Raw genomic sequence first — 57,671 nt, 5'->3', positions numbered from 1 at the left:
ATTACAGCTAAGCGATAACCTTGGCTTTTAAGATAAATTAAGGTATCAATAGTTTCTGCATAAGGTCTTAAAAGTGCTATTTTTACATTGTGGTAGGTAATCATTCCAAGAGCAACAAGCATAGGGTCTTCATGGCCTAATACGACTTGAGTCAATACATTAAAGTGTTTGCCGTAATTAGATCCTTTTTCACGTATGATTGTTTTTAATACGCCATATGCTTCATCCTTATCTAAAGGTAAACCATTATCTACCATTAATCCAATAGCTGCTTTTCTTGCAGTTTCAGCAAAAGCTGTTGTGTCAAGTAGTGTGCCGTCTATATCGAAAAAAACAACACGGTCATCATTATTCATCATATAATTCTAATTATGGTTATAATACATTATAAATTTTTTTAGAAAAATGCATCTAAACTTTGTTGGACTTCACCACGGGCAAGGTCCTGTAAGTCTTTTTTTGAATATCCGAAAGAATACATTATTCTTTCAATTGCAGGAATCATCTGATTGTTGATGTAGTAATCTTTGTCATATGCATATCCTTCACTATATTCATAAGGTACGGCACGTTGACTGATGGATCCTTTTCCTTTAACGATTATATACTGCACGATGGTCCCTCGTGTAACTTTAATGCCATGTTCTTCAATTTTTTTTGCAGCAATAACATGTGGTCCGATTTGTTTGTATTGGTCAAGAGGCTTTGTAATTTGTGTGTGGATAATTAGCTCTTTATTATCAACATCTCCATTTTTAATTCGTTTAAATACTTTTTTTACTTCTTTAATAGCTTTATCTGAATCTCCTTCTTTTAAAATGGCCATCAAAACGGATTCCTGAGTTTTTTTAACAATTGGCGCCCAATCTCTTCTAACCAATTCCAACCCTTTGGCTATAATTTCTCCATCTTCAATTACAGCATATCTTTTCTTACTTACAAAAAATCCCCTTCTGTAAAATCCCTCATATTCCAGTTCCATACTTTCGGGGAGGGTTGAATTGAGGTATGTAATAAATTTTTGAGCTTGAGCTTTTATTTCTGCTTCAAGCGCTAATTGTTCTTTTGTCTCTTCTGCCAATTAAGACACCTTTTCATTTCTATGTAATAATTTGTCTGAAGTATTAATAATAGTTTTCTAAATCAATTTTTTATTTTTATTTCAAATTTATTGCTTTCATTTCGGTTTATTTAGTTAATGAAGTTCTTATATTAGTTTTCAAATGCTCTTAGGTTTTAATTATATGTCATTGTGGATATAATATGAGTGAGGTTTTTAAAATGAATACAAAAAGGTTAATTTCAAGCTATGACGAAATAAACGATACATTTGTTGGAAAAATTGATGGAAAAAATAAATATTGTGCTGACTATAGCATTTCTGATGGAATTTTTTTAGCTATTGATAATAATAACATTCCATATTCTGTTTTCATTGAGAATGCATCAAATGTTTTTAAAATCTCAAAGACTATGTTAGAAAATTCAAATGTTAAAATAACTATTGATTGTGATAGTATCATTCTATCTTTTAACATGTTTATTGAAGATTTAAAAATATGTTCTATAAAATCTGAGAACCGGTGGGGAATTCCAAAAATAAATTTTTTGATGGATACTAATGTTTAGTTATCCATTATTCTTTTTTTATATTATCATTTTAAATATTACTTCTTAAATATTAATATTAAATGTGGATTTTTTGAGGTGATGATTATAGTAAAGATTAATTATTGTCCTTCATGTGGTTCAGAATTGGTTAATGGGAGCTTTACTTGTCCATTATGTAGTTTGGATATTGAAGAATTATTTGCTAAAGGTTATTTATTGAAAAGTGATAATGAAGACAATTCCATAGAGTTATTTAAAGGAAATGAAGAAATAATTGTGCTGGATGACAATTATAATGTTAATATGAACCATGAAGATGAAATTGTTATTACCGTACCGAAAGGCGGTGACAATGATGAATTTGTAATTGATTTGGATGAATTGGGCATTGATGTTGAAAATATAGGTAAGGAAGTCAATATTCTTATTCAGGTCGATGATGCTGATTTGGAAGATTATTCTGAATTTAATGATGGTGAAATACCTAACTGTGAATGGTATTTTGACAATGATCCATATAAAATTGTTTACTATAGATTTATTAACTTTGAGGATTGATTATGAAAGAAGTTCCATATTATACTCTCGATGATGAAGGCAACTGTCAATATGTTTCTTCAAATGGAGAAGCCTATATTGATGATAATGAGTTAAGAGAATTATTAATTGATTTTTTAGGGGATTCTGTTAGCGAAGAAGAAATTCAAAAAATTTTGGATGCAGCTTCTGATAAAAATTTGAGTGAGGAAGACTTTGATAAGTTGGTTGATAATTTTATTTTAAAAAATAAAAAATAATTTCTCTTTTTTCTTTTAAAAAACTAAAGTTTATATATAATGATAAAGTAATATTTTATTATCATTATTCTTTAAGGCTCTTTTTTGCTCTCAGAATTAAACTGTTATTTTTTCTTGCTTACAGTTTTAATTGAAAGGGTCTTATAGACTGCGATTATTATTTAATGTATTATATTTATTTAGGTGAAATAATGGCAATTTCTCAAGGAAAATCAACTAGAAGTCCATCCGGTGCAAGAAATGTTGCAAACCGTGGAAAAAGGAAAGCTGAATTAGGTAGAGATCCAGCTGAAACCAGATTAGATGAAAAAAAATTAAGAAAAATTAGAACCCGTGGTGGAAACGAAAAACTTAGATTAGCTACCGGTAATAAAATCAATGTTACTGATGCTGATGGTAAAACCAAAGTTGTAGATATTCTTAATGTAGTAGAAAACACTGCAAACCCTAACTACGTTAGAAGGAACATCATTACCAAAGGTGCTATTGTAGAAACTCCTGAAGGTAATGCTAAAGTAACATCTAGACCTGGTCAAGATGGTGTTATTAACGGAATTTTAATTTAAAGATATTTTCTTTAAATTCTCTTTTTTTCTATTTTTTTTAAATTAACTTTTTATTTGTTGTTTTTATTTAATTTTCGTATCTATTTTTTAGTTTTTTACTGCAAGCAAGCACTTACACGCGGAAAATTTTATTACTAATTTTTTGCAATACCTAAATTTGTAGGAGAAAAATAGTAAATGTTCCTCAAAATAGTAATCGTGGGGAATTAGAGGTAAAAATGTTTAAATTTGGAATTTTAACTTAGTTTTATTAATCGTATGTGTATGTGTTTTTACGACTGCTTCTTGTGTTTGTGCAAGTGATGTTAATGATGCTGATTTTAGAGATTTGAATTCTAATTGCAATAGCAGCATTGACGATACTGTTTTTGAATTGGATGATGTTAATGGATCTTTTGATGATTTACAACGCGATATTGAGGAACTTTCTCCTGGAGACATTTATAATGTAACTAAAGATTATTTTTTTGATTCAGGATATGGTCCACATCTCAATATTCGAAATCCTATTATAAATATTGCTACGGATAATGTGACTATCAATGGTAATGGGCATGTTATGGAAGTTATAGTACTGCATTATTTAAGATTACAGGCAATAATGTCAAAATCTTCAATTTGACATTCATTAATTCTAAGGATTATGGTTATAATATCACCATTACTTATGATATAAGTCAGATTACTCTCAATAAAGGAATATCACAAATGAATGTTTACTATAAGGATGAATTGAGTCCAATATTTTGGCAAGGTGACAATGGTATAATTTCCAATTGTAAATTTTATAGAAATTCTGCACTTGTTAAGGGAGGAGCAATAACATGGATTGGAAATAATGGAATAATTGATAGTTCCATTTTTATAAATAATACTGCAGGTGTAATTGGTGGCGCAATTTACATGGCGGGTTTGAATAATACGATTTGCAGGTCCATTTTCATAAATTCCACCTCACTAATAGGGGGTGAAGCAATTTATCTTGACCGCAACCATAAAAAATGTAATATTTCTGCAATATGTGACGGCGAAAAATTAATCACTGATGGCAGTATTACAAATATCGATGTAAATTATTTCAGTTATAGTTATGAGTCACATTTTTCAGGCGAAAAGATAAATTTAATTCCTATAATCTATTCAGCTATAATAAGCCGAAATGATTTTGTTCGCCTAAATGGCGATACAACATATTATGCTCAATATATAGGCAATGTGTTTATAGTTACATTGACTAAAAATTATGATGACGGTTTTACTTATCAAAGAGGATATCATTTTTACAATTTCGAAGATTTAAACGATGTCTTTCAACAGTTACTTGAAGAGAGATATAAAAATGATGTCACATTAACTAAAAAACTAACTGTAAGTAGCATTAATGATTATGAATATGCGCGTACAATCAGGTCAAATTCAATTTACACCGAAGAGCAATTCATGACAATGAATGATGATTTTCGTGGCGTAAATGATGAATCTTTTAATGAATTTTCAGTCTGCAATTCTCAATGCAGGAATATGTATTTGTACTAACTGTAGTTTTATTGATAATAGGTGCAATAATGGTGGTGCAGTTTTCAATCAGGGAAATTTAACTATAAATAATTGTACCTTTAAAGGCAATAGTGCATATGATTACGGTAATGATGTCTTGAATGTGGATAATGGCGTGGTGTATGTAGATGGAGTTCAAATTCAGGGTTCACAGGGTTGTGTTAAATATGTTGAAAGTATGTCTTCTACTGCAGTTACAGTAACTAGCGTATTAGGTGTTGGGGTAAGTTTTCTTTTAGGTACAATTGCAGGCACGTTTACATTAAATCCTGCTGTCGGTATTCTTGTTGGTGCAGGTATCGGGGCTGGTGTAGGTGCATTATGTTCAAAGTTAATTGTTTCAAATGTTTATAATGTGAACCTTAATAGATATGTAGTTTGCATTACGTTGGTTGCAGGTTGTGCTTTGGCTGGTGCACTTGGAGGTTATCTTGGATGCAGTTTAGCTCAGGAGTGGGCTCTTGAAGCTGCTGAAAATAATGTAATAGAGGAGTCCATAGATGTGGACAGTATTTTTTCAAGCTCCGGTTTGGATGATTCCGTATCACTTAGTGATTTAAGCAGTGAATGTCAGGAAATGATATGCAATATGTTTACAGATGGGGAACTTGAGGATATGATTGCAGAAAATTCAGTTCATTATGTTGAAGCAATAGTATAGGAATATAAAATTTTTTCAGGGCACATTTTCCAATGTGCCTAAACTATTTTTTTAAAACTTTTGGAAAATAAAAATTTCATATTTTTTTCATAATTTTATATACTTGTTATTACATATATTATCTTGTTATATACTATTGAATTAGGAGATAAAATGTCAGAAGATAAAATAAATATGAATCATGGTGCTGGTGGAGAAGTCATGGCTAATCTTATTGCTAGTACAGTTTTAGATAATATTTCTAAAAAAAGTGTTAATGGCGGTATTAGCTTAGATGATTTGGATGATGGAGCATCAATCCCATTAGGTGATTATGAAATTGTTTTTACAACAGATGGTCATACAATAGATCCATTATTTTTCCCAGGTGGTGACATTGGTAGGATTTCAGCTGCCGGAACAATAAATGACGTTTCAGTAATGGGAGCTCAGCCGTTGGCTATTTCAAATGCAATCATCATGCAGGAAGGATTTCCAATAGAGGATTTGGATAAAATTATGAAATCCTTAAATGAAGCTTGTGAAGAGGTTGGAGTTGCAGTAATCACCGGTGATACTAAAGTAATGCCTCGCGATAAGCTTGATGGTATTGTTATGGTTACAACAGGCATAGGGATAGCTAAAAAGGGTGAAGTGGTTCGTGATTGCGGTCTTGAAGTGGGTGACAAAATTATTGTCACAGGCAGTTTGGGAGACCATGGAATGAGTCTTATGTCATTTAGGGAAGGATTTGGTTTTGAAACAGATTTGAAATCAGATGTTGCTCCTATGTGGAATATAATTAAAAAAGCTTTAGAAATTGGTGGAGTTACAGCAATGAAAGACCCTACACGTGGGGGTTTTGCAAATGCAATTAACGAAATGGCTTCCAAAGCCGGTGTTGGTGTTGTACTTGAACAAGAGGCAATTCCAGTAAAAGAGGAAGTCCACGCTGTATCTGAAATGTTAGGAATTGATCCATTTGAAGTAGCTAATGAAGGAAAAGTTGTCATGGGTGTTAAAGCGGATAAAGCTGAAGCAGTCCTTGAAGCTATTAAAGGTGAAAAATATGGTGAAAATGCCGCAATTATTGGCGAAGTTGTTGAAGGGAATTATGTAATTGTTAACACTCCTATTGGCGGTGAAAGAATTCTTGAAGCGCCAATTGCAGATCCTGTTCCAAGAGTGTGTTAAGGTGATAAAATGGTTACTGTATTTACAAGAAGGGTAATTGCTTATGTTCTTGACTTTTTTGTCGTTTCATCATTCATGTGGATTTTATCTTATTTATTTTTCTTAGTGGTGAATCCTGTTGATGTTTACTATGTATATCAAATTTTCCCAGTCATTGTTCCAATTTTGATTATTGTTTATTTTGTAGCTTGTGAAAAAATAAAAGGCGCTACCGTTGGTAAGGCTTTAATGTATTTGCAAGTCCGTTCAAGAAATGGAGCGTATATCAATTGGGCTCAAGCTATTGTACGTAATTTATCTAAAATATTTTGGGTTCCGATTATTTTTGATTGGGCTATAGGTAAATTTTTAAATCAAGATAGGATTTTGGCCTATATTACAAAGACTGTTGTTGTCGATGAGCTTAGATAAGCTCAATTCTTTATTTTTTGATATAATGATTAAAAAAGTTCAGATTTTATGGTATTTAAATAAGGAAGATTTAGAAAATTATTGCATTGATTTTAAGGAATATAAATCACATAAGCTTGAAGGTTATGAGATTTGTGAAGTTGATGAAGATTTGATTTTTGATTTGTGCGATATTGATTCTGATAGGCTGGAACCGATAGGCTATTTTAAAAATAAGAAGGAAATTGAAAACTACGTATCCGATTATATTTCAAATAATGAATATGAATTGAGCCTCGATTCTCCTGAACTTAAATCTAAAATCGATAATGCCATTAGTTCAATTGATTTTGATGGTGAAGATTATTACATTTCAATCGGTTCAGGTATAGGAAAAGAGGGTAATAAAATCAGCAGTTGGTTTGAATCTCTTAAAAAGGAATATAAAATAGCCACCCGTGAAAATCTGTGGGTTTTGGCCGTAACTGGTTATGATCCTTACGATTTATCCTTAACCGGAAAAACATTATCATTTATTTTATCAGATATTTTAAATGTAAATGAGTCTTCTTTAGATAATTTAATCCCAAATAAGGGAAGAATTACTATCGATGAATGGAATGAAATTCTTGAAAAGGTTTATAAAAAAAATAAAATATATTTGGGTTTGAATAGGGTTGTTTAAACATTATTTTTTGTAATGTTCGCAGTAACTTTTGTATCTGCAGGATCGGCATTTATTCGGATTTTTGGTGGGGATAAATGGTTTTGAACCATCTAACAATCCTTGCATTCTATTTATTGTAAATTCTATTTCTTTTTCAATTTCAGGTGTAAATATTTCAATCCAAAAGAGATTTCGGGTACCTCGTTCTCTAAGTGCACCTTTAATTGTCCTTGTATCATCGGCCATATCTTTAAAAGCAAGACAATATGCTCTTACTTGATTCATGGTGGATTGGTAGGGTGTACGACCTGGCTTATCATCGATTATGACAATTTCATCCGGACTCATCCATATTTCATCTATGTATCCTCTAATACCGTATTTTGGGGAAATAACAAAACATTCCCTTGACATGCTGGCTTCGCTTTTGGATGTTTCTACAACTTCCTCAAATGTTGCAGGTGTTGCATCTTGTTTGAAAATATCTTCAAGTTGGTGATGAATTTCACTGCCGTGAGTCATTGCTGGGGTAGGCGCAGTTTCTATACCTTTCATGTACTCGAGATATATCTGATATTCACAATATCCTTGTTGATTGAGCCAACTAATTGGGAAATTGTTTTTACCTTCGATAATTTGAACATCTTTTATGTCAGGATGTTTTTTAATTGAGTATTCCTTGTCAAATCCAGTAATGTTTTTTTGTTGCATAGTTCATCTTATGTTTTTAGATGATGATAATACTTTTCATCGGCTCTTAGTAATTTTTTATATATGATTTTTTATAAACTATGTTCATGCATTATGCAACGTCTAAAAGCATTTTATCTTCAAAAAATGGAATGAATCTATACAGGGGATGTACACATGGATGCATTTACTGTGATTCAAGAAGTGATATTTATGGAATGGAACATGAATTTGAAGATATTGAAGTTAAGCAGAATTCTTTGGAGTTACTGAAAAAAGAACTTATCAAAAGGCCTAAAGCAATGATTGGAACTGGGGCAATGTGCGATCCATGCATTCCCCTTGAAAAAAATCTGCAATATGTCCGAAAATCTTTAGAGCTGATATATCGATATGGTTTTGGTTTTACTTGCATTACTAAATCTGATTTGATATTAAGAGATTTGGACTTGCTTAAAAAAATCAATGAAAAATCAAAAGTAGTCGTTCAAATGACTTTGACAACTGCAGATGAAGAGTTATGTAGGATTTTAGAACCTAATGTATGCGGGTCAAAAAGAAGAGTGGAAGTCTTAAACATTCTCAAAGAAGCAGGAATTCCAACTGTTGTTTGGCTATGTCCAATTCTGCCTTATATTAACGATAATGAAGAAAATATTAAAAAAATCCTGGATTATTGTATTGAAGCTAATGTTAAGGGGATAATTTGTTTTGAAATGGGCTTAACCTTAAGGGATGGCAACAGGCAATACTTTTATGAAAAATTAGATGAACATTTCCCTGGCTTAAAAAAGAGATATATCGACGAATTCGGCAACAGTTATTCAATTCCGTCACCTAAAAACAATGAATTGATGGAAATTTTTAGGGATGTTACTGCACAAAATGGAATTTTAAGTGACAATAATGAAATTTTCAAGTATATATCTGAATTTCCTCAAAAATCACATCAATCAAAGTTAATCTAAATAATTAAATAGCTATTTTTTTAAATATTTATATAATGAATTTTGAAGATTTTAACATTTCATCACAAATTAAGGATGCTATTGGGCAGATGGGTTTTACAAAACCAACACCAATTCAAGAAAAGGCGATTCCTCAAGCTTTAAAAGGGATGGATATTACTGCACAGGCACAAACAGGTTCGGGTAAAACAATCGCTTTTGCAATTCCAGTTTTGGAAAAGATTTTCATTCCGGATAAATCTCCCCAAGCCATTATACTATGCCCCACAAGAGAATTATGCATGCAAGTTGCAGACGAGATAAATAAAGTAGGCTCTAAAATTAAGAAACTTAAGGTTTTAGCAGTTTATGGTGGCCAACCAATCGGAAAACAAACAAGGGTATTAAAAAAAGGAGTCCATATTGTTGTCGGAACTCCCGGTCGTGTAATTGATCATATCGAAAGGGAAAATCTTGATTTAATTGGAGTTGAAAGTGTTGTACTGGATGAAGCAGATGAAATGTTGGAAATGGGTTTTAGGGAGGATATCGAGGAAATCCTGTCCAATACTCCTAACCAAAGACAAACTTTACTTTTCTCGGCAACAATACCTTCTGAAATCAGGGAAATTGCTAAAAAATATCAAAAAAGTCCTAAATTCATTAAGATTTCTTCAAATAGGAAAAATGCTCCTAAAATTACTCAATATTATTATAAATGTGATATAAATGATAAATTTGATTCATTAACTCGTTTAATAATGGCATATGATGTGAAACTTATTTTAATATTCTGCAATACTAAAAAAAGTGTTGATTTTGTAAAAAAACACTTGAAAAAGCAGGAATTTAATGTAGATGCATTGCATGGGGACATGACTCAAAAGGCCAGGGATAAAGTAATGAATAAATTTAGAAATGGCAATATCAACATTTTGGTTGCAACAGACGTGGCGGCACGTGGTTTGGATATTGATGGGGTTGATGTAGTAATTAACTATGATGTAGCTCAGAATGCTGATGACTATACTCATCGTATTGGAAGAACAGCACGTGCAGGCAAAACAGGGTATGCGCTTAGTTTAGTCTCAGCAGATGAGGTTTCAAGATTCAATAATATTAAAAAATCAAACAACATTTCACAAAAGCAAATCCCCACGCTTTTAGAAATCAATGAACTTAAAAGTCTACTTATTTTGAATGATGTTAAAAAATCAAAAGATAATCTGGATGAATATGTTAAAATAATTGAAAAGAGTGAAAATAAGAATTTTAGTTCAACTGAACTGGCTGCTGGACTATTAAAAAGGATAATGGAAAATTAATTATTTTCCACCATCAATTATATTGAATTTGATTTTTTCATTTTCAAGCTCACGGATGAATGCTTTGCTCATATCTCCAACACATATTGCAATAACATTTAATCCTTTACGAGCGGCATTTGCAGTTGCATGAGGGGCTGCAAATTCAATGTCAATATCTATATCGAGAATGCCTGTAATAGCACGTGCAACAGTACCTGCAACAGCAACTTTATCGATTTTAGCACCGCTGTTTGTACCATTTTCAAAAATTGTCTTAATTAATTCTAAATCACAAGCTTTAGAACCGCCGTCTTTAATTGTTGGAACAATAATGACTGTTACTTCACCAACGCTCATGTCAATAATGCCTGTAAGATTAGTTAATGCCACATCTCTACCTTCTTCAGCATCTTCCATGACAACGCCGGTTGCATTTTCTTCTTTTTTGTGAGCATATAAAACTCCATTGTCCATGTAAAGTCCAACAATATCGTCTTGCTTTAAGTCTTCCTTAGCAATTGCGGGCCAGATGGTTTTATAATGATTCATGGTTTCTAGAACAGAATCAGTATATTTTCTTAAGCTTATAGCATCTCTTTTTACTTTATCGATACCTGCTTGGGTAATTTTATAAGGTGATCTACCATCTTTTGATGTAATATAACCTAATTCGATTAATGTTTTAATATTTTCTGAAACAGCCTGTATTGTAATCCCTAAACTTTTAGCCAAATCTTTTTGTTTGAGATGAGGGTCTTGTTTTGAAATTTCACTTAAAATTTGAAAATGTGTAAGAGCACCTCTTTTTTTAAAAGTTTTCATATAGTTCATTCCCCTATAACTTAACTTAATTTATTATTTATTTGTTTTATATTATATAAATTAGTTTGTAATTTTGCCGTTTAAACGTTCATTAAATAATTCTATAAACTCATCTTTTTTATCGGTTGGAATGTATGCACCACATGCCATCGCATGTCCTCCGCCAGTTCCTCCAACTTCAGATGAAATTTCACGAATAATATTTCCAAAATGAATTCCGTCATATGAAAGTAATCTAGAGCATCTAAGAGAAACTTTAAGGCCATTTTCATCCGTTTGAGTAAATCCAATAATCGGCTTTTTCCAATTGCAATATCCTAGAATCATTCCAGTCACGGTTCCAACAATTTCAGGTTTAATACCTGTGCCATCAAAGTATTGGAGGTTTTCCAATTCTATTATGTTGGTTTCATCATTTTCAGCAACGCTGGATATTGAGGTAGCTAAATTATAGCGATGAGTTTTACTGATTGCTTCAAGTTCGTCAAGAGCTTCGATTCTATCACCCTTTAAAACTTCCATCGCAACTTTCTCTTCATGATTTCTTCCGCAGGCGTTCATTGCAGTTGAAAATTCAGATCCGTCTCTTAGGAAACTGTCTTCATCCTCTTTTAAGAAGGTATATGAATCTCCTATGATGAGCTGAGGAATATACTTAACATATTTTCCCGGAACAACCTTTGAAATCATCTCAACGAGCTTTTGGTATAATTTTGCCTTTTCTGGCATGCTTAGTTCATTCAGTGTTTTCCTGTTGTGTTTTTCATCAATACCAAGTTCTTCCAAAACGGCCATTGTTTCGGTAGTATTGTTGGTAATCGGCAATTTCACATCACTGAAATATGAAAGCGCAACAAATAATGGTCTGGTGTTGCGCCCATAAATGTTAATGTCATTTTTGGTCACTTCAAGATATCCTTCATCAATTGCATCCTGCTGAATTATTTCATTCAAACCTTCAAAATGCCCGGATTTTGTATTTTGCATATCTCCAATAGCGGACAGGACTCCAATCCAGCTTAAGTCAGTGTATCCAAATTCCTTTGCAAGAAAATAACATAATCCTCCACCGCAAACGTAATATGACCCGTCAATTCCATGATGCAAAGGATTAATTTCGAGGTAAGTGTAATTCTTGTCATTTTTATAATCGATGTCTCTTAAGGGAGGGTGGTGGTCAAGGATTATAATTTTTTGTGAGTCTTTTGCTTTTGTGTCAATTCTCTGGCCTGAACCCAAATCTGAAAATATTGTAAGCTCATGGTCAAGTTCTATATCGTCCAAGACATCTAAATTAACGAATTCAATGTCATGGGGTTTATTTTGTCTGTCAAGGATGGTTGATAATATTGCGCCTGAACAGATACCATCACAATCGATATGTGAGTAGATTTTAATGTCTTCTGACTGCTCAATGATTTCTCTTGCCTGATGGTATTGCTGGCTCATTAGTTGTGGCATTTCCATAGTAATCATTTCTTGAATTCTTTTATCTTTAAACTGATTTCACGGATAAGCTCTAATTTGGTCTTATCCCATTCCACTAAAACTCTTCCGGATTTTTCATACCATTTTCCAGGATATGAAAACTCTTTTTGCACGTTATACTGTAATCCAAGTCTTTTTAGGGCTTTTTCAATGTCATTTATGGTTGGATCTTTAACAGCATCCTCCAGTGAGATTTTACGGCCTTCGGAAAGACTTAAATTTTTATTTAAATATTGTGGCCAAATAGTAATCATTCTAACACCTATTCAATGTTTCAAATAATAGTTCCATCATGTCTGGAACCGTATATGTATCTGGGTAAATGTAATCAACGTTGTATTTGTCTAAAACCTTTGCAGTGATAGGGCCGATTGAAACTGTCAACAAGTTTTCATTCAACATTTCAGCTATTTCCTGTTTGTCTTCAGCTATTGTGAAGAAGTTTTCAACAGTAAGTGGGCTTGTAAAAGTTATTGCATCAATTTCCTTGTTTTTGATTTTAGTTATTAATTCCTTAACTTTTGTATCGTCCATTGGAAAGAGTGATTTGTATGCTTCAGCTAAAATTACCTTGTTTCCGAGTTTTTCTAGGCTTTCAGGTAAAACAGGTCTTGCAGAAGCGGTTCTTGGAATGCCTATTGTTTGATTGGTAATGCCTCTTTTTTCAAATTCTTCAATAAGGCCCTCTGCTGTGAAATCTTCAGGCATCAAATCAACAGTCAATCCTTGCTTTTCAGCCAGTTTCCCGGTTTTATTTCCAATAACTGCCAATTTGCAGTCTAAAGTTTTTATAAAATCCGGATAAAACTTATTCAGTGAAACTATTGTTGTTGGGGATGTAAATATAATCCAATCAAGTTCATCTTTTCTTTCCACCAATTCCCTTAATGATTCAGTGTTAACCGGCTTTAAATCAAGAGTTGGTGCGAGCACTGGTACCCCACTTAACTTTTCTACAATTTCACAAGCTTTTTTAGCTCTATCTTGAGGTCTTGTTATTGCAACAACGGGTTTTGACATTTTTTTACCTCATTAATTTATACTGTTTTATATTTTGTTTTTGTTTGTATATATTATTTGTTTTAATTGAGGAAATATTAAAATTGATTTGACTTTATAAAATTGATTTAATTATAAAATATTGCATTTAAATTACAATATTTCGTTTTTAAATTAGTTAAATTTATTTATTTGATTTTATAAACTTTTTTAGTGAACTATAATTAATTTAAGGGGGAATTAGATTAGATTTTAATATTAATTATCTGCAAGAAGTTTTATTTCATGTTCGGAATAATCCATATGGGATAAAATATTCTAAACATTATTTAAGAAAATCATATCAAAGGGATATTAATCAAGGTGTAGTTGACGAAAAATTATTAAATGAAATTCCTGTAGGTATTCAGAAAACGTTAGGTTATTATAATAGATTTGAATTAATTTATGAGTTTAATAATAATGATGATTTATATATTGTTGTGGATATAATTAATTCTGATGAGATTTGTATAATGACAGTAATACCTAAAAATGAAAAGAGGAGGCAACATTAATGCAAGCTTTTAAATTAAATTATATATATGATTATGAATATGATTTAGTTGATTTGACTATTAAGAATGATTTTAAATATTTGAAATCTATTGAAATATGCAAGGGTATTATTTTAGATTTTGATGAAAATTATTGTCCTGTTGCAATAGAAATGATTAGTGCTTCAAAGATTTTAGGTATCGATAAGAAATTTTTAGTATCTCCGGATATTAATATGTCTATTAGTGTTAACGATGATTTAATCAAACTTGAGATAAATTTCACTTTTGTAGATAATAAATTGGAACAAGATGTTAGTATTAAACAAAACATTGCTAATAATTATGGAATTCCTTCAATTGAAACATTATTATCAACTGCATAGTTGATAATTATTTTTTATTTTTTTTATATGGGGATTGTTGCATGTATAAACAATTTTATATATGATAATGTCTTAACTTTAAAATAGGTGATAAAATGAGTGATGTTTTAGTAGCTTATTTCTCAGCTAGCGGTGTAACTAAAAGCGTCGCCGAAAAGATAGCTAGCGAAAATGATTATGATATTTTTGAAATTGTGCCTGAAGAGATTTACACTCCTGAAGACCTTGATTGGACAAATAAGGATTCAAGATCAACAATTGAAATGAACGACAAGGAGTTCAGACCTCCAATCAAAGAATCCTGTGATGTTTCAGGTTATGATACTGTTGTAATCGGTTTTCCGGTATGGTGGTATACCGCACCTACAATAATCAATACGTTCATAGAAAGCGTTGATTTAAGCGGAAAAACAATTAAGGCATTCTGCACTTCTGGGGGATCCGGAATTGACAAATGCGTAAGCGATTTGCAGGCAGCATATCCTGAACTCAATTTTTCAAAAGGTATGAGATTCATGGGCGATGTATCAAAAGCAAAAGGATGGATTGAAGATGAGTAAAAAGGTTATTGTAATTAGTTCTTCACCGAGAATCGGTGGAAATTCAGACACTTTATGCGATGAATTTGTAAGGGGTGCCCTTGATGCAGATAATGCTGCTGTCAAGTATAACTTGGAAGAAATCAGATTCCACGCATGCAAGGCGTGCATGAGGTGCAAAACTCCTGAAATGAAATGTTTCCAGGAAGATGGTCTGGCTGAAGTCCTTGACAAGATGATGGAAGCGGATGTAATCGTATATGCAACCCCAATCTATTACTATTCCATGTGCGGCACACTGAAAAGGTTCTTTGACAGATGTTATCCTATATTTAACCACTTGGAAGATAAGGATTACTATATCATAACAGCAGCAGGATCTTCAAACGGCAATGCATTGACTGGAATCAGGGATTTCATCAGCTTTTCAAAAAACCCGACTGAAAAGGCTGTTTTCACTGTTATAGGTGATGCTAAATCCCAACCGGAACTGTTAAAAGAAGTATATGAAGCAGGTTTCGACTGTTAATACTTTCTTTTCTTTTTTTTAACAAAAAATTATTGTACTACTTTTTTTTAATCATTCAGGATTAGCTATAATTTTTAAATGTAATTGATAGTGTTTATCAAAATTATAATTTGATATAAATATTTATATAAAGTTATGAAATTAAATTATAGTTAGGAAGTGATTTGATGGTTAGTGTAACAAGTATTTATGATAAATTCCAAACAGTTATACCTGCTGAAATTCGCAAGGAATTTAATTTAGATAAATCCTATAAAATAGAGTGGAATATAAATGAAAATGGAAAAGTTGAATTGGAATTTATAAAGGAACTGTCATTGGATGATATGGTTGGAAGATATTCTGCTAGCGAAAATATCGATTCTGTTAAATTAAAACAGGATTTTAAAAATAATAGGCTGTAAATTGTTAGGAAATATTTAAATAGTTAGGAATATAATATAAAGTTAGGTGGTAATATGAATAGTTTTAATTATAAAAAAATTAAAGTAATTTCACCTAATAATTTAAGGAAGCATAATATGTATCCTAAAGCAACACCACAAAAAAATATTGATTTGGATGATTTTGTAGGGAAATTTAAAGCAAAGAATAAAATCAATTGCGTAAAATTGAAGCATGAATTTAAAAATGGGGGTGCATAATCAATGTATTTTTTGGATACTACTTTTGTTGTAGCATTATTCGTTTCCAATGATTATTGGCATCCACAAGCTTTAGAAGTTTATAAAAATATTAAAAATCATGAATTGGTGATATCTAGTTTAGTCATTGCAGAAACAATTACTGTATTAAAGAATAAACTTGAAACAAAAGAAATTTTGGAAATTTATAGAAGCATTCCAAATTTTTTTCAGGTTATTGAAGATACAAATTGTTATGGTGATGCAATGAGTGAGTTTGTCAAATATGATTCAACACTTTCATTTTTTGATGCAATGTATGTTGCTATAATGAAAAAATATGGTATTAATGAAATAATTAGTTTTGATAGCGATTTTGATAAAGTTGATAATATTATTAGAATCCATTAAATGCTATTTTTAATTAAATAAAATAATTAAGAGGTATTATCCTCTTAAAAATAATTTTACCCTTTAAAAGGATTTGAACTTGTATATTTTTGACCGTTTACGGTTAAGGTGTATGAACCGTAGTCAATATTTCCGGAAACTTCCAAAGCAGAAACGGAACTGTCACCAGTTAGGGTCCAGGTTGATCCTTCAGCCACATTAACGGTTGTGTTTCCTGTGGAGTTGATTGCTCCTTTAAACTCAGTATTTTTCATAATCCAAGTTAAAGAACTTATTGAATCAACAATTACGTTTCCTTCTATTTTTTCATTATTTGTGTTTACTTCAGCTGTTCCTCCATTGGAACCCTGAGTTCCCCATTGGTTTTGACCGGCAATTTCTAAAAATAATCCGCTGCCGAAGCTTAACTCGGTATTTTCCAGGTCAATTACACAAGCAGTGTTTGTTACATGAAACATTGGAGCCTCTTTGTAAACTGAAGAGTCTTCAGCTATTGCTAATTTGGTATTTTCCGCTGTGAAATGGGATGTTCCAACGTCTGCATCACCGCTCATGCTTTGGTAGATGAATATTCCGCCCAAATCAACGTAAGCATCCCCATCTTTTCTGTTACCTTCCGCATAACCTGTCAGGTCACAATCTTTTAATTCAATTGAGTTTTTACCTTCAATACATGCTATTTGGGATACATATGAAGTTCCTTTAGTATTTTCACAGGTGATGTTTCCTGTTGAATAGATTAAAGGTGAGCCTCTTCCTGAATCTTTACTTACTCCAGTGTTGATTTCTGAGTTTTTGACATGCACCTGACCTTCTCCACGATCTGTTGCAAGAGCCGCACAGCTTTGACCGTCAGTATTGATGATTACATTAACTGCATTGATTATACCGTTGTATGTTGCATCAAGCCCTCTTGACTTGTCTGAGTGGGTGGTGATTTTCACGTTGTTGATGTTTGCTTGGGTTGTGCCTTCGACTGTTGTTTCGCCAGGTCCTCCGTCGCTGCCGCCAGAAGGTTGTCCTCCTTCACCTGAACCTTCAGGCATTTCAGGTGGTTGGCCTCCGTCTCCTGAACCTTGTCCGGCTCCGCCATTTCCGGTTGCTTCTGGTGATTGGCCTCCGTCTCCTGAGCCTTGTGAAGAGCCACTGCTTGAAGCTTCCGCATTGGTTACGAAAATTCCGTTTGAGCCTTTGGAATTTGTGATAATCTCAACATTTGAAATATCCAGAGTACCGTTGGTATTTACTAAAATAGCTGAGTTGACACCATAAAAGTCAGCATCATCTCCTGAAGTCTGTGTATCTCCTGTTTTATTTAAAAGGGAGTCGACTAATTTCAGGACTCCTCCGTTTTTAACTAAAATAGCATTGGTTTCCGCACTGTCTGTGTGATATAATCCTTTGCTTTCGTCTAAAGTTTTCCCGTCGACAACTAGGTTTCCTCTGTCTTCCAGTGCGTTTGCATCAATACTTGTGGATGTAGAACCAGTATTTGAGAAATGTGTAAGTGCAAAAGCACAGGCACAAATTATTAAAAGTATTGCAATGATGGCAATTATGCATTTTCTGTTCATAAAAATAATTAATTTAAAAGAAGTATTTAATAATTTTCATACACACCTTGTGAAATAAAAAAATCATGATATATAAAAAATATAGTAATCTGGGGGGAAAATTTGAAGATTAAAAGTATATAAATAATGTTATTGTGAAAAGGTGAGTTCCAGTTCCTCCTGCAACTATAATTCTTTTTATGTTAATTTTTCCCTAAAATCTCTTTTAAGACATATGTGTCATCATCATCAAAGACTCTTAATAAATAAATTAATAGGAAGTAAATTATTATTCCAACTGGAATTGCTACCCACATGTTTAAGTTCAAGAAGAATAATGCAATTCCTAAAATTGTAGATCCAATGATGATTTTTAAAATATCTACATATAATTTTCTATCTGGTCTGTGTCCTATTTTATAAATTATATAAGTTTGTATAATTACAATTATAACATCACTTAAAACAGTTGTAATTGCAGCTCCGTTATATGAGTATTTTGGAATTAAAATTAGATTTAAAACGACATTAAATATTGCTGCTATTAAATAAATATATGTAACTGATATTTCTTTATGTGATGCATTTAATAATGTATTTCCTGCACCACTAATGAACAATAAGCAGACAGTCCAAATTAAAATAGATAAAACAGATGATGCTGAATCATATTCGGAACCATAGAATAAATGAATTATATCTGTAGAGTAAATCATTGTTGATACTGCAAGAGGGATTATAATAATCATTAAATATTTAATCGATTTTTCATAACTTGTTAAAAGCATTTTTTCATCATTTTTATAAAATTTACTCATTACTGGGAAAATAACTGCTGTATAAACGGAATAAAATAATGTTAATACTGAAATTAATTTATATGTAGCATTATAGATTCCTGTTGCATAATCTCCAACAATATTTGTAAGCATAACAATATCGATTGAATAATAAATGGATGATAAAATAACAGTGGCTGCAAATGGGATTGACGCTATTGTAATTTTTTTACAAAATGATGTATCAAATTCATAGTTAGGTTGAGTGATATATTTTTTTAAAACATAATATTCATAAAGTAATGCAATTACATTAGCTAAGATGTAGGCTACTGCTATTCCATAAAGATCCATATCAGTGTAAATTGCAATTAATATAAAAACAAGTAAGAGGGTATTTAGTATAGTGTTTCCAATTCCTTGATATTTGCCTTCTTCAAAAGCTTGAAAAGTAGCATTAAGTAATTCTACAAATTTCTTTATAATCTGTTCGATAGCAAAAAGTAATGTAACAATTATTGTAATTTCATTTGATTTCATTATTATTAGAACAATCAATATTGCAATAAATCCCATAACTGAAAATAATCCTTTTAATGGTATTACATTGCCCAAATATTTGGGGGCGGAATTATAATTTGTTGCAATATGGCGAACACTATGAATTCCAATTCCTAAATCAAATAAGATGGACATCATTCCAGTTAAGGATACTGCAAATCCAAAAATACCATATTTGCTGACTCCAAGATATCTGGCCATTAAGATTGTCCAGATAAACCCGCAAATGCTAGCTATTATCTGTGAAATGAGTAACCAGCTCATATTTTTGAATATTGTTTTTACTTGACTCATTTTATCATTTTAATATTTCTTTTCAATTTTTACAGTTTACATTTTTAGAATTTTTTTTGCTTAACAGTATAAAAACTTTTCATCATTGGACTATGAATAAATCCAATAATTTTTTAATTAATATATATTGTGTGTTTTTTTTTAGTTGGAGTAAATCAGTTTAATGTTATTTGTATGCATGGATAATTCCAATATCTTCAAAATTTAATCCGCTGGCAGCAACGGGATATGTATCTATTACAAATCCTTCTTCTTTTAATTTTGTTATAAGTGGTTTATAGTCTTTATTAGCTATTTTGGAATGATGTTCAAAGACAATATCATTAAACATGGTTAAATTTTCATTAAGAATAATTTCAAATTCACAACCCTCACAGTCCATTTTTAAAATATCTGGAGTGAATTCATAATTGTTAAATATATCTTCAATAGTTATAATTTCCATATCATATGTATCGTTACCAATATAACTTTTAATGGAGTTTGCATCGATTTTTAATGTTCCTCTTTTTGCACCAACACCTTTATTGACATAAATAATTTTTTCTTTTATGTCCTCGTTTAATGCTATATTTTCAAGAGCCAAATCAAATAAATGTTTCACCGGTTCAAATCCAATAACATTTGCACCTCTTTTTGCAAAATATAAGGAAGTATCTCCAATATTCCCCCCAATGTCAATTACGTGACGGCCTTCAAAATTAATCATATCCCATTCATCACTACTGAAGTATTCTTCATTACAAATTTCATACTCAAAAGAGGATTTCTCTTTAAACCTGGAATTGAAAATATTAACATATTTTATATCCCCAATAACAACATATTCTGAATCTTCATCAATTTCTTCCATATATTCTAAAAATTCAGTAGTTTTATCGGGGGAGAGATATTTAATTTTCCTCATCAACCTATTTAATGTGAATTCATTATGGATAGTTATTTCTTTTTTTGAATTTTTAGTAATGATGTTGCATGATTTTGTTAATCCAAATTTAAATTTTAAAGCTTCAATTGGATTATCAAGATATTTAAAATAGTCAATTAAATATGAAATCTTTTTAAACATGGTATCTTCCTAAGTTAGGGATTTTATAATAGAAGTTTTACTAAAAGTATTAAATCCATTCTAAACTTTTTTTAATTCAATAGTTTTACCAACTAATGTTGATTTTCATTGAAAAATGATGAATAATATTTTTTATAGTTTTCAAAATATTTATAGTAATCACAAATTATTTGTTTTACGATATAATTTTCTAAGTATATGTGAATCATAAATTTTTTCAACAATTTTAAGATAATAATAACATAAATTGAATCTTTCTTTTAATAGCAATTTATTGGCAATATCTTGAATTGAAGTATCTAGTGATCCTTTAAACGAAATGTCATTTTCAAAATCATATAAATGATTTAAATAAGTAATCACTCCCTGTTTTTCTTTTAGTAAATGCAGTCCATATAATTTGTATATTAAAATACTGATTTCTTTTTTATATAATCTGGAAAAATCTATATTCTTATTGTTTGATATTTTTGAATAGATTAATTTGTCTACGCCAATTATCATAGTCAAATCATTCAAATCCCATGTTCTTGAAATTGAATCTTCTTGAACATGGCGTATATATCCATTATACTCCGGAACATCAATTAAAGAGTTGCAATGCAATAAATACAAAATAGTAAAATATAAATCTTCAGCATATTTTCCTTCGGGAAACAGAATGTTGTTTTCAATTAAAATGCTTCGTTTGTATATTTTGTTCCATATGAACCTGTCTTCAAAGTATATTATGTCTTCTTTAGCAATATTGATTTTTTCTTTCCCATTTGGACTAGTTGGAGTGTACTTTGTGGTGATATTGTCTAAATTAACTTTTCCACAGGAAATCAAATCAGGATTTGATTCATTAATAATATTATAGAAAAATTCACATACATTCAAATCATATTCATCATCATTGTCCATAAACATAATGTAATCTGATGAAGCTATTTCTATTCCTTTATTTCTTCCTCGTACGGGAAAACCGCTGTTTTCTGAGGAATATATCGGAACAATATTTTCATATTGTTTAGCATAATTTTCTATTATTTTTTTAGTAGAGTCTGTAGATGCATCATCATATAAGATAAGTTCAATATTTTCAAAACCAAATGTCTGATTGATTACTGAGTCTATGCATCGTTTTAATGTTGATTCAGCATTATAACATGGAATAATTACACTAATCTTGTAATTCATATTATTTTATATGTTAATTTAATATATAAAATTGTGGCAAAATTGATTTTTTAAATAGATTTGAAAAACTTTTATTAAGAATGATAATATATACTTTAAGTAATTATCTAATTAATTTAATATAGATGTGTTTTTTAAAAGATGTGATTAAATGAATTATTTATTATTGATGATGGGTGGAAGCGGCACAAGATTGGGTGCCGATAGGCCTAAACAGTACATTGAAATTGATGGTATTCCAATTTTCTTTTATATATTGCGTTCTTATAATAAATTGGATTGTATTGATGAAATAGTAATTGTATCAAATGAAATGTGGATTGATTATGTACAAAAATGGGTTGACAGTTTGGAACTTAAACATCCGATATCAATTGTTGCCGGTGGCGAAACTCGTTCACATTCTGTTTATTATGGATTAAAATCCATTTCCCATTGTGCTCAGGATGAAGACATAGTACTTTTCCATGATGCAACACACCCCTATGTGGATGAACCGGGTACAATAGAAGTCATTGATGCTATTAACGAATATGGTGGTGCAACATTGGGAGCATTCCAATATGACACAGTTTATAAAATGAGTGAAGATGGTTTTATAACTGATGTAATTCCTCGACAGGAATTAGTTGCTGGAGCTTCCCCTGAAGGTTTTAAATTTGGTGAAATATTCCCGATTTATGACCAATCAACTGATGAGGAACTTGAAAGCATGACTTCTGGAGGAGCTTTAGCTTTAGAACATGGAATTAAGATGAAAACAATTGAAGCAAATGTTATTAATCTAAAGATCACTTATCCTCATGACCTTGAAATATTTAAAAAAACTATTCATAGCTATTTCTTCGAATCAAAAAAATAATTTAACACTTACAGGTGTATGTATGAATCATCCTATTAAGGAAATCCTTTCTAAAAGAAAATTAGGGATCCATGTTGGTATTCCTTCATTTTGTACTGCGAACGGCATTGTAATTGAGGCTATCTTAGAATATAGTAAAAAATTCAATGATTATGTATTAATAGAAGCCACTGCCAATCAGGTAAATCAATTTGGAGGATATATGAATATGACTCCTTATGATTTTGTTGATTATATTTATGATATTGCGGATAAAGTAGATTTTCCCAAAGAAAAACTTTTATTGGGTGCTGATCATTTTGGGCCACTTGCATGGGCTGATAAATCAGAAACAGAAGCTATGGAAAATGCTAAAGAGCTTGTTGAACAAGCAGTATTGGCAGGATATACTAAAATACACTTGGATACCAGTATGAGACTGGGAAGCGATGATGTTAATGTTAAGCTGTCTGATGAGGTCATTGCTAAAAGAGGTGTGGAATTATATGAAGTTTGCGAAGAGGCATTTAAACAACGAGTTGAAAAATTCCCTAATTCAATCCATCCAGTTTATGTAATTGGTAGTGAGGTGCCTATTCCTGGTGGGGAGTTTGAAGAAGTTGATACATTACAAGTGACATCTCCTAATGATTTCAAAAATACAATAAATGCTTATGATAAAAAATTCAAAGAAGCAGGAATTAAGAATGCATGGGATAATATTATTGCTGTAGTGGTGCAACCAGGTGTTGAATTTAGTAATGTTAATGTACATCTTTATGAAAGAGAAGAAATGAATGGTCTTTCTAAAGTCCTTAAAGATTATCCTAATTTGGTATTTGAAGGACATTCTACTGATTATCAACCTCCAGCTAAACTAAAGGAAATGGTGGGTGATGGTGTAGCTATTCTGAAGGTGGGCCCGGCATGTACTTTTGCATTTAGAGAAGGATTGTTTGCACTCAGCATGATGGAAAAGGAATTAATTAAAGATAAAGCCAAGCATGCTAATTTCATTGAATGTCTTGAAGAGGTAATGATCGAAAATCCAAAGGATTGGCAAAATTATTATATCGGTAGTGAGCTTGAAAAGGAACTTTCAAGGAAATATAGCTTTTCCGACAGGTCTCGTTATTATATGTCCAGAGGGGATATTGAATCAAGTATTGACAATCTATTTAATAATATCGATTCTTGTGATTTGCCTTTGGGTTTGATTAAACAATTTTTCCCAAATGCTTTCATGAAGATATTGGAAGAAGATTATCCGTTAGATTCTAAAAGTCTTGTAAAGTCCAATGTTATTGATGTAGTTGAAGATTATTTTCATGCGACAAAAGCTAGTTAGATACAATTTTTAAATATTCCAATGTTCTTTTAAATCCTTCAAAAACGGAATATTTAGCATTCCAATTCAATTCATTTCTAATTTTTTCAGATGATAAAAGACCAAACTTGAAAGGAGCATATCCTGTGTCATTCTCTTCATCTTTGATATTGAACACTAATTTCAATTGTTTTTCAGGTAAAATCTTAACCATTGTTTCAGCCAATTCTCTTATTGAAACTTCGTTTCTTTCATCTGATACATTGTATACCATATCTTTGCTTTTTAAGATAATTTTAAACATTGCACTGACTGCATCACTGATATATGTGTAAGTTCTTATTGAAGATCCATCACTATTTAAAACAATATCCTCTTCATTTAACAAGTTTTTTAGGAAATCTGCTTGAACTCTTCCATCATCAACACTCATGCCAGGTCCATATGTATGGGCAAGTCTAACGATTTTAGTATCTAACCCATATTCTTTTTTAAACCCTACGCACATGTTTTCTGCAGCTTTTTTTCCTTCAGCATATGCATTTCTAGGTATCAATTGGTCAATAATTCCAAAACTGTCTTCCGAAAAGTATTCCTGATTTTCAAGTGGAGCACCATAAATTTCTCTTGAGGATATAAACAAGTATTTTTTTGTATTATGGTCTTTTGCAAACATTAGTGTATTGGCAGCGCCTAATGTATTGGCGAAATTTGTTTCAACTGGTTTTTCTTTCATTATTTTGGGGCTGGCCGGACTGGCTGCGTGAATTATATAATCAACATCATTTTCGTATTCAATTTTTTCAGTAACATCTTGGATAACTGGATGAACATAATCTTTAGAGAGAATCTGCTTATTTAATTTATTTAAATTTCTAACCAACGGGATTATTTCAATATTGGCATCGTAATTTTCATTTAATTTCATTAAAGTATAGACAAAATAACTTCCAATCATGCCTGTTGCACCTGTAATCATTACTGAAGAGTTATATAATTCGTTCAATCCATCATTTTCATCAATAATCTGTTGTGCATCTTCGTCTATTATTTTATTTATTATCAAATCATCACCTTTTTAATATTCTCCAAAGTCAATTTTTTCCGGTGCGGGCCTAAATCTCTTATCCTCTGGTGGTAATTTCATGTAATCGCCATATATTCTTGTCAATATGCTATCTGGATTATTAGGTATGTTCACTTCAATATCCTCGAATTTGGCTTTTTTTGGAGGTAACCAATCATTTCTTTTATAGATGGGCAAGTTGCATGGAGCGGGAAAATCACAGACCTCCTCGGATTCGTAATCTTCGTATTTCTTATAGGAATTTATGCATTTCCTTTTCAGTGTGTTTGTTGAAACGGGAATTATTTTTAGAATATAATACAATAATTGTTTTAAAAAGCTTTTGAATTTAGAATCATCCGTGAATTTTATAAGTGAATAATATATCATCTGATTAAGTGCAAAACATTTCCATTTATGAATAGACCTTTTAAATCCTTTGTCGGGAATATTATCAAGAATAAAAATGTCAATGAAAATATTTTGGGTGTAATCTACTTGATCGGCCCACCATTCTTCGAAAATGGTATTTTTCAACATTATCCTAGCAAAAGTATAATGATAGGTTTCTTCATTCAATACATTAATGAGCCTATATTTTTCATTGTTTTCATTGTCAAAGATGGAATCCAGTTTTTCAAAGTCTTTTCTAAACATCATCAAGTCAATGTCATCATCCCATGGAATGAATCCTTCATGACGGATAGTTCCAAGCAAACTGCCTCCATTAATGAAATAAAGTATATCATTGTTTTCACAAATTTTAATGAAATCCTTCAACATCATCAGTTGAACTTTTTGAAGATGTCTTAATGTTTTGTCATCATATCTTTTTGATTTGAACATATTTTTCCCATAAATTTTTTTATGAATCTAATAATTATATATGTCTTGGAAATTTTTAAATATTTCTTTTTTTATAAATAATATATTATAATAGTAAAGGTAATGACTATGAGCTCTGATAAACCAATTGTTTATACTTGTTTTTGTACCGATGTTATCCATGATGGACACTTGAACCTGATTAATGAAGCAAAAAAGTATGGTGATGTTGTTGTTGGTGTCCTTTGTGATTCTGAAATGGTTAAGTATAATAGATTTCCTTTAAAATCAACAGAAGAACGTGTCGAATTGGTCAAATCAATTCCAGACATTAAAGATGTTGTCATACAGCATCAAGTCATGTATGATGATATTGTAAAGGAATTGCGTCCGGATTATGTTATCCATGGAGATAACTGGGCTGAGGACTCCATGAAAGTTATCCGGAAAAATATCATCAATGTTCTGGATAAATATGGTGGGGAATTGATAGAAATTCCATATACATTCAATCCCAAAATTCAAAAGATGGACAGGCAAATGAGGGAAAAATTGGCAATGCCTGAGCTTAGAAGAAAAAGATTAAGACAATTATTGGATATTGTTCCTGTTGTAAAAACAATTGAAGTTCACAGCGGGTTGACTGGTTTGATTGCTGAAAAAACTGTCATTGCCGATGATGAACATGTTGATCAGTTTGAAGCAATGTGGATATCCAGTTTATGTGACAGTACCGAAAAGGGAAAACCGGACATTGAATTGGTGGACATGACTTCCAGATTCAGAACAATCAATGACATAATGGAAGTTACAACCAAACCGATTATTTTTGATGGAGATACTGGTGGAATTACAGAGCATTTTGTCTATACGGTAAGATCTCTTGAGAGAATGGGTGTTTCAGCAGTAATCATTGAAGATAAGGTAGGATTAAAGAAAAATTCACTATTTGGAACTGAAGTGGAGCAGACTCAAGATGACATTGAACATTTCTGTGAAAAAATAGCAGCTGGTAAAAACGCACAACTATCAGATGATTTCATGATTATTGCAAGAATTGAAAGTTTAATTCTTGAGCAAGGAATGGAAGATGCACTAGAAAGGGCATTTGCATTTAGGGATGCCGGTGCAGATGGTATAATGATACACAGTAGGAAAAAGGAACCGGATGAGATACTTGAATTCTGTGATAAATTTAGAGAAAAAGACAGTGAAACTCCAATTGTAGTAGTTCCGTCTTCCTATAACACAGTAACTGAAGAAGAACTCATCGAGCACGGCGTCAATATTGTAATTTATGCAAATCAATTGTTAAGAGCAGCTTTCCCGGCTATGCAAAATGCAGCAAAATCCATTTTAAAATATCACAGAGCCCACGAAATCGATGAAGAATTACTATCTATCAAGGATATTATCACATTAATTGATGAATTATAAAACGATTAACATGTCTAAATATGCAATTTTATCAGATATTCATGGAAACCTGTTTGCATTAACAGAGGTTATTGAAGATTTGAATAATCAAAATATTGAATCAATTATTCTTTTAGGTGATTTGATTGATTATGGAATGCAATCAAATGAGGTAATAGAATGCGTTAAGGATAATTTGTCAGAAAAAATAATATGCAATATTTGGGGAAATCATGAAAGAGCTATTTTGACTAAAGATTTTGACCATTTTTCAAACCAACGAGGTGTTGATTCAGCAAAATTCACAGAATCCCAACTCACTGAGGAATCTAAAGATTATTTAAATAAGGATTTGATTCATGAAGGAAGATATGAATTTGAAATTGATGATAAAAAAGTTTTGGCGATTCATGGTTCCTTAATTGATTATTATTGGAAAGCAATTTTTCCAGATAACTTAAATGGAGATTATTCTGATTTTGACATTGTCTTGTCAGGTCATTCTCATTATCCTCACGTTTTTCAGTATTTTTACGATGTTGACAATCCTGATATGAGAAATAAAAAGTCTGTTTTATTTATTAATCCCGGATCTGTGGGCCAGCCTAGAAACCATAATCCAAATGCACAATATGCAATTCTTGACACAGATTCAATGAGCGTTGAGCTCAGGTATGTTAAATATCCAAAAGATAAAGCTATGGCTTTGTATGATGGAAGTATTGATGATTTTTATCGTTTAAGGTTAGAAAATGGAATTTAAGAAGGTTTATTTATGAAAGTTTTATATGTTATTAGTGGTGTTACTGGAATGACAGGTAACGAGTTGGTAAGACAACTTTTAAACCAAGATGAAGATGAAGTAAAAATCATTGGTTTCGACAATTTCTATGCATCATCAATAGATACAGTAAAAGACTGTTTGGATGATGACCGCTTTGATTTTTATGAATATGACTTAAACAACAAAGAGCAGATGGATGAAATCAAATCATTAGTTTTAGATTTGAAAGATGATTTTGATGAAATTTGTTATATTAACTGTGCAGCTGTTGTTCACACAGAACATTTTTACAACGTTTATGAAACTTACGAAACCAATGTGGTTAGCATGAATGATTTTTTAACTCAGGCTATTGAAGTCGGTGCTGAAAAATACATCAACTGTTCCACTTCTGAAATTTATTCAATGAATTCATGGAATGAAGATGGCGGTGTTAAGGAATCTGATTTCATCACTATGGCAAATGCGGAACACAGTCAAAGGACAAGTTATGCAACCGGAAAGCTATTGACTGAGTTTTTCATGAAGGATGCAGTTGATAACGGTAAAATTAAAGGTTGTTCCATTCGTTTTGCTAATGTTTACAGTAAAAATGAAAAATTACCAAAACATATTATACCTCACATCATAAACAGCTTTAAAAATGATGGTGAAGTAACACTATTGGAAAATTCCAAAAAGAACTGCAGAACATTTTTAAACAATTATGATAGCTGCAGTGCAGTATTGGCATTGGCTAAAACAGACTCCGCACTGGATGGTACAATCTATAATGTGGCAACAGATGAAGAAATATCAATCATTGATTTGACAAAATTGATTGCTAAAAAAATGGGTATTGATGAGCCTGTTATCAAGTTTGAAGGTTACCGTGAATCCGACCCTGAGAGAAGATTATTATCAACTGAAAAAATCAGAACAAGAACCAATTGGGAACCTATTATGGATTTAGATAAAGGATTGGATGAATGTGTTGAAAATTACCTTAATTCGGGTGAATAAATTTGAAAATAGTTATTATTGGAGTGGCGGGTGTCTCAAGCAGATTCAACAAGGACATTCCTGAAGAGGATAAGATATTAAAGTGTTTGTATTATGAAGAAAACCCTCAAGATAGTTTAATTTATCATATGCTTGAAAAGGTCAGTTATGCTGATAAGATTGTCATTGTCGGCGGATACAAATATGATGATTTGGTTGACTACATTAACCACAACATTTCAAAAGAGTTGCAGGATAAAATTGTAACTGTTTATAATGATCATTTCAGTGATTTAAGTTCAGGATATAGTTTATATCTTGGAATAAAAGAAGCCTTAGACAATTTTAATAATATTGATGAAATATTATTTGTAGAAGGAGATTTGGACATTGACAGTGAATCATTTAATAAAGTAGTTTTCTCTGATAAGAATGTTTTAACATTCAATTATGATCCGATTTATTCAAATAAGGCGGTTGTCCTATATGTTGGTGCTAATGATGAATATCACTATTTGTTTAATAGTGACCATGGATTATTGGAGTTAAATGAACCTTTTAAGGCTATTTTTAATTCCGGTCAAACCTGGAAATTCAAGGATATGGATTTACTTAAAGCTGCAAATGATAATTTCTATGAAAATATCATTGAGGATACCAATTTGGGAATTATTCAAAAATACTTCGATTTAGTTGAAAATGCTTCTGAAATTGAAATAATTGGTTTAAAACATTGGGTAAACTGTAACACTCGTGAAGATTATAAATTAATTAAAAATTATTGGGAGAAATAAATTATGAAAACATTAGATGAAAGATTACAAGTTGTTGAAAAACATGTAAAAGATGATGAAATTACAATTATGATTATAGGTTTAGGAAGCGTGGGAACCTATTTATTAGACTTTTTAGTAAGTAAAAACGATCCTGCTATAAAATTAGTTGTTGTTGGAAGAAATCAGGAAAAAATGCAATCTGATGTTAATATTGTTCGTGTTGCAAGCCTTATTCGTGAATTAAATAAATCAGAGATTATTGTCGAAGCAGGGGTTGATTTAAATGACATTGATTCCATCGAAAAAGCAATAGCTAAACATAGTCCAGATTTTATTGTCAACTCCAGTAGGGCTTATCCTGGTCTTAAATATGGAAGTATTTCATGGAATAATGTAAGGGCATACGGTATTTGGACTCCATTATCAATCAGATTCACTAAAAACATTATGGAAGCATGTGACAAAGCCGATACCGATGCAGTTGTAATTAATACTTCCTATTCTGATGCGGTTATTCCTTGGCTTAAAAGTGCAGGTAAGGCATATCCGGACTTTGGCAGTGGAAACTTAAATCATTTAATTCCTAGAATGAAATTTGCAGTTGCAGATATTCTTGGTGTGGATGATTTCTGGAATGTTGATTTCAATTTTGCAGCAGCACATTTCCATGATGTATGCATAAGCAAAGAAGGCCAAACAGAAGGCGTGGATTTACCGTTAAAGATTTACTATCGCGGTGAAGAAAAGGACATTCCTCATGAAGATATTTACAGTGCATGTTCAATTAGCATGCCCGTTGACCAAAAAAGGAACATGATGAATGCATCCAGTAATTATCGCATTATCTCAGCAGTTATTGATGCAATACGCACAGGTGAAAGTCAAAAGGTATTCGCTCCTGGTGTATTCGGACACATTGGTGGATATCCTGTAATTATTGGATATAAAGATGATAAGATTTCTGCATGGATTGATGAATCAGTATTTACTTTTGATGAAATGGACAAGGCAAATCGTGAATCATTGGCTTTAGATGGTGTGGAAGATATTAAAGATGCAACACTTTATTATACTGATGATTTGATTCGTAAAGTGAAAGATGCCTTTGGTGAAGATTTACCAAAAGAAGTAGCATATGACGATATTGAAAAAACTGCTGAATTCTTGATTGAAAAGATTATTACTCCACAATTATAATATAGGTATTAAAATATGAATGTTGAAGATTTTGTAAGGGTTCTGGGTTGTGATTTTTACACAGGCGTTCCGGATTCACAGCTAAAAGCATTATGCAATTATTTAATGAATGAATATGGTATTGATGAAAATCATCATATAATTGCTGCTAATGAGGGAAATTGTACTGCATTAGCTGCAGGTTATCATTTAGCAACTGGTAAAGTCCCTGTTGTTTATATGCAAAATAGTGGTGAAGGTAATATTATTAATCCTGTTGCATCTTTGTTGAATGACAAAGTTTATGCTATTCCCTGTATTTTTGTTATTGGTTGGCGAGGCGAACCTGGTGTTCACGATGAACCGCAGCATATCTATCAAGGAGAAATAACCTGTACATTGCTTGATTTAATGGATATTGATAATTTTGTCATTGGTGAAGACACTAGTGTTAATGAACTTAATGATGTTATGGCGGAATATAATGATCTTCTTGCTTCTGGAAAATGCGTTGCTTTTGTTGTCCGCAAAAATGCTTTGACATATGATAAAAAAGTTGTTTATGAAAATGATAATCTTATGGTTCGTGAGGAAATCATTGAACACATTGTTAATGTTAGTGGCGAGGATCCTATTGTTTCCACTACAGGTAAAGCTAGTAGGGAATTATTTGAGATAAGGGAATCTAATAATCAAGCACACAAATATGATTTCTTAACTGTAGGTTCTATGGGACATACTTCTTCTATTGCATTAGGTGTCGCTATAAATAAACCTGATGAGAAGGTTTGGTGTATTGACGGTGATGGATCTGCATTAATGCATATGGGTTCGTTAGCTGTTGTGGGTAATGTAAATCCCTCTAATTTAGTACATATTGTTATAAACAATAGTGCTCATGAAACCGTTGGTGGAATGCCAACCGTTGCATCTACAATGAATCTGGTCAACATAGCTGAATCCTGCGGTTATTCATATGCCGTATCAGTTGATAATTTCGATGATTTGGATAATGAATTAAAATTGGCAAAATCTAGAGATGACCTTTGTTTTATTGAGGTATTGTGTTCTATCGGCGCTCGTGAAGATTTGGGAAGGCCAACAACCACTGCACTTGAAAACAAAGAGAACTTCATGAATTTCATTAATAAGGAATAAATTGTGATATTGTGAAAATTAAAAAATATGATGATGAGACTTTAAAACATATTCATGATGTTGAATTAATGATTTTAAAGGATTTGATCAGTTTTTGTGAAGATAATGACCTTACATATTTCATGTATGCCGGTTCTTTATTGGGAACTATAAGGCATGGCGGCTTTATTCCTTGGGATGATGATTTGGATGTCGTGATGTTGAGGGATGATTTTGAAAAATTCAAAAAACTCTATTCTTCAAATGAAAAATATGAATTGTTAACCATTGAATCAGAAGAGGATTATTGTTACTTGTTTGCAAAGTTATCACTGAAAAATACGAGATTTGAAGAAAAATGGGCATCTAATCTTGATTTCACTATCGGATTCAATATTGATATCTTTGTTCTTGATGATGTATCTAACAACAAATTCAAACGTTTTTTTCAAATTAAAAAGGCTTTTTTATATAACCGTTTGTTAGTTACTTCCAGAATAAGATTGGATGATTTGCCATTCATATCAAAGTTTATTTCACATTCAATGTATCATCTATTAAATATTTTAAATATCACTCCTTCAAAATTGAATAGGAAATGCTTAAATTTTTTAAATAGTTATGCTGATGCTAATTCTGAAAGTGTGTTTGATTTCTCGGCAAATGCTAATGAGTATCCTTTAATATATGACAAAAATGATTTTAAAGAAATTGAAAAAGTCAAATTTGAAGATATTTATGTCAATGTTCCAAAAAATTATGATAAGATATTGACTGAATTATATGGAGATTATATGGAGTTGCCTCCAGAAGAAGAAAGATATAATCATCATATTGATTTCATTGATTTTGGACAATATTAGCAATCCCATTTATTTTTTTACAATCTTATTTTCATTAATCTAAACCTATTTATTATCTTATGAATAAAAATATATGACATATATTAAATAGGAAATGGGAAATTATGGAAGATAAAAACGAATGGGGAAGTAACCTTTCATTTATATTGGCAATGATTGGTTCTGCAGTTGGACTTGGAAATATTTGGAGATATCCATACGTACTTTATTCTAATGGAGGAGGAGCATTTTACATCCCCTATATAGTGGCAATTTTGCTAATGGGTATTCCATTTTTGATTTTAGAGTATGGTGTTGGATATAACTATAAATCCTCTTTTGCAAAGGCAATTACAAAGATTAATTCCAAATTTGAATATTTGGGATGGCTGTTGCCTGTTGCGGTGTTCATGATTATGGTTTATTACTCAGCCATTTTGGGTTGGGATGGAATATACATTCTATTGAGTTTCTTTAAAGGCTGGGGAGCAGATCCAAATGCTTTCTTCACAACCACTCTTCTTCAATCTTCTGAATCTTACATGGGATTAACTCATTTCATTCCATATATTGCCGTTGCAATGCTTGTGGGTTGGGTAATAATATGGTTCATCTCTCATAGGGACCTGGAAAAAGGTTTAGGTAAAGTTTCAAAACTTTTAGTACCTTTATTATTCATTATAATGGTGATTATTGTAGCATTTTCCCTGACTTTGCCAGGTGCTTCAATTGGACTTTCCGAGCTCTTCAATCCGGACTGGTCACTTTTAGGCCGTTTTGAAATTTGGATGGCTGCATTCGGACAAATAGTATTTTCACTGAGTTTGGGAATGTCAATTGCTTTTACTTATGCAAGCTATACAAAAGATAATGCGGATTTAATCACCAATACAATTTCAATAGCTCTTGCAAATTCCTTGTTTGAAAATTTCGCAGCTTTGGGAGTATTTTCAATTTTAGGTTATATGTCACTTCAGTCAGGCACTGCTGTAGCGGATTTGGTTACTCAGGGAACCGGCCTTGTATTCATTGCGTATCCTACTGTATTTAATGTATTGGGTCAATGGGCTTATATTTTAGGACCGCTGTTTTTCCTAACAGTTTATCTTGCAGGTCTTACAAGCATCCTATCAACAATTGAACCGTTATCCTTTTCAATTCAAAATAAATTTGGCCTTACAAGAAACAGGACAATGACAATTTTGTGTGTTGTTGGCGCTCTCATTTCAATGATTTATGCAACTTCATATGGTGGATCATTGCTTGGTTATGTTGATACATTCATAAATCAGATTGCATTGCTTTTTGGTGTAATTGTTGAGTGTATAATCTTTGCTTGGGTATTTAAAGCTGAAAAATTGGTTGATTTCATGAACTCACGAACCAAGACAATTAAGCTTGGTAAATGGTGGATTGTAATCGTTAAATATGTACTTCCGATTTTCATTTCAATAGTTTGGATTGGAGGCCTGATTGATGTTATTAATTCATCTTCAATTCATCAAATGAATTTCACAATCGTTTCAGCGGCAGTATTGCTGATATCCTCATTGATATTTACCATTCTTCCGCCAAAAAATGATAATTGGAAAAAAACAGAAGATAGAGTTTAAATATTCTATCATAAATTTTCTTTTTTCATCGCTTTCAAAATTGAAGTACAATTATATATGCCGGCGTTTTAATTGATGATATTCAAAATAAGTCATGTTTAAATCTTATGCAAAAAATTTCAAAAGGAGTTACTACTTAGCATTGGCTAAATTTAGTATTCTGTCAATTAAACTACTGTCATTTTCTTTTTTTTGTAAATGGAGAATAATACTATCGTTTTCACTTTTTAAACCAATATCATCACTGTTTTGACTTGCATCGGCAGTATCATCTGTGGTATAATGAACGCCAATTATGAGTCCTAAAATAGACAGTAAAAATATTAAAAGTATAACAGCATTTTTCATATCCATATCATATATTATAATTTTTGAGATATATAAATAATAGTAAAGTATTTTAATGTCCACACTCAAAGGTTTAATGAAAGCTTTGATGAAATATTAAAAAGATTAATATTTCTTCTATAAATCAATGGTAGGTGATACTTTGAAAATAGTAAAAGAAGAAATTATTAAAAATGGCCAGGAGGAAGGATTAAATTACCGCGAAGTAACATACGAGGACGGAGGATTCCGCCAATTCGATGTTGAATCAGGTAAGCTTATTGGTTCTTCTTATGAGTCAGATCAAGACAAGCTTCCAAGCATGGAATGAGTTAAATGATTCTTAGGGATTTATTAAAGCATTTCAATATAAATGAATCCTTTCCGGATTATCTTTTGGATGAATCTTTCAATGAAGTATTTCTAGATGGAGATTTATCTAAAACGGATAATTCTTATAAAATTGAAATTAAAACACGACAGGATGTTATTCATACGATGTATTTGAATCCGGATGATGATTTTCCAGTAAAGGTAATGTCAAAACTGCCAAGCGGCAAATTGAATGGAATTAAATTCGGACATGAAAAAGATGATTTAACATTTGTTAATGAATTATAGCTATTTTTCCTTATTTTCTAATTAAAGTTATATAATATTTAGACCAAAAATTATATTATAATAATTTAAAATTTGTTTTGTTGATATCATGGACAAAAAAGAGTTAATTAACAATGGAAAAGTAAAAAGTGTATACGCTACTGATAATCCAGATGAGGTCATAATTGAGTTTAGGGATGATATGACCGCAGGGGATGGTGAGAGAAAAGAAGTAATGGATAACAAAGGAGCTTACAACGCCATAATTTCAACTAAAATATTTAAAGTTTTGGAAGAAAATGGCATCGAAACTCAGTTCATTGACTTGCCTGAACCTAATATCATGATTGCAAAAAAACTTGAAATGATTCCAATTGAAGTCATTATAAGAAATATTGCAACAGGTAGTTTGATTCGCAAATACCCATTTGCGGAGGGTTCCAGATTAGAACCTCCTATTGTTCAAATGGATTTCAAAGCTGACGAATATCATGATCCTATGTTGAATGATTCTTTAATTAAGGCATTAGGAATCGCTACTCAAGAAGAAATTGAAATATTAACCCAAAAGGCTTTAAAAATCAATGAAATCTTAACCAAATTCTTCGCTGATGCAGGAATTATTTTGGTTGATTTCAAAATTGAATTCGGTAAAGATAAGGATGGAAACATTCTTTTAGGTGATGAAATTTCTCCTGACGGATGCAGATTATGGGATAGTGAAACATTGGAAATCTTAGATAAAGAACTATTCAGAAAAGGAAAAGATTCAGAAGTTATGAATGCTTACATTGAAGTGTATAATAGAGTTATTCCAGATTCAGAAAAGGTGATTTAAATGTTATTTGATATTGAAGTAAAAATTTCCCTTAAAAGCGGTATGTTAAATCCTGAAGCTACAACAATTGAAAGATCTCTTGATTTGCTTGGTTATGAAGTTAAAAATGTCAAAACTGTTGATATTATCAAATTCCAAATAGAAGGCGAAGACAGGGAAGTAATCAGAGAAAATGTTGTAGACATGTGTGAAAGGTTACTCTGTAACCCTGTAATTCATGATTATAAGATTAATGTTATCCCACAAAACATGGCATGTGGTAAATAGAGGGATTTAAATGAAAATTGGAGTAATTAGATTTCCGGGAACTAACTGCGACAGGGATGTTGCAAAAGCTATTGAGCTTGCTGGTCTCACTCCAGAATATGTATGGTGGAGTGAAGAAAAATTAACAGATTTTGATGGTATTGTTATTCCTGGAGGTTTCTCTTATGGAGATTACTTAAGGGCCGGTGCAATGGCTTCTATTACACCAGTAATTGATGGAATTAAAGAATTAGTAAAAGAAGAAAAGCCTGTTTTGGGAATATGTAATGGAGCTCAAATTTTAGGTGAAATTGGTCTTGTTCCAGGTATTTTCATTACTAATGAAAATCCAAAATTCAACTGCGAATGGGTGGATTTAAAGGTTTCTACAAATAGGACACCTTTCACCAAAGCATTCAAGAATAATCAGATTATTGCTCTTCCGATTGCACATGCTGAAGGAAGATTTTATACAGAAGACATTGATTTATTGAAAGATCAAGACCAAATTGTTTTACAGTTTGAAGGTAAAAACCCTAATGGTTCAATGGAAGCTATTACAAGCGTTTGTGATGAATCTGGCCTTGTTTGTGCTATGATGCCTCACCCTGAAAGAGCTTGTGAAGAAATATTTGGCTCTGATGATGGTTTAAACTTCTTTAAAGGATTTTTATAGTGTGATAAAATGGTAGTTTATTTAATTGGTGCAGGACCTGGAGATGCTGATTTAATAACTCTTAAAGCAGTTAAAGCATTGAATAAAGCTGATGTTGTTTTATATGATTATTTGGCTAATGAAGAAATATTGGCTCATGCTCCTGATGATGCAGAAAAAATTTATGTTGGTAAAAAGGCAGGGGAACATTATAAAACACAGGACCAAATTAATGAATTGATTATTGAGCAGGCTCAAAATCATGAAAATGTTGTTAGGCTAAAAGGAGGCGATCCTTTTGTATTTGGTCGTGGTGGAGAAGAAATATTGGCTTTAATGGAACATGATATCAAATTTGAAGTAATTCCAGGTGTAACTTCAGCTATTGGAGCACCAACTTCACTAGGACTACCTGTAACTCACAGGGCAGTAGCCACTTCTGTGACTATCGTAACTGGTCATGAAGACCCAACCAAGGCGGAAAGCCAAGTTCATTGGGATTATACTGCAGATACTTTAATTATTTTAATGGGCATTGGCAATATCCGTGAAAATACTTCTGAAATTATGAAATACCGCTCAGCAGATACTCCGGTGTGTGTTGTTGAAAGCGGAACTTTGCCTGATGAAAATGTTGTATTTGGAACATTAGGAAACATTGCTGATAAAAAGATTAACACTCCAGCTATTCTAATAATTGGGGATGTTGTAAATCTTTATGAGGATATTTACAATTATCAAGGTGATTAGATGTGTGGAATTGTAGGTTGTATATTAAAGGAAGATAATGACGTAGCACCAATCCTTTTTGACTGCATCTCAAAATTGGAATATAGGGGATATGATTCAATAGGTTTGGCTACATTCAATGAAGGAAATATACACATTAAGAAAGATAAGGGCAAAATTGAAGAGGTAGATAAAAAATTGGATTTAACTGATATGCCTGGAAAATTTGGTATTGCTCATGTTCGCTGGGCAACCCATGGTGATCCTTCAAAATTGAATTCTCATCCTCACATTGATGAAGACAATACTGTTGCTGTTGTTCACAATGGTATTATTGAAAATTACTTGGAAATTAAGGAAAAATTAACTCTTGAAGGCCATATTTTCAAATCAGATACTGACACTGAGGTCATTCCTCATTTAATTCAGAAGTTTATGGATGAAAAGTTTGACCTTGAACATGCGGTTAGAAAAACTATTGATGTACTTGAAGGAGCTTATGCAATCGCGGCAATCAGTAAAAACGAACCGGATAAGATAGTTGCAACTCGTAAGGATTCCCCTTTAATTGTAGGCATTGGCGAAGATGGATATTACCTAGCATCCGATTCCCCCGCCATTTTAAAGTATGCGCGCGATATAATCTATCCTGAAAAGGGGGAAATTGTCATTTTGGATAAGGATGGAGTTGTTGTTCATGATGAATTCGACAATGTGGTTAATAAAGAAATCGATACTATTAACTGGACTCCTGAAATGGCCGAAAAGGAAGGTTATGACCATTTCATGATTAAAGAAATTAATGAACAGGCAACAGCTGTTAGAAATACACTGACTCAAAAGGAAAATATCCAAGAAATAATTGATGATATTGAAGACCTTCAAAGGATATGCTTTGTTGCATGCGGAACATCTTATCATGCTTCATTGACAGGAAAATATTTAATTGAATCACTTGCAGGCATTCCAACTGATGTAATTCTTGCATCCGAGTTCAAATATTCTGCAAATACTTTAAATGATAAAACTTTAGTTATTTTCATTTCACAATCTGGTGAAACTGCAGATTCACTAAAAGCATTGGATGTTGCAAATCAGACTTCCAAAACTTTAGGTATTGTTAATGTGGCAGGTTCTTCAATTACAAGAAGAGCTCAATATGTAATCCAAACTCAGGCAGGTCCTGAAATTGGTGTTGCTGCTACAAAAACTTATGTGGCTCAACTTACTGCAATTTATTTATTCGCAGCATTGATTTCTAAAAATATGGAATTGCTTAAAGAAATAGAAAAGGTACCTGACTTTATTGATGAAGCTCTTTCAGATGTTGATTATATTAAAGACATATCAAAAACATACAATTATGCTCGAGATTTCTTCTATCTGGGAAGAGGCTATTCCTATCCTACTGCATTGGAAGGTGCTTTAAAACTCAAAGAGATTACTTATATTCATGGTGAAGGTTATGCTGCAGGAGAGCTAAAGCATGGTCCTTTAGCATTGATTGATGAGGGAATTCCGGTTGTAGTTATAATTCCTCCGGGGGATAATTACAGAAAAACCATGAGCAATTTGGAAGAAGTTAAATCTCGTGGAGCTAATGTATTGGCTATTGGATCGTCTGATGATGAATCACTAAAAGTTAAAGCAAATGCAGTAATTACAATTAACTCTGAAGTTAAGGAAATTATTGCACCATTGGTTTATATAGTTCCTTTACAATTAATTGCATATTATATTACAATAGAGAAAGGCCATGACCCTGATAAGCCTAAAAACTTAGCAAAATGTGTAACTGTGGAATAGCATAATCATTTCCAGTTACCTAATTTTACTTTTTTTAATCTTTCTTTCATATTTAAAATTCTGTTTGTAGAATTATTTTCAGCATCCTGTTTTGTTGAATAATTTTCTTCACATTCAACAATATAGAATGCCTCATGTGATGTTGTTGAAGGTATGTTCATTTTTGCGAGGTTTCGTTCAACTCTTCTTTTCAGTTTTTCGTCATCCATTTCGGATGTTAGAAATATTGGTGTTTTCACTGCAGAAGATATTTTGGTGTTATGGCGGGCGTTGTGCCTTTCTTCTGTTCTTTTATCTAAAATGTATTCGCTGGAATTATTTAGATTTGGATCTCTGAATGGAATTCCCACATCAGATAATGCAATTCTTATCTCGTCATTTTTGGGAAGGGATGTATCAAGCATCACAGGATTTGGGCTGGCCAGTGTGCCACCCTGCTTTCTTCCGAATATCGGGCCTTGGCCTATGTAAAAGTCGGCTTCGATAAATGCCGCTCTGATTGGAGCGGAGGAAGTGTATGTAGCTACAATCCCGTCATCTTTAATAACGCGTCTAAACTCTTTGAAAAATTCCACTGAAAACAATTCAGGAGCCATATTCTGTGAAAAGGGATCTAGAAATATTGCATCATAAGTATTATCATCTAATTTTTGAACGGTTTGGCGGGCATCTTCAATATAAACGTTAAGATCAATATTTTCTGGTATTTCACATTCTTCCAGACTTAAAGTTGCATAATCTTGGGCAATTAGTTCATCTTCGATGGCTTTTCGAGTAATATTATGGGCTTTTATTGGTGAAGGAACTAAAAGACCGCAGGCAAGTGTTGCATGTGAAATTTCAACCATGTCTATTTTTAGATTGGAATCATGGTTATTTTTTAAAAAATTGGATATTGCCGCTGAGGAGTTGTATCCTATGCCGGCACAAATATCTAAAATTGCAATGTCCTGGTCATAGTCAAACTTCATAGGGTTGATAAATTTTTCAAATGACTCACTTATTGCACCTGTAGATGTATGGAGTGTTTCAATTTTATTATTTATTTCCTTTGAGTTAATAGAATAAGATCCATCATCAGTTAAAACAAAATAATCTTTGTAAGTATCAAAAAAATTAACTCTTCCTTCATTATTTCGACTACTTCTTTCCTCATCGAAACATGAATTCACCAAATCAAAAATATCATCATTAATTATTCGTGCACTCTCTTCATAGCTCATTGTATCTAAAAGAAAAATTTGTTTTTTTTAATATATATTGATTTTTGTAGTCAGAAAAGAAAAATAGACAAAAACTGAGGTTTTACAAAATTTTTCAATAATTTTTGTTTTAAACGTTATTTTTGTGTTTAGGGGATAATAATTTATTTAATTGAATAGTCATTGATTATTTTAGCTATTTTTTATGGTGAAGAGTTTATTTATAGGGAATTTTGATTTTGATTGTGGAGATGGGGTCATGATTGTTTTGGTGTGTTGGTGCTTTTTGCGATGTGTCTCTATTCATTTCGTCTTTTTTTGCATAAATCTTTTTCGATTACTATGAGTTTTATGGACAGGCAATGATTTTAATTCAGTTTAAAGATAATTGTAGAAAATTACAACATCCTTTAATCGTTTTTAGCTTTATTATTTAAAATTGATTTTAATCTTTATTTTTTAATTAAATGAGTTTAATTAGTTGTTTTATGATTTTTAGGGCTTGAATTTAACTTATTTGTTAGTTTTGAGGTGAATTTTGCTAATTTTCTTTTTATTGGTTTAAATGTAAACTATGTTGTTTTTAGCTTATTTTCCTAAAAGCCTTTTGTTTGTCCTTATTTCTAAGTTTGTGAATTTCTAAATCATTTTCTTAAATCTTGCCTTTAATTTGGAAATTAGTTATAAAATTGGTATTTTTTGTCTTAAAAATATGGTAATTGTTATTTTTTATTTAAAATGGGCTTGTTTGATTACTATAAATCTAATTTGGCCTTGTTTAATTAAAGTTCAAATTATCACTAACATGTTTTCTGATTTAACTTTGTCATGTTTTCAACTATTTGGAGCTGATTTAAGCCAGTTTTAGCCATTTAATTTTTCGCTTAAAATTGCTTATTTTTTAAATTAAATTCCTATTTTTTATTATTTTTAAATAAAAACATTTATATACTACTTAATTTAAAATAAAAACCATCAACCTTAAGTATTTTGAAATTTTACTCTTATTTAGGGTAATTTTTCATGACAATATATTTGGGGTTGTAATCAAAAGCGAGATGAAAAAATGCATAATAAAAGAAATATTATTGTAATGTTTTTGTTCATTATGTTATCTTTCGCTATTATTTCGGAGGTTTCAGCAGTTGATGATGCTGAAATTAGTGGGACGGGACACGATCCGTCTATAAAAACCAATATTAGAAATCATAATATTGCTGGTGAAAGTAATGATGATGGATTCATGCAAAATCATGAAAATGATATTGGTGATTATTTCTCCCATAATGAACAAAAATCATTTAATCAACCTCCAAGAATGATTGGAGATAAAAATAGTGATGAGAATTTGTACGAATATGATGGGGATGTTAAATCTAACGGTGATGTATCTTTCGATTCTAACGAAGCTGTAAATAATAATCAGAATAATGCTAATGATTTTAGACAAAACAATGAAATCGATGCTCATCGTGATGATAATAATGCTATGGATTTTCCTAGAGATTCTAGGGTAAATAATAATCATGTTATGAATTTGCCTGGGGATTTTAATGTGAAAAACCAAAAAGATATTGATTTGCCTTCTGATGTAAATAATCAGAAAAAGATGAATATTCCAATGGATAATGTATCATTTATAGGCAATAACCAAAAAGCTATGGATTTGCCTAAAGATGATTTCAATGGTTTAAATGATCATAAAACCATTGGTTTTCCTAAAGATAATTTCTCAGATATTGACAAAAAACCTATAGATGTTGTTATTGGTAATATGTCTGGTATGAAACCTATGGATTTACCTAGAGATAATTTTTCTGATATTGACAAAAAACCTTTGGATGTTGTTGTTGGTAATATGTCTGGTATGAAACCTATGGATTTGCCTAGAGATAATTTTTCTGGTGTGAAACCTTTGGATGTTGTTATTGGTAATATGTCTGGTGTAAAACCTATGGATTTACCTAGAGATAATTTCTCCGATATTGACAAAAAACTTATAGATGTTGTTATTGGTAATATGTCTGGTATGAAACCTATGGATCTGCCTAGAGATAATTTTTCTGATGTAAAACCTATGGATTTGCCTAGAGATAATTTTTCTGATGTAAAACCTATGGATTTGCCTAGAGATAATTTTTCTGATATTGACAAAAAACCTTTGGATGTTGTTGTTGGTAATATGTCTGGTATGAAACCTATGGATTTGCCTAGAGATAATTTTTCTGGTGTGAAACCTTTGGATGTTGTTGTTGGTAATATGTCTGGTATGAAACCGGTGGGTAATTCTGATGTAAAACCTATTGATTTAAGAGATAACAATAACGCTGCTGTCCTTAATGGAGAAGCAATGAATAATGTCATGTCTAAATTAATAGGCTTAGATAAAATTGCTCCTAATTTCAATTTATCTAAAACTGTAAATAATCCCAAATATGATAATTCAAAGCCGGAAAATAACACTATGCCTATGAACAAAAATCCTGATGTAAATCAAAATGCTAACATTAACTCTCAAAACAATAAAAAAGTCGATGAAAAATCTATCAAAGATAAAAACACTCAAAACCCAGTTAGTAAAGATATAAACACCTTTGAAAATTTAGGTAAAACTTTACGTAATGATATGATGAAGGAGATGGCTAAATTATAATTTAAAAAAATCTGGTTAAGTTCAACTTAACCTCCGTTTTTCCTTTTTTTTATTATTTTTTTCATGATTAAACTTCAATTTAATGTTATAACTTTTTTTTGATATGTCAATTCAACTTTTTAATTATTAAATGAGCAAAATTTATATAATTTCTAATTATAACTTTATTTAGATATTATTAATACTCCAGATTTTTGTGGAGATTATTTCTTTAACTGAACTTTAAATTATTGAATATTTTTCTTATTGAAATTATCAGTTAATTAGTTCATGAATCAATGTAATAAGGTAGTTAGATGTTTGAAATTAAGGCTAAAGATAATATGGGGCGTGTAGGTGTTTTAAAAACCAAGCATGGGGACGTTAAAACTCCTGCGTTGATGCCCGTTATTCATCCACGTAAACAGGCGATAGATGTAGGTAAGTACGGTGCTGACATCGTCATTACTAATGCGTATCTGATTTATAAGGATGAGGAACTTAAAAAGGAAGCGGCCGAGAAAGGTCTGCATGAACTGATTCATTTTGACGGTCCGATAATGACGGATTCCGGTTCTTTCCAGCTTTCCGTTTACGGTGATGTTGAAATCACAAATAAGGAAGTTATTGAATTTCAGGAATTAATCAAGACTGATATCGGAACAAGTTTGGATATTCCTACAGCACCCTTTGTTGAAAGAGAAAAGGCTGAAAGCGATTTGAAAATCACTTTGGAAAGAGCAAAGGAAGCTGTTGAATACAAAAAATCTCAGGAAATGGAAATGATGCTGAATTCTGTTGTTCAGGGTTCAACATTTCTTGATTTGAGACGTGAATGTGCCCGTGAACTGTCAAAGCTTGATGCCGATTTATATCCTATAGGTGCAGTTGTCCCTCTTATGGAATCATATCACTACAAAGATCTGGTGGATGTCGTGATGAACTCCATGAAGGAGCTTCCTGATGATACCGCACGCCACCTGATGGGTGCAGGCCACCCAATGATATTCGCACTGTGCGTTGCAATGGGATGTGATCTGTTTGACTCAGCGGCATATATCCTTTATGCAGAAGACGACAGGCTTTTATCAACAAGAGGAACATTCAAACTGGAAAACCTTCAGGAAATGCCGTGTTCATGTGAAGTATGTACCAAATACACTCCCGATGATTTAAGGGCAATGCCTAAAGAGAAAAGAAGAGACCTTATAGCTCAACACAACTTGCATGTTTCATTTGCAGAATTGAGATTGATTAGGCAGGCAATCTATGACGGCAATCTCATGGAACTTGTAGAGGAGCGATGCAGAGCTCATCCTGCACTTCTTGAAGCGGTAAGACAGCTTGGAAATTACTCCATGGATATGGAAAAATACGACCCTAGAAGCAAAAAGTCAGCGTTTTTCTACACAGGTCCTGAATCACTGTGCCGCCCGGAAGTGCTGAGACACATGCAGAAATTACGTGAGATGCCCAAAAAAAGAGACCTGGTGTTATTGCCTCCAACAAGAAAGCCTTACTCAAAATTCATTTCAGGAAAACTTGGAGAATTCTACATTTATGGTGCAGAACAAGAAATCGATTTGGAAAATACCGATTTTATGGTATTGGATGTGCCGTTCGGATTGATACCTTTGGAAATTGATGAGGTATATCCGTTAAGTCAGAATGACGCACCAAAAACACGTGATGTTGACAGCATAGAATTCGTTGAGGATTTCATCAATGAGTTCGTCGAATATTATGAGCAGGTGTTAATCCACTCAAGAATCATTAAGGATTTGGAAATTGGCCTTTACAACAAATGCATAGACTCTGATGAAATAAGATATAAAAAGGATGACATCAAAAAGATTAAGGCCATTGCAGATTATCAGTTCGGCGTTGGTGCGGGAGATGCACTGTTTAGCGGAAACATAAACATTGAAAAAAGTAAAAAGACAGGAAAAATCAGACACATCTACGACGGAAAAGTCCTGATTGTGAATATGAGGGCATCAGATTCATATCTCATACTTTCAAAGGAAGGTGCCAAAAGGCTTCACAATGCAATGCCATATCCTGAAAACAGGGTTGTAGTAAACAAGGACTCAGAACCATTTGCACTTGATGGAAAAAGTGTGTTCTGTAAATTTGTAGTTGACTGTGATGATAATATCAGATCAAAGGATGAGGTTTTGATAGTAAATGAAGAGGATAAGCTGCTTGCCTACGGTAAGGCATTGCTTGGGGCATGTGAAATCAAACAGTTCCAGACAGGACAGGCTATCAAAACACGTAAGGGAATGAAAAAATAGGTGGAATTATGAGCGAAGATAACAAAGTAAATACAGGCCACAATATTGAAGACAAGGAACTCATTAAAAATGCAAGAAAACCCGTCGGTGATCTGGGCCATCAGATACTGGACAGAATGAACAAATCCCATGAAAGCATGGCTCAGTGGGGAGTAAGTCACTTTGAAATTAAAGAGGATGACAAAATCCTTGATATCGGATGCGGAGGAGGAAGAAACATACAGCGTTTCGCATCACAAATTTCTCAAAACGGACGTGTTGTCGGAATAGACTATTCCGAAGTCAGTGTTGAAAAATCAAAGGAACTCAACAAGGAAGTTATTGACAGGGGAATTGTAAATGTTTTGAAAGGGTCTGTTTCAGACATGCCATTTTATGATGGGACATTTGATATTGTAACAGGATTTGAAACAATTTATTTCTGGCCGGATTTTATCAATGATTTAAAAGAGGTAAATCGAGTTCTTAAAAAGGGAGGTTTAGTATTTTTCTGTAATGAAGCAGTCTACAGAGAAGGTGAGATGGAAAAATATGATGATTTGGTGGAACTTTTAGATATGAAAATATATTCCGAAGATGTTTTAAAAGAATCTTTAGAAAAAACTGGTTTTAAAGATTTTGAATCTTATATTAATGAGGAAAATGATTGGATTTGTATATTAGCTCGAAAAATTTAATCATTTTTATATTTTCTTTCAAATAATCGAAAGTTTTATATAATATTAAAACATAAGTTTATTTGTTGTTAGTTTTTATGCGGTGTTAGTCCAGCCTGGTTAAGACTCTAGCCTGCCACGTTAGAGACCCGGGTTCAAATCCCGGACGCCGCATTTTTTATGCAGTCGTGGTATAGTCTGGTTATTACTTGGGCCTTCCAAGCCTACAACCCGGGTTCGAATCCCGGCGACTGCATCTTGAATGAAATCTTTTTTTAAAATTCTTATTTTGTTTAAAAAATAGCTATTTTTTAGTTAATTATATATAATAATATAATTATAATATAAATAGTTAAATTAATTTTTAATGTCTTTAAATATTTTGATTTAAGGTGATTTAATGGTAGGAATAGTAGGATATGGGGCACATGTACCCTCATATAGGATTAAGGTAGAAGAAATTGCAAAAGTATGGGGTGATGACCCTGTAGCTTTGTCAAATGGATTGGTCGTTAATGAAAAATCCGTTCCTTCTGCTGATGAAGATACTGCAACTATTGCAGTAACCGCTGCTAGATATGCTCTAGCAAGAGCTCAGATTGATCCAAGTAAGATTGGTGCTGTTTATGTTGGTTCTGAATCACATCCTTATGCAGTAAAGCCAACCGCTTCCATTGTTGCTGAAGCTGTTTGTGCAACTCCAAAATTAACTGCTGCTGATTTGGAATTCGCTTGTAAAGCAGGAACTGCTGGCATTCAAATGTCTATGGGTCTTGTACAGTCTGGAATGGTAGAATATGCATTGGCTATTGGTGCTGACACTTCTCAAGGTGCGCCGGGTGATGCTTTAGAATATACTGCATCCGCTGGAGGAGCAGCTTATATTATAGGTAGCGAAAATACTATAGCTGATATTAATCATACTTGCAGTTTTACAACTGATACTCCTGATTTCTACAGAAGAGAAGGTCAAAACTATCCGTCCCATGGTGGTAGGTTTACAGGAGAGCCAGCTTACTTTAAGCATGTTTTAAGTGCAGCTAAAATGTTATTTGACGAAACTGACTCAAAACCTGAAGATTATGATTATGCTTGTTTCCATCAACCTAACGGTAAATTTTACTTAAGGGCAGGTAAAAAATTAGGTTTCACTTCAGAACAAATAAAACAAGGTCTCTTAACTCCAAATATTGGAAATACCTATTCTGGAGCAGTGCCTTTAGCATTATCTAATATTTTAGATGTTGCAGAACCTGGAGATAATATATTTGTTATTTCATATGGATCAGGCGCAGGAAGTGATGGATTCACAATCACTGTAAAAGATGAAATTGTTGAGAGAAGAGAATTAGCTCCAAAAACACAGGATATAATCGATGATAAGACTTATGTTGATTATGCTGTTTATGCTAAATTCAAAGGCAAAATTAAAATGTAAGGGGGCTTAAATATGAGAGATGTTGCGATTATCGGAGTTTCACAAACAAAATTTGGTGAATTATGGGATTCCTCATTTAGGGATTTAATTGCTGAAGCAGGTGTAAAAGCTTTAGTGGATGCAAGTATTGATGGAGATGATATCGAAGCAATGTTTGTTGGAAATATGTCCTCAGGACTATTTGTAGAACAGGAACACATTGCAGCACTTATTTCAGACCATGTAGGTCTTAATCCAGTTCCAACCACAAGAGTTGAAGCTGCTTGTGCATCTGGTGGATTGGCTTTAAGACAGGGAATCATGGCTGTCGCATCTGGTTTTCATGATGTTGTAATTTCTGCGGGTGTGGAAAAAATGACTGATGTAGTTGATGCCACTCCAGCTATTGCTACTGCATCAGACCAGGAATGGGAAGCACAGCAAGGTGCAACCTTCCCGTCATTATATGCAATGATTGCAAAAAGACATATGCATGAATATGGAACCACCCGTGAACAGTTAGCACAATTTTCCGTAGTTAACCATAAAAATGCATCTAAAAACCCTAATGCACAATTTCCATTTGAAATCAGTGTTGATAAAGTAATCAATTCCACAATGGTGGCAGATCCATTAACTCTCCTTGACTGCTCTCCGGTAAGTGACGGGGCAGCTGCGATTGTTATGGTGCCTGCTGAAGATGCTAAAAAGTATACTGATACTCCAATTTATGTAAAAGCTTCCGCACAGGCTTCTGGAACACTTACATTACATGACAGAAAAGACATTACTACTATTGAATCTACCAAAGTTGCTTCCAGAAAAGCTTATGAAATGGCAGGAGTCACAGTTAAAGACATTGATGTAACTGAAGTGCACGATTGCTTCTCAATCAATGGATTATTGGCAGTAGAGGACTTAGGTTTTGCTGAGAAAGGTAAAGGTGGAATAGCTATTGAAGAAGGACAAACTGAAATCGATGGTGACTTCCCAATCAACTCTTCCGGAGGACTTAAGGCACGTGGACACCCATTAGGGGCTACAGGTATTGCTCAGGCTGCTGAAATCGTATGGCAACTTAGAGGGGAAGCTGGTGGAAGACAAGTTGATGGTGCAGAAATCGGTATGACTCACAACATTGGAGGAACCGGTGGTACTGCAGCCGTACACATATTTGGAAGAGATTTATAAATCTCTTTTATTTTTCTTTTTTTTATGATTATTAATACAGGTTCAAGAACCGATATTCCCGCTTTTTTTCACAAATGGTTTTTGAATAGAGTTGACGAAGGTTTTGTCTGCACCAGAAATCCGTATAATGATGATATCTACAGATATCCTTTGGATTCGAAAATCATTGATTGTCTGTGTTTTTGTACGAAAAATCCGAAACCGTTGCTTAAAAAAATTGAAAAATTGGATGACTTCAATCAGTTCTGGTTTGTAACAATCACTCCATATGACAAAGATATTGAAGTTAATGTTCCTGATTTCAAGAAGGTCATAAAATCTTTTAAGGAGCTATCTGAACATTTGGGAATAAATAAAATTTCATGGAGATATGATCCGATTTTCATCACTGAAAAATACTCCCTTGATTTTCATATTGATATGTTTGAGCATATGGCATCAGAGCTTGCAGATTATACCAATGACTGTACAATAAGCTTCATTGATTTATATCAGAAGGTATTGAGAAATTTTCTGGAGGCAAATGAGGTAACAAAGTCTGAACAATTAGTGATTGGTGAAAATTTCTCAAAAATAGCTAAAAGATATGATATTCAAATGAAAACATGTGTTGAAGGAACTTTGCTTGACCAATTTGGATTTGACTCAAGTGGGTGCATGACTCAAAGAGTAATTGAAAATGCCATCGGAAATAATTTAAAGATTCCTAAAGGAAAATATAGGATTCGCGAATGCGACTGCATATTTGGAAGGGATATTGGAGCATATAACACTTGCATGCATGGATGCAGGTATTGCTATGCAAATTATTCGACAAATCTTGTTAAAAGAAATCAAAAGTTGCACAATCCTGATTCGCCACTTTTAATTGGTGATGTTAAAGACGGCGAAGGTGTAAAAGAAATTGTTGAGCCAAGTTATATTGATACACAACAAACTTTGATTTAATTTTTTAGTCAATAAAACTATTGTTTTCACATTATAAATTGTTTTAATTCTTGAATATTGTTTTTACTTCATTCTAGTTTTTTATTATTAAATTAACTAATTTTAAATAGTTTAAAATCCATGATATGTATATGTGGGTAAGGTTAAATTTTTAATTAATTTTGACTCGATATGCTACTTAAATAAAATTAGTATAATTACTTAAATATAATTAGTATAATCACTTAAATATAATTAGTATAATCACTTAAATATAATTAGTATAATCACTTAAATATAATTAGTATAATCACTTAAATATAATTAGTATAATCACTTAATTGGTGGTAATGTGGAATATATTAAAAGGTATGTGGATGAAGAATTAAAGAATATACTTGAATGTATGGGGGCTGTTTTAATAGTTGGACCGAAATGGTGTGGTAAAACAACTACTGCTACTCAGTTTGCTAAAACATTAATTGAATTGCAACATCCTGCATTGGGCAAATCATATATTGAACTGGCAGATGTAGATCCATTGTTATTATTGGAAGGGGCAAAACCGTTATTGATTGATGAATGGCAGATGGCTCCCCAATTGTGGGATGCAGTTAGATATTCCGTTGATAAAACAGATGGTTATGGTTTGTACATTTTAACTGGTTCTACAATTGTTGATAATTCTAAAATAAATCATAAAGGTGTTGGAAGAATCCACAGGTTGATGATGAGGCCTATGAGCTTATATGAAAGCGGCGATTCCAATGGTAAGATTTCATTAATTGACTTATTTAATGATAAAGATGTTAAAATTAATGGAATTACTTCGGATTTGTCTTTAAGGGATTTAACTTTTTTAGCTTCTCGCGGAGGTTGGCCTGAAACATTGAATATTGAAGATAAACAAAAACAGTTAATCGTGGCTTCTTCATATTTTGATAACATCTGTCGTGATGACACTTATAATATTGATGGTGTTAAACGTGATTCAAAAGTATTTGAAGCAATTCTTAGATCTTATTCACGTAACATTTCAACATTGGTCAATAATACTAAAATAATGGCGGATATTGAGGAGAATTACGGCAAAATTTCTGAACCTACATTTTATTCATATATTTCCGTTTTAAAAAATCTTTTTGTCATTGACAATGTTCCAGCATGGGCTCCCAATATTCGGTCAAAGCAAAAAATGAGAAAATCAGAAAAAAAAGAATTTATAGACCCATCAATTGCAGTTGCAGGACTTAATGTAACTCCTGAAATGTTGGTCTATGATTTAGAAACTTTCGGATTCATTTTTGAAACATTATGTATCAGGGATTTAAAGGTATATTCAGCACCATTGGGTGGAAAAGTATTATATTATAATGACGGTACCTTGGAAGTGGATTGTGTTTTGCAAATTGCTGATGGGCGTTATGGATTAATCGAGTTTAAATTAGGAGATAAAAGGATTGATGAGGGTGCACAATCTTTATTAAAAATAGATAAATTGATCAAGCAAAAAATTGCTGATGGAGATACGCATATTCCAGAACCTAGCTTTTTAGCTGTTGTAACTGGTGGTCCAATTGCAAAAGTTCGAAAAGATGGAGTAATGGTAATTCCAATTGGTACATTGAGATAATTCTTTCTAAAGTATTTCTGATTGACAATACTTTTCAAAAACAGCTACAATTTATCATGCGTTATATACTATGAAATGATAATTTAGTAGTTAATTGATGAAACTGCATTGCTTCTTATCTCATTGGTATGGTTGCATCAACATTATGTCCTTTTTGAGGTATTCCACCTTTTTTAGAGTTTATCAACTATGAGTTGATAAACTTATTTTGGTTTTCAAACAATTTTTTTAGAAGATGGAAATGATTGGTTTTCTATGCAAATTCCAAAAAGTAATGGATAATTCTTATACTTTTACATATTGATTGTTCGCAAGAGAAGGAACAAGTTTTGAATTTGAGGTAGATAATTTCAATAGTATTTTATGCAAACAGTAACATCAAGTTGGTGAAAAGGAATCAGAAATTGCATGATCTTGATTCACCACTATTGATTGGTGATGTTAAAGATAGTGATGTAGTAATGGAAGTTTCTAAGACAAGTTTCATTGATACGCAACAAAGATTATTTTAAATTATTTCAATATGATGGGCATTTGAAATATTTTAATTTTCTAGGATGGCTGAAAACCATAATGTTTATATATTTGATTATTCAATTTATATCTACCAGACTACTTTTTATAACAATAGTTATAAAATTTTAAAAAATAATCATGAAAAAGGGTGTTTAACTATGTGTGGATGTATGATGAGTAATTCATGTAATCGTATTTATATGCCTTTATTTATGGCTATTTAATTTTTTATAAGTATTGAAATATTGTTAATCTTATTATATGTATATTTCATGTCCTTTTTTAAGATAACCTGAATATTAACTATTATATGAGATTTTATCAATTAAACATTTATGAGATATTGAAATTGGATTTATGTTTGTTAATTCTAGGGGTTATTGTTATAGTTGTCCATCTGTCGAATAACTTTGATGGATATGGCCATATCATGGAATGAGTATAATATGATTGAGAAACTGAAAAAATATTGAGTGTTGATTTTAATTAAGAGGATAATATGACTAAAGAAAACGAATGGGGAAGTAACATTTCATTTATTCTTGCAATGATAGGTTCTTCTGTTGGATTGGGCAATATTTGGAGATATCCATATATACTTTATTCTAATGGGGGCGGTGCTTTTTATATTCCCTATCTAATTGCTATTTTAGTTCTGGCAATTCCAGTTTTAGTTCTAGAATACGGTGTTGGTTATAACTATAAATCCTCTTTTACAAAAGCAATTATTAATATCAATCCTAAACTGGAGTATTATGCATGGATTTTGCCTATTGTTATTTTTGTGATGACAATTTACTATTCCACCATAATCGGTTGGGATGGAATCTATCTGATTTTAAGTTTTTTTAAAGGATGGGGCTCTGATCCTAATGCATTTTTAACAAATTCAGTGTTACACTCTACTCATTCTGTTTATGGTGTTTTAAATTTTATTCCAGCCATTGGAATTTCTATGATTGTAGTATGGTTTATTATCTGGTTAGTCTCTCATAGGAATTTGGAAAATGGTTTAGGCAAAATTTCTAAAATTTTTGTTCCATTATTGTTTTTCATGATGATTTTACTTGTTGGAGTTTCTCTGATGTTGCCTGGCGCATCAATTGGACTTGCAGAATTATTTAATCCGAATCTATCACTTTTAGGTCATTTTGATATATGGATGGCTGCTTTTGGGCAAGTGTTTTTCTCATTGAGTCTGGGGATGGGTATAGGTTTCACGTTTTCAAGCTATACAAAAAAGGACATAGATTTAGTTACAAGCGGATTATATGTTGTCATTGCAAATTGTGCTTTTGAAAACTTCGCAGCTTTAGGTGTTTTTTCAATTTTGGGATATATGTCTTTACAGTCAGGAACTTCAGTTTCTAATCTTGTATCTCAGGGTTCAAGTTTAATTTTTGTTGCATATCCTGAAGTATTAAATGTTTTAGGAAATACTGCATTTATATTGGGACCATTATTATTTTTAACGGTGTATATTGCGGGCATCACTAGTATGCTGTCCTCTTTTGAAGTTTTCTCATGTTCTATTCAAAATAAATTGGGTTTTTCTAGAAAAAGGACTACAACAATTTTGTGTATTGTTGGTGGAATTATATCTATGTTATATGCGTCATCTGCTGGAGAATATATGGTTTCGATAACAGATTTGTTTGTTAATAATATAGCAATTCTGTTTTCAGTGGTAGTGGAATGTTTGCTTTTTTCATGGATGTTCAATAGTGAAAGATTGATTGGATTTTTAAACAGCAGGAGTAACTCATTGAAAATTGGTAAATGGTGGTTAATGCTTGTTAGATATGTTGTTCCAGTTCTTATTTCTGTTATTTGGTTGGGTGGTGTTTATGAACTTGCAATATCTGGCTCCTGGGAAGTACTATCATTATTGATTTTGTTATCCGTAATCGTGCTGATTCTTGCGTTAATATTTACGGTTTTACCGCCTAAATTTAAAAATTGGTTTGAAGCTGAAGAGAGAATTAATTGAAAATTTCCTACTTTTTTAAAACAGGAAAATTCATGCATTAAAAGGTTAAATTTTGTTATCTTCTAATTGGATTGAAGATATCTCATAATGCTAATCACCTCTGATTGCATATGTTTCTTCTTAATTTGGATAATATTTCCATAAAATTAAATAATGCGTCTTCATAACTTTTAAAGTTATTTCCAGTTATCAGGCCATTCTGATTAATCTGTATGTTGTTAAGTTCAATAGTGTTTTCACTTTCATTAATAATTCCGTTTTTGATTTGTTTTTTTGTATTTTCGAGGTTTATTGTAAATGGGAGTTGATATGAAAAAGAACCATTATCATATTGGATAGTAATGTATTCATCATCGTCAATTTCCGATAAATTTAATGCGACTTTCTTAAAACCTTTTTGTTTTAATTCATCATTAATCTCTTTAAATTTATCTTCTTTTAATATTTCATCCAAGTTGTCCACTTCACATATACCAAATTTTCCCAAATCTCTAACTTTAACAATTTCACAGTTAGTGTTATTGTAGATATAGTCTTCACACTCACGAATTCTTTTAATTTTCTCTTCAGTGGTTTTTGTATTGGTTGGAATTCTTGTTGCAAGGCAAGTGGTTGATCTGGAATATGGAATATCATTTTTATATAAATACTCATGAATTTCTTTGGAGGTTAATTTCGCTTCAATAAACGGAGTATTGAATCCTTTTTTATAAGTTACAAGAATTCCTGGTCTGTCGATAACCAAATCACTAATGTTATTGCCATCGCATACAAAATCAAAGCCTTTTTCTTGAGCAAGTTTTTCAATTTCACTGTACATTAAATTACGGCAGGCATAGCATCTTTTCGAATCGTTTGATAAAAAATATTCTTTTTTATAAAAGTCAATGTCAATTATTTCATGTTTAATTCCAAATGATTTAGCAAGTTTTTTAGTATTTTCAACAAAACCGGTTGGAAACAGATGGTTATCAATAGTAATGGCCAGTGTATCCTCTGCAACCTTTGATGATAAGTAGGCTATTAGTGTTGAATCAGCACCTCCTGAAAAACCTATAGCCACTTTCTTATCTTTTAAAATTTCTTTCACGATTTCTATTTTCTCTTCTAAATTCATCATATCACGTGTATCTTTAAGTTTTTTTTAAATTTAAAGAGCATCAAATGATGCTCTTTTTATTAACGAGCTTTAAGAAGTTGATTAATGTTTAAATATTAAGGAGTTATTGCTCGTTAATGTTGTGTTTTTCCTATGGTTAGAGATTTATGAAACCAGCTGCTTAAAAATTCGTTTTCATTTTTAAGACTTTCATACACGCCCGAGAACATGGAAAAAATAGAATCCCTTCGAAATTAAACTATATAACAATAGTTATTTTTTTCCATAAAGTTAGTAATGTAAATTATAGTATAAATATTTTTTGAATTTTTTTCACAGTCCAACAGAAAATATTTAAACATTTAAAGAATAATATAACAATTGTTAATAATTTTGGAGGAATAAAAATTTTTGATGTTATTGTAATAGGAACCGGTGCTGGAGGAGCAACAGTCGCTAAAGATTTATCTTTAAACGGACGAAATGTCCTCATATTAGATAAAGGACAAAAACAAAATGATGGAAGCTATGTCAAATACATGAAAAATAAAGAAATTCATCTGAAAAATAACCTTTCAGATGAGGATAAACAAAAATATGAATTCTTAACATGGCCATTGACTTTAACCAACATTGAAGAAGTCGGAGGAACAACAACTTCATCAATCGGAAATGCATGCTTTTCATGCAGCGGGTGTTATACAAACTCAATAATGCAGCAGTTTGAAGATAAAAACCTAGATATTTTTGAAGAACTCTTGGAAGCCAGCGGTGAACTAAATGTTACATATTTCCCCAAAAAATCATGGGGACATGCAACAAAGCTGATTGCTGATGCAGGAAATGATTTAGGATATGTCGTAGAGCCAATGCCAAAGTTCATCAACTTTGAAAAATGCAGATTTTGTGGAAAATGCGTAAACGGATGCATGTTTGATGCAAAATGGGATGCGACATACTTTATCAAAGAAGCTCAGGAATATGGAGCTAAATTGATAACAGGATTAAATGTGATTGAAATACTGCATGAAAAGGGTCAGGTAGCAGGTGTTGTTGGAATAAATGAAAACAATGAAAAACAAATATTTAAAGCAAAGAAAGTTGTCGTAGCTGCCGGAGCATTGAACACTCCAATAATATTAAAAAATTCACGAATAATAAATGTCGGAGGTCAAATATTCTTTGATATATTCACAACAATTGGGGGATATCTAAAAGATGCAGATTTAAAAAATGAGCTGATGATGGGTATTAAAGCTGAATTCGGACCATATTTTTTATCACCACATTATTCAATGCAATTACTACCATTAATGAAAGAAAAAGGCATAAAAGCTAATGAAAGTGATGTCATCGGAATCATGCTTAAATTTGCAGACACATGCATCGGAACAATAGATAATAATGGAAACATTGAAAAGACACTAACGAAAGTCGATGTGGATTTAATCAAAGAAGGATATGGGAAAGCTGTGAAAATACTTCTAAATTTGGGTGTTGATGAAAGTTCTATTGTTGCAACTTCTCTTAAAGGAGCACATCCTGGGGGAACTGCCGCAGTAGGTGAAGTTGTAGACAATAATTTTGAAACCGAAATCAAAGGATTATACGTTTCAGATGCCAGCGTAATACCTGAAGCTCCGGGAAGACCTCCAATTTTAACTATAGTTGCAATAGCCAAAAAAGTAGCAAAAATTGTAAATAATAATATTTAAGGTGATAATGTGGAATTTAAATTAAAATTTAAAGATATTGATGAGATAAGACAATTAAAAGAAAATTATACAATAAAAGATTTGTTGAATGAATTGAACCAGTCAAGCCAAACGATTGTTGCTAAGCAAAACGGTGAGTTGGCAATTGAAGATAGCATAATCAATGATGGTGATGAAATAAACTTGATTCAGATAATCTATGGGGGATAAATGAAGTAATCCTATTAATTTTTTTTAAAACTAATATTGAATAATTATTATTTTTCAGAGTATG

61 protein-coding genes and 2 tRNA genes (1 of these 63 only partly in view) are annotated in these 57,671 nt (G+C 32.0%); 47 read left to right on the top strand and 16 right to left on the bottom strand.

Features of this window, described 5'->3' with window-relative positions; genetic code table 11:
- Both IJI93_RS04440 and IJI93_RS04435 read right to left on the bottom strand, forming a co-directional pair.
- A protein-coding gene (locus IJI93_RS04440) for a TIGR02253 family HAD-type hydrolase (RefSeq protein WP_292820491.1) crosses the window boundary here: on the bottom strand, positions 1 to 359 show its 5' portion. Its footprint begins 334 nt before the window's first position; the window shows 359 of its 693 coding nt (coding positions 1-359); the start codon lies at positions 357 to 359; its stop codon lies beyond the left edge, outside the window.
- A 38-nt stretch (positions 360 to 397) separates the two neighbouring features.
- Complete coding sequence (locus IJI93_RS04435) at positions 398 to 1,081, bottom strand: DNA polymerase domain-containing protein (protein WP_292820487.1); 684 nt, start codon at positions 1,079 to 1,081, stop codon at positions 398 to 400.
- A gap of 182 nt (positions 1,082 to 1,263) precedes the next feature.
- Between IJI93_RS04435 and IJI93_RS04430 the strand changes: the two genes are divergently transcribed.
- The 10 genes from IJI93_RS04430 to IJI93_RS04385 all read left to right on the top strand — a co-directional run bounded on the left by IJI93_RS04430 (position 1,264) and on the right by IJI93_RS04385 (position 7,440).
- Positions 1,264 to 1,629, top strand: coding sequence for a hypothetical protein (locus IJI93_RS04430; protein WP_292820484.1), 366 nt, complete (start codon positions 1,264 to 1,266; stop codon positions 1,627 to 1,629).
- A gap of 81 nt (positions 1,630 to 1,710) precedes the next feature.
- Positions 1,711 to 2,169 (top strand): hypothetical protein, encoded by a 459-nt coding sequence (locus IJI93_RS04425; protein ID WP_292820481.1) that lies wholly within the window; start codon positions 1,711 to 1,713, stop codon positions 2,167 to 2,169.
- Between the two features lie 2 nt (positions 2,170 to 2,171).
- The gene (locus tag IJI93_RS04420; protein WP_292820478.1) at positions 2,172 to 2,408 is read left to right on the top strand and encodes a hypothetical protein; all 237 of its coding nucleotides are present in this window, start codon (positions 2,172 to 2,174) and stop codon (positions 2,406 to 2,408) included.
- A gap of 191 nt (positions 2,409 to 2,599) precedes the next feature.
- Complete coding sequence (locus tag IJI93_RS04415) at positions 2,600 to 2,974, top strand: 30S ribosomal protein S8e (RefSeq protein WP_292820475.1); 375 nt, start codon at positions 2,600 to 2,602, stop codon at positions 2,972 to 2,974.
- A gap of 328 nt (positions 2,975 to 3,302) precedes the next feature.
- Positions 3,303 to 3,596 (top strand): hypothetical protein, encoded by a 294-nt coding sequence (locus IJI93_RS04410; RefSeq protein ID WP_292820472.1) that lies wholly within the window; start codon positions 3,303 to 3,305, stop codon positions 3,594 to 3,596.
- Positions 3,593 to 4,510: a hypothetical protein gene (locus IJI93_RS04405; protein WP_292820469.1), complete on the top strand. Its 918-nt coding sequence runs from the start codon at positions 3,593 to 3,595 to the stop codon at positions 4,508 to 4,510. Before IJI93_RS04410 ends, IJI93_RS04405 begins: the two co-directional genes overlap by 4 nt.
- Positions 4,461 to 5,192, top strand: coding sequence for a hypothetical protein (locus tag IJI93_RS04400; protein WP_292820467.1), 732 nt, complete (start codon positions 4,461 to 4,463; stop codon positions 5,190 to 5,192). Before IJI93_RS04405 ends, IJI93_RS04400 begins: the two co-directional genes overlap by 50 nt.
- A 153-nt stretch (positions 5,193 to 5,345) precedes the next feature.
- Positions 5,346 to 6,365, top strand: coding sequence for a hydrogenase expression/formation protein HypE (hypE, locus tag IJI93_RS04395; RefSeq protein WP_292820464.1), 1,020 nt, complete (start codon positions 5,346 to 5,348; stop codon positions 6,363 to 6,365).
- 9 nt (positions 6,366 to 6,374) lie between these two features.
- Positions 6,375 to 6,776 carry an RDD family protein gene (locus tag IJI93_RS04390; RefSeq protein WP_292820461.1) on the top strand — a complete coding sequence of 134 codons (402 nt, stop codon included), beginning with the start codon at positions 6,375 to 6,377 and terminating at the stop codon, positions 6,774 to 6,776.
- Between the two features lie 25 nt (positions 6,777 to 6,801).
- Positions 6,802 to 7,440, top strand: coding sequence for a hypothetical protein (locus IJI93_RS04385; RefSeq protein ID WP_292820458.1), 639 nt, complete (start codon positions 6,802 to 6,804; stop codon positions 7,438 to 7,440).
- A gap of 3 nt (positions 7,441 to 7,443) precedes the next feature.
- On the opposite strand, the gene cas4 is transcribed toward IJI93_RS04385, so the two are convergent.
- Positions 7,444 to 8,133 carry a CRISPR-associated protein Cas4 gene (cas4, locus tag IJI93_RS04380; protein WP_292820456.1) on the bottom strand — a complete coding sequence of 230 codons (690 nt, stop codon included), beginning with the start codon at positions 8,131 to 8,133 and terminating at the stop codon, positions 7,444 to 7,446.
- Between the two features lie 86 nt (positions 8,134 to 8,219).
- Here cas4 and IJI93_RS04375 point away from each other — a divergent pair, with 86 nt between their 5' ends.
- Both IJI93_RS04375 and IJI93_RS04370 read left to right on the top strand, forming a co-directional pair.
- Positions 8,220 to 9,080: a radical SAM protein gene (locus IJI93_RS04375; RefSeq protein ID WP_292820454.1), complete on the top strand. Its 861-nt coding sequence runs from the start codon at positions 8,220 to 8,222 to the stop codon at positions 9,078 to 9,080.
- Positions 9,081 to 9,115: 35 nt separating this feature from the next.
- A complete protein-coding gene (locus tag IJI93_RS04370; protein WP_292820451.1) occupies positions 9,116 to 10,384 on the top strand; it encodes a DEAD/DEAH box helicase in 1,269 nt (422 codons plus the stop codon).
- Here the strand turns inward: IJI93_RS04370 and IJI93_RS04365 are convergent, their stop codons facing one another.
- Genes IJI93_RS04365 through IJI93_RS04350 form a run of 4 tightly spaced genes read right to left on the bottom strand, consistent with a single transcriptional unit; the run spans position 10,385 to position 13,696 of the window.
- Complete coding sequence (locus IJI93_RS04365; protein ID WP_292820448.1) at positions 10,385 to 11,188, bottom strand: winged helix-turn-helix transcriptional regulator; 804 nt, start codon at positions 11,186 to 11,188, stop codon at positions 10,385 to 10,387.
- Between the two features lie 60 nt (positions 11,189 to 11,248).
- Entirely contained in the window at positions 11,249 to 12,655 is a 1,407-nt protein-coding gene (gene recJ / locus IJI93_RS04360; protein WP_292820445.1) for a single-stranded-DNA-specific exonuclease RecJ, read from the bottom strand.
- A gap of 5 nt (positions 12,656 to 12,660) precedes the next feature.
- The gene (locus IJI93_RS04355; RefSeq protein WP_292820442.1) at positions 12,661 to 12,930 is read right to left on the bottom strand and encodes a signal recognition particle subunit SRP19/SEC65 family protein; all 270 of its coding nucleotides are present in this window, start codon (positions 12,928 to 12,930) and stop codon (positions 12,661 to 12,663) included.
- A gap of 1 nt (position 12,931) precedes the next feature.
- The gene (locus IJI93_RS04350; protein WP_292820439.1) at positions 12,932 to 13,696 is read right to left on the bottom strand and encodes a uroporphyrinogen-III synthase; all 765 of its coding nucleotides are present in this window, start codon (positions 13,694 to 13,696) and stop codon (positions 12,932 to 12,934) included.
- A 535-nt stretch (positions 13,697 to 14,231) separates the two neighbouring features.
- On the opposite strand from IJI93_RS04350, the gene IJI93_RS04345 reads away from it, so the two are divergent.
- From IJI93_RS04345 to IJI93_RS04320, 6 genes are all read left to right on the top strand, one after another.
- Complete coding sequence (locus IJI93_RS04345) at positions 14,232 to 14,597, top strand: DUF2283 domain-containing protein (protein ID WP_292820436.1); 366 nt, start codon at positions 14,232 to 14,234, stop codon at positions 14,595 to 14,597.
- Positions 14,598 to 14,692: 95 nt separating this feature from the next.
- The gene (locus IJI93_RS04340) at positions 14,693 to 15,157 is read left to right on the top strand and encodes a flavodoxin (RefSeq protein WP_292820434.1); all 465 of its coding nucleotides are present in this window, start codon (positions 14,693 to 14,695) and stop codon (positions 15,155 to 15,157) included.
- A complete protein-coding gene (locus tag IJI93_RS04335; RefSeq protein WP_292820431.1) occupies positions 15,150 to 15,665 on the top strand; it encodes a flavodoxin family protein in 516 nt (171 codons plus the stop codon). The genes IJI93_RS04340 and IJI93_RS04335 overlap by 8 nt, the downstream gene beginning before the upstream one ends.
- Before the next feature lie 167 nt (positions 15,666 to 15,832).
- On the top strand, positions 15,833 to 16,069 hold the full coding sequence (locus IJI93_RS04330; protein WP_292820428.1) for a type II toxin-antitoxin system PrlF family antitoxin: 237 nt from the start codon (positions 15,833 to 15,835) through the stop codon (positions 16,067 to 16,069).
- 54 nt (positions 16,070 to 16,123) lie between these two features.
- Positions 16,124 to 16,309 carry a hypothetical protein gene (locus tag IJI93_RS04325; protein WP_292820425.1) on the top strand — a complete coding sequence of 62 codons (186 nt, stop codon included), beginning with the start codon at positions 16,124 to 16,126 and terminating at the stop codon, positions 16,307 to 16,309.
- A gap of 3 nt (positions 16,310 to 16,312) precedes the next feature.
- Positions 16,313 to 16,699 carry a type II toxin-antitoxin system VapC family toxin gene (locus IJI93_RS04320; protein ID WP_292820423.1) on the top strand — a complete coding sequence of 129 codons (387 nt, stop codon included), beginning with the start codon at positions 16,313 to 16,315 and terminating at the stop codon, positions 16,697 to 16,699.
- Between the two features lie 56 nt (positions 16,700 to 16,755).
- Here the strand turns inward: IJI93_RS04320 and IJI93_RS04315 are convergent, their stop codons facing one another.
- From IJI93_RS04315 to IJI93_RS04300, 4 genes are all read right to left on the bottom strand, one after another.
- Positions 16,756 to 18,273 (bottom strand): hypothetical protein, encoded by a 1,518-nt coding sequence (locus IJI93_RS04315; RefSeq protein ID WP_292820420.1) that lies wholly within the window; start codon positions 18,271 to 18,273, stop codon positions 16,756 to 16,758.
- A gap of 182 nt (positions 18,274 to 18,455) precedes the next feature.
- Positions 18,456 to 19,886 (bottom strand): oligosaccharide flippase family protein, encoded by a 1,431-nt coding sequence (locus IJI93_RS04310; protein WP_292820416.1) that lies wholly within the window; start codon positions 19,884 to 19,886, stop codon positions 18,456 to 18,458.
- A gap of 166 nt (positions 19,887 to 20,052) precedes the next feature.
- The gene (locus tag IJI93_RS04305; protein ID WP_292820414.1) at positions 20,053 to 20,955 is read right to left on the bottom strand and encodes an FkbM family methyltransferase; all 903 of its coding nucleotides are present in this window, start codon (positions 20,953 to 20,955) and stop codon (positions 20,053 to 20,055) included.
- 159 nt (positions 20,956 to 21,114) lie between these two features.
- Positions 21,115 to 22,137, bottom strand: a complete 1,023-nt coding sequence (locus IJI93_RS04300) for a glycosyltransferase family 2 protein (RefSeq protein WP_292820411.1) — start codon at positions 22,135 to 22,137, stop codon at positions 21,115 to 21,117.
- A gap of 151 nt (positions 22,138 to 22,288) precedes the next feature.
- Between IJI93_RS04300 and IJI93_RS04295 the strand changes: the two genes are divergently transcribed.
- Both IJI93_RS04295 and IJI93_RS04290 read left to right on the top strand, forming a co-directional pair.
- Entirely contained in the window at positions 22,289 to 22,999 is a 711-nt protein-coding gene (locus IJI93_RS04295) for an IspD/TarI family cytidylyltransferase (protein ID WP_292820408.1), read from the top strand.
- Positions 23,000 to 23,021: 22 nt separating this feature from the next.
- Complete coding sequence (locus IJI93_RS04290; RefSeq protein ID WP_292820405.1) at positions 23,022 to 24,326, top strand: class II D-tagatose-bisphosphate aldolase, non-catalytic subunit; 1,305 nt, start codon at positions 23,022 to 23,024, stop codon at positions 24,324 to 24,326.
- Here the strand turns inward: IJI93_RS04290 and IJI93_RS04285 are convergent.
- Together IJI93_RS04285 and IJI93_RS04280 are read right to left on the bottom strand one after the other, a co-directional pair.
- On the bottom strand, positions 24,319 to 25,371 hold the full coding sequence (locus IJI93_RS04285) for an NAD-dependent epimerase/dehydratase family protein (RefSeq protein ID WP_292820402.1): 1,053 nt from the start codon (positions 25,369 to 25,371) through the stop codon (positions 24,319 to 24,321). The two genes, IJI93_RS04290 and IJI93_RS04285, sit on opposite strands and share 8 nt — an antisense overlap.
- A 12-nt stretch (positions 25,372 to 25,383) precedes the next feature.
- The gene (locus IJI93_RS04280; RefSeq protein ID WP_292820399.1) at positions 25,384 to 26,217 is read right to left on the bottom strand and encodes a phosphorylcholine transferase LicD; all 834 of its coding nucleotides are present in this window, start codon (positions 26,215 to 26,217) and stop codon (positions 25,384 to 25,386) included.
- 108 nt (positions 26,218 to 26,325) lie between these two features.
- On the opposite strand from IJI93_RS04280, the gene aepX reads away from it, so the two are divergent.
- The 8 genes from aepX to IJI93_RS04240 all read left to right on the top strand — a co-directional run bounded on the left by aepX (position 26,326) and on the right by IJI93_RS04240 (position 34,921).
- Positions 26,326 to 27,633 (top strand): phosphoenolpyruvate mutase, encoded by a 1,308-nt coding sequence (gene aepX, locus IJI93_RS04275; protein ID WP_292820396.1) that lies wholly within the window; start codon positions 26,326 to 26,328, stop codon positions 27,631 to 27,633.
- Positions 27,623 to 28,375 carry a metallophosphoesterase gene (locus IJI93_RS04270; protein ID WP_292820393.1) on the top strand — a complete coding sequence of 251 codons (753 nt, stop codon included), beginning with the start codon at positions 27,623 to 27,625 and terminating at the stop codon, positions 28,373 to 28,375. Before aepX ends, IJI93_RS04270 begins: the two co-directional genes overlap by 11 nt.
- 12 nt (positions 28,376 to 28,387) lie before the next feature.
- Positions 28,388 to 29,398: an NAD(P)-dependent oxidoreductase gene (locus IJI93_RS04265; RefSeq protein WP_292820390.1), complete on the top strand. Its 1,011-nt coding sequence runs from the start codon at positions 28,388 to 28,390 to the stop codon at positions 29,396 to 29,398.
- A 2-nt stretch (positions 29,399 to 29,400) separates the two neighbouring features.
- The gene (locus IJI93_RS04260; protein ID WP_292820387.1) at positions 29,401 to 30,171 is read left to right on the top strand and encodes a DUF6564 domain-containing protein; all 771 of its coding nucleotides are present in this window, start codon (positions 29,401 to 29,403) and stop codon (positions 30,169 to 30,171) included.
- 3 nt (positions 30,172 to 30,174) lie between these two features.
- Entirely contained in the window at positions 30,175 to 31,350 is a 1,176-nt protein-coding gene (locus IJI93_RS04255; protein WP_292820384.1) for a saccharopine dehydrogenase NADP-binding domain-containing protein, read from the top strand.
- Positions 31,351 to 31,365: 15 nt separating this feature from the next.
- The gene (gene aepY, locus IJI93_RS04250) at positions 31,366 to 32,487 is read left to right on the top strand and encodes a phosphonopyruvate decarboxylase (protein ID WP_292820381.1); all 1,122 of its coding nucleotides are present in this window, start codon (positions 31,366 to 31,368) and stop codon (positions 32,485 to 32,487) included.
- A gap of 11 nt (positions 32,488 to 32,498) precedes the next feature.
- Positions 32,499 to 33,329, top strand: a complete 831-nt coding sequence (locus IJI93_RS04245) for a phosphorylcholine transferase LicD (protein WP_292820378.1) — start codon at positions 32,499 to 32,501, stop codon at positions 33,327 to 33,329.
- Between the two features lie 104 nt (positions 33,330 to 33,433).
- Positions 33,434 to 34,921 carry a sodium-dependent transporter gene (locus IJI93_RS04240; RefSeq protein ID WP_292820375.1) on the top strand — a complete coding sequence of 496 codons (1,488 nt, stop codon included), beginning with the start codon at positions 33,434 to 33,436 and terminating at the stop codon, positions 34,919 to 34,921.
- Positions 34,922 to 35,053: 132 nt separating this feature from the next.
- Here IJI93_RS04240 and IJI93_RS04235 read toward each other — a convergent pair whose 3' ends face one another.
- Positions 35,054 to 35,275: a hypothetical protein gene (locus IJI93_RS04235; RefSeq protein ID WP_292820370.1), complete on the bottom strand. Its 222-nt coding sequence runs from the start codon at positions 35,273 to 35,275 to the stop codon at positions 35,054 to 35,056.
- A 136-nt stretch (positions 35,276 to 35,411) separates the two neighbouring features.
- Between IJI93_RS04235 and IJI93_RS04230 the strand changes: the two genes are divergently transcribed.
- The 7 genes from IJI93_RS04230 (at position 35,412) to glmS (ending at position 40,122) form a co-directional block, all read left to right on the top strand.
- Entirely contained in the window at positions 35,412 to 35,579 is a 168-nt protein-coding gene (locus tag IJI93_RS04230) for a hypothetical protein (protein ID WP_292820367.1), read from the top strand.
- A 5-nt stretch (positions 35,580 to 35,584) separates the two neighbouring features.
- Entirely contained in the window at positions 35,585 to 35,869 is a 285-nt protein-coding gene (locus IJI93_RS04225; protein WP_292820364.1) for a hypothetical protein, read from the top strand.
- A gap of 88 nt (positions 35,870 to 35,957) precedes the next feature.
- Positions 35,958 to 36,686, top strand: a complete 729-nt coding sequence (gene purC / locus IJI93_RS04220) for a phosphoribosylaminoimidazolesuccinocarboxamide synthase (protein WP_292820362.1) — start codon at positions 35,958 to 35,960, stop codon at positions 36,684 to 36,686.
- Positions 36,687 to 36,953 carry a phosphoribosylformylglycinamidine synthase subunit PurS gene (gene purS / locus IJI93_RS04215; protein ID WP_292820359.1) on the top strand — a complete coding sequence of 89 codons (267 nt, stop codon included), beginning with the start codon at positions 36,687 to 36,689 and terminating at the stop codon, positions 36,951 to 36,953.
- A 10-nt stretch (positions 36,954 to 36,963) separates the two neighbouring features.
- Positions 36,964 to 37,608, top strand: a complete 645-nt coding sequence (gene purQ, locus IJI93_RS04210; protein WP_292820356.1) for a phosphoribosylformylglycinamidine synthase subunit PurQ — start codon at positions 36,964 to 36,966, stop codon at positions 37,606 to 37,608.
- Positions 37,609 to 37,617: 9 nt separating this feature from the next.
- The gene (cobA, locus tag IJI93_RS04205; protein WP_292820353.1) at positions 37,618 to 38,337 is read left to right on the top strand and encodes a uroporphyrinogen-III C-methyltransferase; all 720 of its coding nucleotides are present in this window, start codon (positions 37,618 to 37,620) and stop codon (positions 38,335 to 38,337) included.
- On the top strand, positions 38,338 to 40,122 hold the full coding sequence (gene glmS, locus IJI93_RS04200) for a glutamine--fructose-6-phosphate transaminase (isomerizing) (protein WP_292820350.1): 1,785 nt from the start codon (positions 38,338 to 38,340) through the stop codon (positions 40,120 to 40,122).
- Positions 40,123 to 40,127: 5 nt separating this feature from the next.
- Here glmS and IJI93_RS04195 read toward each other — a convergent pair whose 3' ends face one another.
- Positions 40,128 to 41,345, bottom strand: a complete 1,218-nt coding sequence (locus tag IJI93_RS04195; RefSeq protein WP_292820347.1) for an MnmC family methyltransferase — start codon at positions 41,343 to 41,345, stop codon at positions 40,128 to 40,130.
- Positions 41,346 to 42,390: 1,045 nt separating this feature from the next.
- On the opposite strand from IJI93_RS04195, the gene IJI93_RS04190 reads away from it, so the two are divergent.
- From IJI93_RS04190 to IJI93_RS04145, 10 genes are all read left to right on the top strand, one after another.
- On the top strand, positions 42,391 to 43,977 hold the full coding sequence (locus IJI93_RS04190) for a hypothetical protein (protein ID WP_292820344.1): 1,587 nt from the start codon (positions 42,391 to 42,393) through the stop codon (positions 43,975 to 43,977).
- A 296-nt stretch (positions 43,978 to 44,273) separates the two neighbouring features.
- Complete coding sequence (tgtA, locus tag IJI93_RS04185; protein WP_292820341.1) at positions 44,274 to 46,253, top strand: tRNA guanosine(15) transglycosylase TgtA; 1,980 nt, start codon at positions 44,274 to 44,276, stop codon at positions 46,251 to 46,253.
- An 8-nt stretch (positions 46,254 to 46,261) separates the two neighbouring features.
- Positions 46,262 to 46,930, top strand: coding sequence for a class I SAM-dependent methyltransferase (locus IJI93_RS04180; RefSeq protein ID WP_292820337.1), 669 nt, complete (start codon positions 46,262 to 46,264; stop codon positions 46,928 to 46,930).
- Positions 46,931 to 47,009: 79 nt separating this feature from the next.
- Positions 47,010 to 47,083: transfer RNA gene (locus IJI93_RS04175), tRNA-Gly, on the top strand.
- A gap of 8 nt (positions 47,084 to 47,091) precedes the next feature.
- A tRNA-Gly gene (locus IJI93_RS04170) sits at positions 47,092 to 47,165 on the top strand.
- A 144-nt stretch (positions 47,166 to 47,309) separates the two neighbouring features.
- A complete protein-coding gene (locus IJI93_RS04165; protein WP_292820335.1) occupies positions 47,310 to 48,347 on the top strand; it encodes a hydroxymethylglutaryl-CoA synthase in 1,038 nt (345 codons plus the stop codon).
- Positions 48,348 to 48,359: 12 nt separating this feature from the next.
- Positions 48,360 to 49,517 (top strand): thiolase domain-containing protein, encoded by a 1,158-nt coding sequence (locus IJI93_RS04160; protein WP_292820331.1) that lies wholly within the window; start codon positions 48,360 to 48,362, stop codon positions 49,515 to 49,517.
- Positions 49,518 to 49,541: 24 nt separating this feature from the next.
- Positions 49,542 to 50,465, top strand: a complete 924-nt coding sequence (locus IJI93_RS04155; RefSeq protein ID WP_292820327.1) for a DUF1848 domain-containing protein — start codon at positions 49,542 to 49,544, stop codon at positions 50,463 to 50,465.
- A 385-nt stretch (positions 50,466 to 50,850) separates the two neighbouring features.
- Positions 50,851 to 52,077 carry an ATP-binding protein gene (locus IJI93_RS04150; RefSeq protein ID WP_292820665.1) on the top strand — a complete coding sequence of 409 codons (1,227 nt, stop codon included), beginning with the start codon at positions 50,851 to 50,853 and terminating at the stop codon, positions 52,075 to 52,077.
- 1,015 nt (positions 52,078 to 53,092) lie between these two features.
- Complete coding sequence (locus tag IJI93_RS04145; RefSeq protein WP_292820324.1) at positions 53,093 to 54,583, top strand: sodium-dependent transporter; 1,491 nt, start codon at positions 53,093 to 53,095, stop codon at positions 54,581 to 54,583.
- Between the two features lie 94 nt (positions 54,584 to 54,677).
- On the opposite strand, the gene IJI93_RS04140 is transcribed toward IJI93_RS04145, so the two are convergent.
- A complete protein-coding gene (locus tag IJI93_RS04140; RefSeq protein WP_292820321.1) occupies positions 54,678 to 55,700 on the bottom strand; it encodes a 7-cyano-7-deazaguanine synthase in 1,023 nt (340 codons plus the stop codon).
- Positions 55,701 to 56,221: 521 nt separating this feature from the next.
- Here IJI93_RS04140 and IJI93_RS04135 point away from each other — a divergent pair.
- Together IJI93_RS04135 and IJI93_RS04130 are read left to right on the top strand one after the other, a co-directional pair.
- Entirely contained in the window at positions 56,222 to 57,397 is a 1,176-nt protein-coding gene (locus tag IJI93_RS04135) for a GMC family oxidoreductase N-terminal domain-containing protein (RefSeq protein ID WP_366513278.1), read from the top strand.
- 9 nt (positions 57,398 to 57,406) lie between these two features.
- The gene (locus tag IJI93_RS04130) at positions 57,407 to 57,607 is read left to right on the top strand and encodes a MoaD/ThiS family protein (RefSeq protein WP_292820318.1); all 201 of its coding nucleotides are present in this window, start codon (positions 57,407 to 57,409) and stop codon (positions 57,605 to 57,607) included.
- The last annotated feature ends 64 nt before the right edge of the window (positions 57,608 to 57,671 follow it).

It is taken from the genome of Methanobrevibacter sp. (genome assembly GCF_017431965.1).
GTDB lineage: Archaea > Methanobacteriota > Methanobacteria > Methanobacteriales > Methanobacteriaceae > Methanocatella.
The sequence above is the reverse complement of the archived record's forward strand: the minus strand, read 5'-3'. Positions and strand labels throughout refer to the sequence as shown.

Bases quoted from the DNA above. Each gene is read 5' to 3' on its own strand.
- purS (WP_292820359.1), top strand. From the start codon at position 36,687: ATGTTATTTGATATTGAAGTAAAAATTTCCCTTAAAAGCGGTATGTTA.
- IJI93_RS04355 (WP_292820442.1), bottom strand. From the start codon at position 12,930: ATGATTACTATTTGGCCACAATATTTAAATAAAAATTTAAGTCTTTCC.
- glmS (WP_292820350.1), top strand. From the start codon at position 38,338: ATGTGTGGAATTGTAGGTTGTATATTAAAGGAAGATAATGACGTAGCA.
- tgtA (WP_292820341.1), top strand. From the start codon at position 44,274: ATGTTTGAAATTAAGGCTAAAGATAATATGGGGCGTGTAGGTGTTTTA.
- IJI93_RS04400 (WP_292820467.1), top strand. From the start codon at position 4,461: ATGAATTTTCAGTCTGCAATTCTCAATGCAGGAATATGTATTTGTACT.
- IJI93_RS04325 (WP_292820425.1), top strand. From the start codon at position 16,124: ATGAATAGTTTTAATTATAAAAAAATTAAAGTAATTTCACCTAATAAT.
- IJI93_RS04375 (WP_292820454.1), top strand. From the start codon at position 8,220: ATGCATTATGCAACGTCTAAAAGCATTTTATCTTCAAAAAATGGAATG.
- cas4 (WP_292820456.1), bottom strand. From the start codon at position 8,133: ATGCAACAAAAAAACATTACTGGATTTGACAAGGAATACTCAATTAAA.
- IJI93_RS04180 (WP_292820337.1), top strand. From the start codon at position 46,262: ATGAGCGAAGATAACAAAGTAAATACAGGCCACAATATTGAAGACAAG.
- IJI93_RS04235 (WP_292820370.1), bottom strand. From the start codon at position 35,275: ATGGATATGAAAAATGCTGTTATACTTTTAATATTTTTACTGTCTATT.
- IJI93_RS04415 (WP_292820475.1), top strand. From the start codon at position 2,600: ATGGCAATTTCTCAAGGAAAATCAACTAGAAGTCCATCCGGTGCAAGA.
- IJI93_RS04320 (WP_292820423.1), top strand. From the start codon at position 16,313: ATGTATTTTTTGGATACTACTTTTGTTGTAGCATTATTCGTTTCCAAT.
- IJI93_RS04305 (WP_292820414.1), bottom strand. From the start codon at position 20,955: ATGTTTAAAAAGATTTCATATTTAATTGACTATTTTAAATATCTTGAT.
- IJI93_RS04365 (WP_292820448.1), bottom strand. From the start codon at position 11,188: ATGAAAACTTTTAAAAAAAGAGGTGCTCTTACACATTTTCAAATTTTA.
- IJI93_RS04345 (WP_292820436.1), top strand. From the start codon at position 14,232: ATGCAAGCTTTTAAATTAAATTATATATATGATTATGAATATGATTTA.
- IJI93_RS04195 (WP_292820347.1), bottom strand. From the start codon at position 41,345: ATGAGCTATGAAGAGAGTGCACGAATAATTAATGATGATATTTTTGAT.
- IJI93_RS04330 (WP_292820428.1), top strand. From the start codon at position 15,833: ATGGTTAGTGTAACAAGTATTTATGATAAATTCCAAACAGTTATACCT.
- IJI93_RS04160 (WP_292820331.1), top strand. From the start codon at position 48,360: ATGAGAGATGTTGCGATTATCGGAGTTTCACAAACAAAATTTGGTGAA.
- IJI93_RS04280 (WP_292820399.1), bottom strand. From the start codon at position 26,217: ATGTTCAAATCAAAAAGATATGATGACAAAACATTAAGACATCTTCAA.
- IJI93_RS04390 (WP_292820461.1), top strand. From the start codon at position 6,375: ATGGTTACTGTATTTACAAGAAGGGTAATTGCTTATGTTCTTGACTTT.
- IJI93_RS04425 (WP_292820481.1), top strand. From the start codon at position 1,711: ATGATTATAGTAAAGATTAATTATTGTCCTTCATGTGGTTCAGAATTG.
- IJI93_RS04165 (WP_292820335.1), top strand. From the start codon at position 47,310: ATGGTAGGAATAGTAGGATATGGGGCACATGTACCCTCATATAGGATT.
- IJI93_RS04145 (WP_292820324.1), top strand. From the start codon at position 53,093: ATGACTAAAGAAAACGAATGGGGAAGTAACATTTCATTTATTCTTGCA.
- IJI93_RS04255 (WP_292820384.1), top strand. From the start codon at position 30,175: ATGAAAACATTAGATGAAAGATTACAAGTTGTTGAAAAACATGTAAAA.
- recJ (WP_292820445.1), bottom strand. From the start codon at position 12,655: ATGGAAATGCCACAACTAATGAGCCAGCAATACCATCAGGCAAGAGAA.
- IJI93_RS04340 (WP_292820434.1), top strand. From the start codon at position 14,693: ATGAGTGATGTTTTAGTAGCTTATTTCTCAGCTAGCGGTGTAACTAAA.
- IJI93_RS04310 (WP_292820416.1), bottom strand. From the start codon at position 19,886: ATGAGTCAAGTAAAAACAATATTCAAAAATATGAGCTGGTTACTCATT.
- IJI93_RS04335 (WP_292820431.1), top strand. From the start codon at position 15,150: ATGAGTAAAAAGGTTATTGTAATTAGTTCTTCACCGAGAATCGGTGGA.
- aepX (WP_292820396.1), top strand. From the start codon at position 26,326: ATGAGCTCTGATAAACCAATTGTTTATACTTGTTTTTGTACCGATGTT.
- IJI93_RS04265 (WP_292820390.1), top strand. From the start codon at position 28,388: ATGAAAGTTTTATATGTTATTAGTGGTGTTACTGGAATGACAGGTAAC.
- purC (WP_292820362.1), top strand. From the start codon at position 35,958: ATGGACAAAAAAGAGTTAATTAACAATGGAAAAGTAAAAAGTGTATAC.
- IJI93_RS04385 (WP_292820458.1), top strand. From the start codon at position 6,802: ATGATTAAAAAAGTTCAGATTTTATGGTATTTAAATAAGGAAGATTTA.
- IJI93_RS04350 (WP_292820439.1), bottom strand. From the start codon at position 13,696: ATGTCAAAACCCGTTGTTGCAATAACAAGACCTCAAGATAGAGCTAAA.
- IJI93_RS04155 (WP_292820327.1), top strand. From the start codon at position 49,542: ATGATTATTAATACAGGTTCAAGAACCGATATTCCCGCTTTTTTTCAC.
- purQ (WP_292820356.1), top strand. From the start codon at position 36,964: ATGAAAATTGGAGTAATTAGATTTCCGGGAACTAACTGCGACAGGGAT.
- IJI93_RS04370 (WP_292820451.1), top strand. From the start codon at position 9,116: ATGAATTTTGAAGATTTTAACATTTCATCACAAATTAAGGATGCTATT.
- IJI93_RS04150 (WP_292820665.1), top strand. From the start codon at position 50,851: ATGGGGGCTGTTTTAATAGTTGGACCGAAATGGTGTGGTAAAACAACT.
- IJI93_RS04270 (WP_292820393.1), top strand. From the start codon at position 27,623: ATGAATTATAAAACGATTAACATGTCTAAATATGCAATTTTATCAGAT.
- aepY (WP_292820381.1), top strand. From the start codon at position 31,366: ATGAATGTTGAAGATTTTGTAAGGGTTCTGGGTTGTGATTTTTACACA.
- hypE (WP_292820464.1), top strand. From the start codon at position 5,346: ATGTCAGAAGATAAAATAAATATGAATCATGGTGCTGGTGGAGAAGTC.
- IJI93_RS04430 (WP_292820484.1), top strand. From the start codon at position 1,264: ATGAGTGAGGTTTTTAAAATGAATACAAAAAGGTTAATTTCAAGCTAT.
- IJI93_RS04295 (WP_292820408.1), top strand. From the start codon at position 22,289: ATGAATTATTTATTATTGATGATGGGTGGAAGCGGCACAAGATTGGGT.
- IJI93_RS04225 (WP_292820364.1), top strand. From the start codon at position 35,585: ATGATTCTTAGGGATTTATTAAAGCATTTCAATATAAATGAATCCTTT.
- IJI93_RS04190 (WP_292820344.1), top strand. From the start codon at position 42,391: ATGCATAATAAAAGAAATATTATTGTAATGTTTTTGTTCATTATGTTA.
- cobA (WP_292820353.1), top strand. From the start codon at position 37,618: ATGGTAGTTTATTTAATTGGTGCAGGACCTGGAGATGCTGATTTAATA.
- IJI93_RS04315 (WP_292820420.1), bottom strand. From the start codon at position 18,273: ATGAACAGAAAATGCATAATTGCCATCATTGCAATACTTTTAATAATT.
- IJI93_RS04290 (WP_292820405.1), top strand. From the start codon at position 23,022: ATGAATCATCCTATTAAGGAAATCCTTTCTAAAAGAAAATTAGGGATC.
- IJI93_RS04300 (WP_292820411.1), bottom strand. From the start codon at position 22,137: ATGAATTACAAGATTAGTGTAATTATTCCATGTTATAATGCTGAATCA.
- IJI93_RS04240 (WP_292820375.1), top strand. From the start codon at position 33,434: ATGGAAGATAAAAACGAATGGGGAAGTAACCTTTCATTTATATTGGCA.
- IJI93_RS04135 (WP_366513278.1), top strand. From the start codon at position 56,222: ATGAAAAATAAAGAAATTCATCTGAAAAATAACCTTTCAGATGAGGAT.
- IJI93_RS04140 (WP_292820321.1), bottom strand. From the start codon at position 55,700: ATGAATTTAGAAGAGAAAATAGAAATCGTGAAAGAAATTTTAAAAGAT.
- IJI93_RS04420 (WP_292820478.1), top strand. From the start codon at position 2,172: ATGAAAGAAGTTCCATATTATACTCTCGATGATGAAGGCAACTGTCAA.